Genomic DNA, 57,671 nt, shown 5'->3' with positions numbered 1-57,671 from the left:
GATGATGCGGTGAAAAAGAAAGGAGAATGCTACAAAGAAGCTCAGGATTACCCATTTCTGAGGGTGTAGTAAGTATCCTAAGCCAATGAAGTCAGCTAAGAAAAATACAATTATCAGTACGCCAGTCAATATTAATGTTTTTGCCATTTACTCTTATTTAAAATGCTGATATACGCATAGATAAGCCTCAAACTTACTGTTTAGGCAATTGCCTGATAACATTATAAAGAGATACACCTATGAAAGTCAAAGAACAGATGAGAGTCCAGACCGGAGTTTTATTAGCCATTTTTCCGTCGAGCCAATATCCAAACCATGTACCCAAGCCAATAGTCAGAATCATCTGAAGCCCAATCTGCGAATACTTGAGCCAGGCTTTGGTGTTTTTCATATCTGGGTTTTCATCCATAAGTATAATTTTTTGTACAAATTTACGATTTAATTCGGATATGTACGGCAGAGAAGATTTACTAAATAAAAAGTAGTATCACGCACACCTGCATAGGCATTATTTAAGGCTTCGGCTAAGGCTTGCGGATGATTCAGAATAGAAGCGGCATAAATAATTCCCATTTGTTGCATTTCCTGCGGCGATACACTTAATGTACCGCAAAGAGCCGCTACCGGAATATTCAATTTATTGGCTTCATCAGTAATACCATTAATCAGTTTGCCTTGAAGGGTTTGCTGGTCAATTTTCCCTTCGCCTGTAATAATCAAATCAACCCCTTTTAGTTTATCTTTAAAATGGCAAAAATCCATCAATAATTTTACACCTTCCTGTAATTGAGCATTCAGGAAAAATACACTACCAAAACCCAAACCTCCGGCTGCACCAAAACCAGCAGTCTGAAAATTACCTTCTGGTAAGCCAGTTATCTGGCTAAAATCTTTGAGACCTTTGTCGAGTTGTAAAACATCTCTTTCCGATGCTCCTTTTTGTGGTGCATAAATATACGCGGCCCCATTTTTTCCATATAACGGATTGGTTACATCGCACGCCACCTGAAAACGCGGAAGTTGAGATGCAAGGGGAGAAGGAATGATGTTTTTGATGAGCGATAAATTATCCCCTGTCGGAACTATTTCCTGCCCTCCAATATCCAGAAACTTCCATCCAAGTGCATAGGCCATGCCTGTGCCAGCATCGTTCGTAGCACTACCACCAATACCCATAATAATGTTTTCTACCCCTAAAGCCATCGCTGCTTTTATCAGTTGGCCTGTACCATAAGTATTAGTTAGAAGCGGATTCCGTTCTTCGGGTTTTAGTAAACTCAAACCTGACGCCGTAGCCATTTCAATGAAAGCAGTTTTATTGTCGGAAGACACCCCAAACTCTGCTTCAATAATACGCCCAAGTGGGTCATACACCTGTGTAGAAATTTTTCGTCCACCGGAGTACCACAAAAGCAAATCAAGGGTTCCTTCGCCTCCGTCAGCCATTGGTAAACTAATGGCTTCGATAGATTCTGACACCAACCTGATGCCCGCTGTCATGGCTTCACATACTTGTCGTGCATCAAGCGACCCTCTGAATTTATCAGGAGCAAGCAGTATTTTCATTCAAATATTTCTGAGATTCGATGGTTGTTTAAAAAATGCAGGTTCTCAGCGGGTTTATCTGGCATTTTTTGTGGGGACTCTTTTTCCGCAATAAACTTATTGACTCCAACCATAATTTTCCCGTGGTGTAATTGTTGTATTTTTTCCTGATAGGCCTTGTCGAGCATTTTTTTCACAAACCCCTCTTCAAAAGCCTGAATTATGCCACCTTTTTGTTCTGTTTCCAGAAACAAATCCCATACTTTGTGTGATAAGTCGGCCGTTAGATGCTCAATAAAATAAGACCCTGCCGATACATCCTGACTTTTGCCCAGATAACTTTCTTCTTTTAAAATCGTTGAGATGTTCCGCGCAATTCTTTCTCCCATTTCTGAATATTCATTTCCTGACACGGCATTATAGGCATGTGTCGTGAGCGAATCGCAGCCACCTATGATAGCTGCCATGGCTTCGGTAGTTGCCCGAAGCATATTGGTGTGTGGGTCAAGGGCTGAATCATAAAACCATGAGGTTTTGGCATTTATCTGGCAACTGATGCTTTCGGATTGATACGCCTCAAGTATTTTTTGCCATAAAAACCTTAAACTACGGAGTTTGGCTATTTCCATAAAATAATTGGTACCTATGGCTACCGAGAATTCTATTTTGGCAATTATTTGTTCAACAGGTAAACCTGAGGCCGTCAGTTTGTCCAGATAAGTAGTTGCAGAAGCCAGCGTAAAAGCTAGTTCCTGCACAGCAGTAGCACCAGCATTATGAAAAACTTCCGATGATATTTGTATTACATTAAACGATGGATAAGAAGCCGTTGCAAGGAATAGATTTTTTGTACTTTCCCAAGTTTGGGCTTCAATACTTGTTTCGCCTTTAAAGTAGTTTTCTAGTGGGTTATACATTAAACCTCCTTTCGGCTGATAATGAATGTGTTTTTGAAGCGCACCCAGTAGGGCAAGTTCATGCTTAGTCTGAAAAAATACGGGTGTATCAGCCAGTTTAATTTTATCAAGCAATCGGGCGAAATCAATCTGCGTCAGGTCTACGGTAGTAAAGTCGATAGTAATAGCATCGGCACCATTCTGCAAGGCATTGATAACTAAATTATTAGTAGTTTTTTCGTCAGTATACTCAATAGTAGGTCTGTTCTGCCAGAGAATATTTTTTTTATTGCGTTGAGCTTGCTGAATCTCAGTCAGGTTCAGGTCGGTCAGGTCTTCTGCTGCATAATAAGGTTGAACCCTGATACCTTCGGGTGTATTCCAGATGAGGGTTTCTTCAAAATTTTTGCCTTTTAAATCTTTTAATGCCTGCGCTTCCCAGCTTTTTTTTGAAGATTCCTGAAAATCATCAAAGAATTTTTCTTTCATAGACAAATTGTATTTTTCGATGGAAAAAAAGCAATTACCAAAGTAATTGTAAAGGTACATTTTGTATTTTTATAAGACAAATCAAATTTGGTAAAATAATGTTTGTAAATTACTTTGAAAATCCATGAAAAATCTCAAAATTCACTGATTGGTAGGTACGTGATTTTTATTATCTTTGCACCCCTTTAGAATCCCAAGTAGCCAAATGACTATTTTAGAAACGCCGAAAACTCAACAACGTGAAGTAGACATAGTGTGGCAGAATTGCCTGAAGATTATTCGTGATAGTATTTCGGAGCAAAGTTATAAAACTTGGTTCGAACCGATTGTACCCGGAAAATTAGAAGGTAAAAAGCTGACTATTCAAGTGCCAAGCCAATTTTTTTACGAGTGGTTAGAGGAAAACTATGTGCAATTATTAAGAAAAGCACTAGACTACGCAATCGGGCGGGAGGGGATGCTTGAGTATTCTATTATTATTGATAGCGGAAACCAGAAAAAAAATGAACCACCTATTGCCGTGAATATGCCACAGCATAGCTCGCCAGTAGCAAGGGTTGAAAATACAATAAATGATTCGGTAAGAAGCCCATTCGAGATGAAAGACCTCGATTCGCTAAATCTGGATTCTTACCTTAACCCGAATTATACTTTTGATAACTTCGTAGAAGGAGACTGTAACCGTCTGGCAAGGGCTGCCGGATTTGCCGTTGCTTCCAAACCGGGTGTAACATCGTTTAACCCGCTCATGATTTATGGTGGAGTAGGGTTAGGTAAAACGCATTTAGTGCAGGCCATTGGTAATTTTATGAAAAATAAGGCAGGAAATAAATTTGTGCTTTATGTTTCTTCTGAAAAATTCACCAGCCAGTTTATTAATGCTATCCGTAATAATAGCCTGCAAGATTTCATGAATTTTTATATGCAGGTAGATATTCTGATTATTGATGACGTACAGTTTTTATCAGGAAAAGAAAAAACACAGGAAACATTCTTTCATATTTTTAACCATTTGCACCAATCAGGAAAACAGATCGTAATGACCTCTGACCGCCCACCTCGTGAACTCGAAGGGGTAGAAGACCGCCTGCTTTCTCGTTTTAAATGGGGTCTGACAGCCGATTTACAAACGCCTGATTTTGAAACTCGTATTGCTATTATTCAGAAAAAAGCTCAGGCTGAAGGTATTTCTATTGCTTATGAAGTAATAGAGTATCTGGCACATAGCATTGACACAAACGTGCGCGAACTGGAAGGAGTAATGATTTCATTGCTAGCGCAGGCATCGCTTACACGCCGTGAAATTGATGTGGAACTAGCAAAAAATACCCTTCGCCATTTGGTGAAAGATTCTGAAAGAGAGGTAACTATTGATACCATTATTGAAGCCGTAACAGAGCATTATAAGGTGAGAATACCTGACCTGAAAGGGAAAAGCCGCCTCAGAGAGATTGTACTGCCTAGGCAAGTGGCTATGTATCTGGCAAAAGAACTAACAAACTTGTCGTTAAAATCGATTGGTTATCATTTTGGCGGACGTGACCACAGTACCGTAATTCATGCCATTCAGACCGTAAATGATTTAATGGATACCGATAAGGAAATAAGCGGAGCCGTAAGTAAACTGCTAAAAATGTTCAGGAAATAGCCTGCTTTAAAAATGTTTCATGAAGGGCTAGCACTTGCGGAATGAGCAAATGTTGTTCGTCGTTTATAATCTTGTAATTGGCTATTGCCAAAAATTCTTCTTCTGTTTTTTGCCTTGATATAATCGCCCTGATTTCTTCTTCATTACGTTGTGGGTCACGTTTTTTAATCCGGCTTATTCTTAAATCAATCGGAGCCGTTACCACAATCACAGTATCAAAATTATTGTTATTGCCGGCTGCATTCATTAAAGCTGCTTCACGTAATGTATAGGGCTTGTGCTGATTATCCTGAAACCATTTATCTGTATCGGCAAATACCCGTGGGTGAATGAGGCCATTCAGCATCTTCAATAAATCGGGGTTGTCAAAAACCTGAGCTGCTACCCACTTTCTGTTATATTCGCCTTGCTCATTGTAAGCCTGCCTGCCTAGAAGCTCCTTTATTTCTTTGCGAAGCTGTAAATCATGGTTTGTAAGCCATTTGGCTCTTTCATCGGCATAATATACGGGTACTCCCAAGATTTCGAATATCTTGCAAACAATGGTTTTTCCAGAACCTATTCCGCCGGTAATGCCTATTTTTAACAATGTATTTTTATGATTTATAAAGATTGGAAAACGCACAATCAGGACGATAGTTCTTTGAATGTTTTTTGTTTCCTGATAAAATATGCCGCTACAATACTTTTCTGATAAATATCGTTTAGCTGTTTGTTTTTTTGCCTTTGCAAGCGCGGAATCATGGCATAGAATGCAAAATGTGCTTTAAGAATAGCCCATATATCTTTCAGTGAACCTGCAAGCAGAAACTTTATGCTAGACACACCATCCAAGACTAATCTCATGAAAATAATACCAAATAATTTGTTAGCAGGCAGGTTTTTGTAAAGCATGGCAAGGCCGTTCCGGTAGTTAAGAAATGTTTTTTTAGGGTTTGATTTATGTAAGGTTCCGCCCCCCACATGATAAACCATCGAATCGGCACAGTAAAATACCTGATACCCTGCATTTTTCATGCGCCAACACAAATCTATTTCTTCCATGTGAGCAAAAAAACTGCCATCAAAACCACCAATTTTATGAAACACCTCGGCACGTACAAACATACAAGCTCCCGTAGCCCAGAATACTTCTTTCGTATCATCATACTGCCCTGTATCTTCTTCACAGGTATCAAATATCCTACCTCTACAAAAAGGATACCCCAGCCAGTCGATGTAGCCACCTGCGGCTCCTGCATACTCAAAGTGTGTTTTTTGGTAATAGTTGCGTATTTTGGGTTGGCAAGCCGCAATGGCAGGATTCGCCTCCATGAGCTGAATAACAGGCAAAACCCAGTCAGGTGTAACTTCTATGTCAGAGTTCAGCAGAACATAATATTCGGCTTTTATCTGTTTCAGGGCTTTATTATAGCCTTCAGCAAAACCACTGTTTTCTGTTAATTCAATTAGCCTTACCTTAGGGTAAGTCTCTTTTAAAAAACTAACCGAATTATCGGTCGAAGCGTTGTCGGCTACAATAATCTCATAGCTGTATGAATATTGAATTACAGTGGGCAGGAATTTCTCGAGGAATCCCTGCCCATTATAATTCAGAATAACTATGGCAACTTTGGGCATGCTTACCTGTTAAATATTTTATCTAGGTCCATTCCGGGAATATTCGGTAACATACCTTCTGTGCTTTTCTTTAATTCTTCTTTGGCTTTTTCTTCTACTTTTTCTAAAGCCTTATTAGTGGCAGCTACAATTAAATCCTGCAAAATGTCTTTGTCTTCTACCTTCAATAAATCATTATCTATTTCAATTTGTAGTAATTGTTTTTTGCCATTCACCGTAGCTTTTACCATACCTGCACCAGCTTCGCCTGTTTCTGTAATTTTTCCGAGGTTTTCCTGCGCTTCCTGCATACGGCTTTGCATCTCTTTCATTTTACCGGCCATGCCGAAAATATCTGCCATGTTCATAGTTTTATGAATTTATGTTCTATGTGTGAGAAATCATTTACTAACTACAAAACTACAAAAAAAGGCAGTCGGTTCAGACTGCCTTGCTGTATTTTATGAGTAATGTATCTTTAATTTTATTTAATCAGAATGACGGTACCAATTTTTTCGAATTTTTGGCCGGCGTTATCAATGCCATATATTTTATAACTATAATTTCCCGGAGGGGCCGGAGTACCGTTTTCGTTGCCATCCCAGCCAATTTCCTTATCTTTCGATTCAAAAATGGCTTGTCCCCAACGATTATAAATAACCATATTAAATTCAGAAACAAACTTTTCTTTAGCCAGAAAAACATCATTATTTGTATCACCATTAGGTGTAAAGGCCGATGGTACAAAAATTTGTGCAGGAGTTATAAAAGTATAAGTATTGGAATAACTAAAGAATGGGAAGTCTGTAATGCCAATCGGATAAATATCTACTTGGGTATCTTGCTGGGCCAGAATCCTGAAGGTTACTCTACCATTATGGTTAGGGTCATTCAGGGCTGCATCGAGAACGTTTTTCAGGTTCGATTCCAGATTTACAGTTTTATCAACAGGCATTATTATATTGCCTTTATCATCTAATAACTGTACAGTATATTGTGTAGGTTTTACATTTAGTAACAAATTAGCTGCATCACTCACCTTAAACTCTGTCCAGTTAAGTGTATTCGATGCTTTTGAAGTTAAAAATATAGAACAAAATGGTGGCGATTGTTCTGATACATTCCCGCACTCATCTTCATAGTCTACTTTATAGCAATATTGTTGTTTCTCCGGCTCTACATTGTAGTCATCCCACTTATTGGTGGTAACACTCTTGACCAATGTAAAATTGGTTGAGTTACCTTCGGCCCTATAAATATTATATTTAGGTGGCTGAGGGGTAGTACTCAGAGTCAGGCGAATAAAATTAACATCATTAGATATATAACTGATAGATGTCATGGGGAGTTTTCCTCCTGTTAAAGGGTCAACGAGAATATCAGGTGATTTAATAGTTACCCTGTTTGTGCCTGTACCTACATAGCCAATTACATTAAACTTATATTTGGCTTTACAATACATAAGGTTATAAGTATAGGTAGTAGCAGTAGAGGGGTTCGGATAACCTGTGTTTTTATTGGCACCTGTGGGCGTTTCTTCATAAGGTACCTCATAACGGGTTATCGGAGACTCGCTACTCCAGTTTATTTTTACAGTAGTAGGAGAAAGAATCTGAGAAGCTGGTTTAATGGTACATACTTCGTTTGAATAAATCGGCGTTGCACACAAGCCCGTTTGTTGTAGTCGGAAACAGTATTCGTTTGCTCCATTAAGACCAGTAATTGAGGTATTGGCTGTGGCACTAGTGGCTGTTCCTTTTATTGTTAAATTTGCTGGCCCCCAGCTACCACCTTTAGGTTTTATTTCGATGTTATAGTCTTGCCCAACGGTGCCGCCCGAAATTGTAATTTTATTTTCTGCACCACCATTTAATCCTGTAAGTTCGGTAATTTTAGGAACATTAGCACTACCGACGGGTATCGGATAAGGAGTGCCAGAACAAACTCGGCTATTGTTACGGATATGAATACCTTGAATAAGTGGCTGAATAACTGCTCCCTTGTAAGTATGCGTAGCTGTAATACCTGTGCTTGAAATACTAGCCATCGGAAACTCTTCCGTAGTACCATCGCCCCAGTTAATACTCATGATGGTATATAATTTATTATTGGCTGACGGTAGAATTTTCACAACTACGGTATTGGCACTACAAGCGTTGTAGTCAATTTCTGGTTGTGGTGTTGAAAAAACTTCAACTTTCTGGCATCTGATGTAGTCTTTACTGCCTACTTTCCCTTTCATCATTATCCAGTAGGTGCCTGCCTGCGTATAAGTTGTGTCAAAGCGTGGGGTATTAGGGAAAACCGGAACACCCTTACTGTCTTTATAGTTAAAAATAAAATAAACAGTACCTGGTGTAAACATACCGCCGCCCGGAGCTGAATAGCTACTAATAGTTACTTTACTTGATGTGCTACCATTATTGAGGCAAGCAAGTGTAGGATTAGGTACAAGGTTACCTCCTAAAGAAATGCCTCCTGATGGGTTAGCACATTCTTTGGGTTCGGTAATCTGTTCTTGTCCAAAGCTTGTAAAAGTAATGTAAAAGGCTATAAATCCAAGCAAATATGATTTAATGCGGGACATAAAAAAAATAGTTTCGTATGTATTCACTCTAAGGTATCATCTCAAAAATCATGCCCGAAGATAGGAGGGCTCAGCAAAATAACGTTTTAGAATGCAGTTTATTTGGCAAAATATGGCAATATTTTGTAAAAAAACAAATTTTATATCGAAAAACTTGCTTTTTACTTACCTGACAGTCAATCAGTTATTGTTCGCATTATATCGTTAAATTCCCTTTGGCTTGAAATTTGTTGTTGCTCTAAAAGGGTTTCGTAAAGTTTTCAAGCGGTAGCATTTGTCGTATTAAAAGGTGTTTTGCCTCTTAAAGTTCCTTGTGTTTTAATAGGTATCAGGCGAGCAAATAGCTCTTCTGAATACCAGTCTTCTTTCCGAGTTTTTTTGATTACTGCTTGGTGTGCATACTGCTTGTAAGCAAATTTTTTAACATCTTCAAGGCTTTCCCAGATAGAAAAAGTGGCTTGCCTTAATAGAGGCACTTCTCCAATGCCTACCGACGTAATAAATCCTTCGGCTTGGTTCAGGCTATCGGCTACGCGAGGAACATTCTGCCAGAAACTTTTTAGCTTTGAGAAACGAATACTTGCCCGTGTCAGAACTGCAATTTTCCCATCATGGTTTTTAATCGGCTGTTTTGAACCGAAAGGCTCCTGCCCGTCCCATTTTCCGTGCGATTCATACGGAATACAAAGCACATACCATTGCTCTTTAGTAAATAACCTCCACCATTGCTGTATAAATGAGTTTGACATAAATTGTTCAAAGTCTTCTGCTGTTTCCCAAGTTGCCAGTAAACCCCATTGCGACCAGTCGGGGTAAATATCGAAGGTGCCGTTTTTTCCACAGCCCAGCAATTTCCAGAAGCGCACGTGTTTGTTAAACATAAGTGGTATTCTGAAAACTGCCATAGAAAACAAAGCCATCGGGATAAAATAAAAGGGATAACGTACAATATTTAACGAAACAAACATGAAGTGTAACAGGGTTAATGGATAGTTGGTTTTTCTACAATAATGAGCCATCTGAAAGCCCATTTCCACCGGATTTTATAATTTTTTATTTGTGCTTGGTCTAATAGTATTTCCCAGTCTGTTTTTCGGAAACCTCTCAGAACAGACAAAGGTGCATCGTTCCTGACCAGATAAGATTTCGAAAAAAGACCTGTTAATATTTTAATTGAATAATAAGCCAGTGGATGCCTGTGTAAATCGGCAATGAAAAACCCCTTTTCTGAATGTTTATACATCCATTGCAGCATATTTATGAGGTCGGGTTCTTTGAAATGATGACAAAACAGAGAGTTAAAAATGTAGTCAGGTTTCTGAAGGGTTAAATCAGTTAACTGATAATCGCATACCTGATATTGAATAGGGATGTTTTGGTGTTGACGGGCAAACTGTACACAATCGTTTTTAAGGTCAACTCCTTGCAAGTGGTAAGGTATATTTTTTTTATGTAAAAAACGCCCGATTGCTCTCAGGTTATCTCCGCCGCCACTTCCTATTTCGAGGATACTCACGGGTTTTATAGCTCTGGATTTTTCAAGAAAATAATGTAAGCCCGCCAGTACTACCTGATGCCCCCCCAGCCATTGGTTAATGAAGTCTAACTCCCGCAGATTCTGATAGAGGTCTTTCTGAGGGATAACGTCGTTATCAAGTAATTCTAAGGTATACGAGCGATTTTTGAAATTCATAGGCTAAGCATAGCTGTTTCGATGGTGATACCCGGCCCAAAAGCCACTGTAAAAATGTTACCTCTTGTATGGGGCTTTTGCATGATTTTCTCAAGTACAAAAAGTATTGTTGCTGACGACATATTCCCATAGTCACGCAGGATATCGTAAGAAACTGCTAAGTCGTTATGGTTCAGGGCTAAAGCGTTTTCAACGGCTTCCAGTATGTTTTTCCCGCCCGGATGAATAGCCCAATGGCTGATGTCTTTTCTGGATAGATTTAGCTGATTTAAACAACTATGTAATAACGAGCCGATTTCTTCTTTAATTAACTTAGGTACATGGTTTTTCAGGGTCATCAGAAAGCCATTGCCTGACAACTGCCATGCCATATCGGGCTGCCCTGCCAGTGCAATTTTTGAAAAAAACTGTTTGATGGCCAAACCACTGTCTTTTGAGTTGCCTGATACCAAGCAAGCAGCAGAACCATCTGCAAATAAAGTAGACGAAAGTACGTCGTCGATATGATTCGATTTCTGGAAATGTAAAGTACATATTTCGGTACATACAATGAGTACTTTTGAAGAGGCATCGGCACGGCAAAAAGCATCTGCAATTTTAAGTGCATGCAGAGCCGCATAACAGCCCATAAAGTTTACAGAGGTACGAATAATATTAGCCGGTAGTCTGAGTTTTTCTGTAAGAAGTATATCAAGGCCGGGTGCTGAAAGCCCCGTGCAGGTTACAGTTATTAGATGGGTTATTTCTTCAACACGGGTATCTTTCAGGCATTTTTTAATAGCTGTTTCTGATAAGTTTACTACTTCTTCATTGAATAATTTCATGCGCTGCTCAAGAGTGGGCGACACGCAATTATTGCCGAAAAAATGCCAGTTTCCACGGCTGAGCGAGAAGTCGGGAAAAACCGAGTATCGGGTGTTTATTCCACTTCTTTTGTATAAAAGTGGTAAAAGTTTTCTGCTCTTTTCATCGGGGTTGGTGGCATCGAGCATAAATTGCAAGATGTCATCCTGCCGATGACAGTAACGTGGGTTTGCAGTTCCGATAGAAACGATTTTTGACATGTAGTTTCGGGTGTTAAGTAAATCGTTGTGTTGGAATAATAATAGCCTGAGCTGTTACTCAAACTACTATACATACGTTTGCTGGGTTTTAACAGTTGCTTGGCTACTCCGAAAACTGCAACAAAATAATGTTTTACAGACTAACCTCACACGCACTCTATAAAAACTCTATAAACATAGTTTTTGTTTTTTTGCAGGTCTTCATAATTGACCACAAACTCCTCTGAGCTTACCTGAAATTGTGTAATACTGATGGTACGAAGCTCATTATTTCTATTCATTTTTATGTCATTTCTTTCGTCTCCCATACCACCTGTATGATGAAAATGTAAAATGTCATCAGCAGTATAGGCCGGATATTGCTGTAAAAAATCTTGAAACCATTGTTCTCTTTGCTCAATAACCTTAGAAGAATAAAGCGTAACTGACGACCATATTCGTGGTTTATTACGAGCGTGCTGCGTGTGAATCACCTGCTTGCCTGTCCACCTGATTTCACTGTATGTGTCTGTTACATGCTTGTTAATAATCACAAGTGTAAAGGGTTCAATACCCTCAAATGAATAATTGTTAACAAACGCTTCAATATTTGCGTAGGTGTAAAAATCCAGAATTACTTTCCCGCGGCTTTGGCGGTAAGGCGGAGCCGAAACATGGGGTGATATACCTCCGTTAAGCAAGCAAAGGGTAAAGGTATCACATCCGCCAATCCAAGTACCATCCCCCTGCGGGTCTTTCGGGTAAAAAACGTAATATCCACCTATTTCATATTTTCTAGGTGGAATGGCAGCGGCACGACTGGTTTTTTCATCACGGTTTGATGTAAAAATAAAACCATTATTAGTAGTTGGCAAATAAGTTAACACACACATAACAAAATCATAGTTTTAATCAGATGTTGGTAAAATACTAGCTGCAACAAAGCAAACATTTATTAATTGTATTGCTCTTGCCTGTGTTGAATAGTTGAATAAGCTACCCCGAAATTTTCGGGTATTTCAACTTCTTTAAAATTTTCTTGTAAACCAATCCTGATTAAGGCAAAGTGGTGGATAGAATGCTCAATAAGATAGGCCATTTCACGGATAAAACTGGTTGGAATATGTACTCTCCGGTCAGGATTATAATTAACTGCCAGCAGTAGTGGCATTGAAACATCAGCAATATCCTCAATTGTCTGGCTGATGTTTTTTAACATATCAAGTGCAAAATATACATCATTTTCTGTTAAAAAATTACGTTGACGGGCATCATAATCAATAATACCTGATTGATAACCTTTAAGCAAGCACTCATAAAATTCTATGATATGCCGGCAATGCTGCCCTATACTACTGCCATTTAAAATAGAAAGAGCTTTAGCATAACTTTGTGGAGGTAGCTGTTCTAACAAATCAGTTAATTGCTTAATAACTTCGGTATGTATTGTTTTCATAACTGTTAGTGTTATACAATCATTTATGTTTTTGGTTAAAAATTATTCTTTTATAACCATCTTTATTGTCTGATATAAACTAATATAGCATTTAATAGTGTTTTGTCTGACTATGCAAGACAAGTAATGAATTTGTTGAGACAAAACTAATAATGTAAAGCCATACGGGATGTCGGCAGGCTGACCATTTCAGCAAGATATTTTGGCTGATTATGAAAGATATTCTTTAGTGTTCTTGAAATACGCAATTGTAAGAAACAGAGGGATTCTCAATTTAATGCAGCAAGATTCTTAATGATGATTTCTGTTCGGGAATAGTCAAGAATATTTTTTTCCTTTAACTCGTTAAATAACTGAGTAACGGTTTGGCGGGTGCTACAAATTAAACTGGCTATATCCTGATGGGTAAGGTAGTTCTTCAAAATAATTTCATGTGCATGATTTGTGCCTTCTTTGCTGGCCCAATCTGCCAGAAAACCATTTAACCGTGCGCGTACATCTTTAAAAACAAGATTAGCATAGCGGTTTTCCATGCGTTTTAGTCTAAAACCAATCCATTTGGTATATTGGAGAGCTAAAGCCGGATTCCGCTCAATAACTCTTTCAAAATCGTCCAACTTGAAACTACAGCAGGTAACATAATCCGATACCGCAACGGCATATTCATCAAGTGCTTGGTTTGTTAAAGTAAACTGACCGAACAGGTCACCTGTTTGCAGAATATCCTTAACCACTTCGTTGCCTTTCTCATCAATCTCTACAATTTTTATGGTTCCTCTTTTCAGGGTATAAACCCTGTTCGATTCATCGTGAGAGAAATAAATAATTTCTCCTTTTTTGGCAGTTTTAAAATTCGTAATCAGGCATATTTCTTTCAACTCAGCCGAGTTAAGTACATTAAATAATTTATGATTATGCAAATGCCAGTATTTGGTTTCAAGATTCATAAGAATGAAAATAGTAGCCGAATATATCAATAATTGCCCTGAAAATGAAATATCAGCCAAAATGCTTTCGTATTACCTGCAACAATTCTTTTATTGGTACAGGTGTTACTCCACGTTTCTGGTTTTCGATACTTATTTCTGCCACCCTTTTCCAATGCCAGCTTAGGTCCTTATATGCTTGCCAGAGGTAGTAAGTTGGGTCATAAATATGCCCCGGATCAGAGCTAACGCCGTTTAATTCCATAATTCTGATGTTCCGGCCCGCATATAAGTCTTCAATACTAGCTACTTTCATATCAAACCGGCCATAGTAAAAGCCTTCAAAACCTTCGGCTATTTGGCTAAAGACCTCATGAAGCCGTGTATTAATCAAGTGGTTCGCATTCACGAATTTAGTGCCGCGGCAATGGTTACCTATGGGTTCTAATAGCCTTTTTTCGTTGGCAGGAAGCACTTCTTTAATGCTTTTGCCCATGCGTTTTTGTAAAGTATTCAACTGAAATCTGGCTCTGGTATTGTTCTGTATCAGTTCTTCAATGCTCAACTGCCCATCGCCTGTTACTGTCAGAAATTCCTTAATTGTAACCGATGAAACCCTTCCTTTTTTTTCACTTGGTAAACGGCTGAACAACACACCCAATTCAATAGGATAGTCGATAAACTCCTGAATCAGGTAATCGGCTTTCATATCTTCATGGTATTCTTTCAACGCTGTTTCAGACATGATTTTGACTACTGAAGTACCTCTTTCGCCTACATTAGGCTTGGCAATTACCGGAAACTTCAGGTTTTTATCAGTTAGCTGGCTTAGAACTTTTTCGAATGATACATTCTCAGGCACAAACAAGGTTACAGGCAGGTACTCGGGTGCTATGTTTTTCAGAATTTCGCTTTTATGCTCACCATAAAAACCACCTCCTTCAATACCCGGGTTAACGGCTGTAAAATAAGTTAGCGACTTAGCACGTATGGTTTGTAGAAGCCAGTAAGGAACCATAGGTAAATAAAATACCCACCAAGACCAGTATTCATAGTTAAAAATTTTAATCAAAAAGAGTGGGAGTCTCATATTTTAGGTGGTGAATCGTTTAATTAAACGTGAAATCGTCGTTTTTTCATGATATATTACAAATAAACAACAAATTGCTGTAACAACTGCCATAAAAAACAGTTGGCCACCATCGTGCATTACTTCAATGCCCAGTAAAAAAATATGTGTTAACATGGCTCCGCCCATAATACCAAGCCCTAAAACTGCCCCTAACCATGATGTTCGTGGATATAATAATAAAAACGAAGCAATCAGTTCGGCTATTCCGGTCATTATTCGTCCCCATGGTTCTATGCCCACTGTCGAAAAAATATAGACACTTTCTGGTTGCGCTGTAAATTTAAAATAAAGCGTTTGTAACATAACAAGAGCGGCTACTAGCCGTGCCACCCAGACAAATATATTTTGCATTGCTATAATGATTTTGTAATTATTGATAAATTTTAATCCAGTTAGCATCGGCTTGTTTTTTCAATTTTGCTTCATCTTCATTCCATGTATTAAGCGTATTATTGAAAAAACTTTTATAGAATAAATACACTTTCCCATTAAGTATTTTGTAATTTTCGGGGTCAACTTCCACTTTTTCTCCTTTGGCTCCCATAGCATAGGCACACCAGCCGCCATAGGCAGGTTCATACTTTGCCGGAGATTTCATAAAAGCTGAAAGGTTTGTTTCATTGGCAAACTTGTAAATGATTCCATTGTAAGTATAGCTTATTTTTCCTTTCTGAGGCTTATTGCTGAAATAACTCACAGGGTCATAGCCTGAAATAGCCACGCCTTTTTCGAGTAGGAAATGTTTTTGTCTGATAGCCGTTTCTTGGCCTATACCTTGTAGTGATACAAAGAGTAAGAGAATGAATAACTTGTTCATTAGATTATTATAAATTTAATAAAACAAAGTTAGGCAGTAGCTGACGAACGAAATGTCGGGTACATGACAGATTTACCAATAAATCTTGAAAACCTGTAAAACAGCCAGAAATATAAAAAAACATCCAATAAGCCTGTTAATTGAATAGCCCTCAAATAATTGCTGAACTTGTTGTTGTTTGCGGTTTACCAAAATAGCAAATAAATAAAGAATACCAAATGCTCCGGTCATGGCTCCTAAAGCAAAAGCCGACTTCGCAGCAAAATGATTCAATGCGAAGTACTTGTTTACATAAAGTGAACTAAAAAACCAGAAAGGTAGAAGCTGAGGGTTTATTATTCCTAAAGACAAGCCTTTCAGAAAGCTGGCTTTTAACGTATTTCTGCCTAGTTTTTTTTGAACTATGCCTGTTTTTTTCTGATAAAAATAGCTAATGCCGATGCCTATGAAAACAGGTACTACCAGTATATCAATGATACGAAAAAATACTTCATTATTTTGAACAAACAATAAACCTTCAAGGGCTAATGTTGCATAAACAATTTCGGGAAGACACCCCCCAACAGCCACCAGAAGCCCTGCAGGAAGGTTTCGGTATAGCGTAGTTTGTATAACTGCTAAATTGACGGCTCCGGGCTGTATTGAACCAAAAAAACTTATGAGGGCTGTCAGAAAGAAAATCAGTAATTCCATGTAGGATATATGTTAGTTGTGTAAAGTAGAGGTATTTATTTGAAAAAAAATGTCGCCAGCCTGACATCACTCGTGGATTCTTTACAAAAGTAAGGCAATACTACCCATAGTTTACCAATGTTTCCATTCATATCCCTTAAATACATGAAAAGCCTATCTATATTTTTTATTTATAACTTTAAAGATAAAAATGCACCCAATGGCGAGCGGGATATTTTCTTTGGTGTATAATAATGTTAAAATTGGCAGTGGTGGACTTAATAGATGGTGCAGAGCTGGCCTTACTGGCTATGTAACGCTTCTATTCTGCCATCATCCATTCATGTTCAAAGGTGGTTATGAGGGAAAGGCAGATGCTTTATTGTTTAAATTATTGTAAAAAACTATCTAAATAACCGAGAATCGTTTTTGTCTGCGTCATCAGACCAACATGGCTTTGATTGGGAATAATGGCCAGTTGTGATTTTGGCATGGGTTGTAATCCGGCAGACACACCTCCACCCAATAGCTTATATGTTTTTGCTAATTCGATTTTATCCATTCCATCATTGTCGCCTGAGATGATTAATACAGGTGCAGTGATTTGTGCTATATTGTCGTCACCCAAATTAAATGGCTCGCCAGCCGATGCAATCATTTGTTCCACAAACTTTGTCCATTTGGTTTTGTCTGGTGCTACGGCATCATAGGCGGCTTGTAAAGGCGAATTAGCAAAAAACTCAGGCTTCATTATTTTAAAAATATCGGTTACTTCGCTTACCCAACCCTCACTTTTATAAACTGAAGAAATAATTACTAGTTTTTGTAATCGCTCAGGACTTTGTATTGCAAATTGGTAGGCTACCTGACCACCAAAACTATATCCGGCTATATCAGCACTATCAATTTTCAGGTAATCCATTACTTTCTCTACATCACTGGCTAAAGTAGCTCGTGATAATTTTCTATCCGAAAAGGGCGTATGTCCATGTCCTTGTAACTCTAAAGCAATAACTTTTCTTGTTTTTGCTAATTCAGGAATTAAATTTCCCCAATTCATTTCAATGGTATAGTAAGCACCATGTAGTAAAACGATAGGCTTGCCTTCGCCGTAAATTTCGTAATAAACTTCAATACCATTAGCCGGTGCATAGCCGCTGCTGGTAGGGCTTACTTGTTGTGCATTTAATGAAGAACCTGTTTGCATAATGAGTGCAATTAAGAGTTATTTAATAAGATTACTGTCATTGAATAAATTTTCATAAACTTACCCAAGTTGGCTTGATTGATAATTGTATTACAAAGTTGGGAAATATTTTAAGATTCGACCTATATAAAAACGTCAACATTAGGGGTGAATTACGACAAAACATTACAGTTTGGGCAGTTTTCTTGTTTTTTGCCCTGACTTAAAATAAACTTCTATTATTGTACATTGAGTATTTAAAGAACGGATAAGTACTCTCGAGTCCTGTTTTTCTGACCTAAGTAGATGAATAACAATATGTTATTTATGATAAGGACTATTTGGTATGCTGTGATACTAGCTTCTCATGGGTTAATTTAACAAATCTATAACCTTTGGCTTTTAGCTCAGGAATAGCCATTTTCAAGGCTTCCAGCTCGAACCATTGTGGATGATTAAAATGCATAATTACAATAGCCCCTGGCTTTGCATTATTGACAATATTATCTTTAATAACTTCTGGGGGTGTAAATGGAATTGCATCTCCGCTAAGAATATCAAAATTGATAACTTTCATTCCTAACTGATTGGCAATTTTTGCGCAAGTTTCATCTGTATATGCTGTTGCAGAGCGAAAAAACTGTGGTCTTTTGCCTGTTAATGCGGCAATTTTCCGAGCGTTTAATTCCATCTCGTCAATCACCTCAGATATGTTTTGTGTAGCAGCAACCCCATACTTGGTTTCACCGTCAATTGAACAAAGCCGATGCAATAAACCATGGTTCCCGATTTCAAATAGGGTATCCTGAGATAATTTCCTGAAAACTTCCATATTATCATCTATCCATAAGCCACTTACAAATAAGGTTGCTGGTATGCGTTGTTGTATCAGAAAATTAATCAAAGGAGCGTTGTAATCATTTTTCTTGCCAATACAAGCATCAAATGTGAAGGCAATAACCTTGTTATTATCTGCAACATCCTCAAAAACATCATTAATAATTACACCAAATCTTCCGGGTTTAGCATTTGGGAATTCATTTATTATTTTATTTCGAAAATTAAGGTACTCGGGTGTATAATAGGTTTGAACTTTATTGACAAAAGCCTTATGTGCATCGGTTTTATTTTGTGCCACTACCAATAAGGGCGTTATGATTGATAATAAAACAAATAGAATTTTCATGATAGTACTATTTAAAATATCTGGTTAAGCCTGAAATATAAGTTTGAGTGAAAATTTTGAAAGATTAACAGACAATAGCGAGAGTTTTAGCAAAATATCATTCATAAGATTATTCATAAATAAATTAAAAGCTTAATTCAAACAGTTTCTAAATATCGATTGAATTTTTCGGCATTTTCTTCTATATCAACAATCTCTAAAGATATATCAACTTCCACATTATAGCCAAATGGATGTGGCGTATTTTCATTAAATGGTGCTATTAATTCATTATGTTGTTCCTAATGGAGGCTTAATAATTAATCTTATCAATTCAATTAAGCCTTCTTTTTTCATTTCTCTAGCCTTTAGAAATGAAACTGTTGTTTTTCTAATTTTTTGCCATTTTACAGTATTCCCACTACATTTTACATCTGATAGGCTTATCGCCAAAGCTGTAACACGAATGCCCTAATAGGGTCATAATAATCTGTATTTATCGGTGAATGTATGATTTTATTCTTTAATCATTGACATTATTGTCTTGAAATACTTCGTTTTATTGCTTCGTTTTCTCTTAAATTTTGGAACATTGTCCTTTTAATGAAGGTGTTTCGGTTGTAAATTGCCAAAAAATTAGATTTATGAGGAAATTACAAATGGAAGAACTGAATCGGCTCTCGGTAGAGGAGTTTCAGGAAACACAAAAGATGAATTTTTGCCTAATCCTTGACGACATCAGAAGTATGAATAATGTTGGGTCTGCTTTTCGTACGGCAGATGCTTTTCTGGTTGAAAAAATATATCTGTGTGGTATTACAGGCACACCGCCGCACCGTGAAATAGAAAAAACGGCACTTGGCTCAACGGAGTCTGTTGCATGGGAACATCGGCCTGATATTACTGAACTCATTCAGGAATTAAAACAGAATAATTATATAGTACTGGCTGTTGAGCAAGTTGAAAACAGTTTAAAACTGACCGATTTCCAGCCTGAACCTTCGCAAAAATATGCCTTTATTTTTGGGAACGAAGTTTTTGGTGTAAATGATACGGCTATTCAACTGGCTGATAATTGTCTGGAGATTCCACAGTTCGGAACCAAGCATTCGTTAAATATTGCTGTTACTGTCGGCATTGTATGTTGGGACTACGTTTCAAAGATAATGGCACAATAATTCATTTTTGATGCAATTTTTCTTTGCTATTTTCCGTCTCTACTTGCAGAGATGTTAAACTATTAAATATGCGCCTGTTCGGAAAAATCTTTGTTTTATTGTTTAGTTATCAGTTAGTTATGGCGCAGGAGTCTATGCCGGCTGAACCTGTTATCTGCCATTATACCGAACAGGATAGTTTTACTGAGATTCTACCCGACAAAGCGTTGCTCTCAAATAACCGACTGAGTAACGGGGCCGCTATTGAAGTTACTTACATCGATTTCCCCGAAGGAGCAAAAGCTGCTTACCAGCAAGCTATTACAATCTGGCAAAAATACTTGTTTTCTACACAAACTATTCGCATTAAGGCTACGTGGGTTTCGTTGTCGGCAGGGGTGTTATCGGTTACGGGTGCTACGCGTATTTATAAAAACTTCAGTAATGCCCCTTATTCGGATCTATGGTACCCGGTAGCGTTGGCAGAAGCCATTGCCGCTAAAGACCTCAATAATGGCGATTATGAAATAGAAATGAAAGTAAACAATAATATGAACTGGTATCTGGGTACTGACGGTCGGGCGCAGTCAGGCAAATATGACCTCACAACCGTAATATTGCATGAAGTAGCACATGGGCTTGGCTTTTCGTCATCAATGAAATTAGTTAATAATAATACACAAGGCCAATACGGGCAGTCGGGTAATGCTTACATTTATGATACTTTTTTGCAGAATTCGAGCAAAATTAAATTGACCGATGCTACCATTTTTGGTAATCCTTCTACCAGTTTGAAGGATATTTTAACAGGCAATGCCCTGTTTTTTGGTTTAAAAGACCCAAAATTTGCTTCTACATTGCCTAAATTATATGCGCCAACAACTTATAGTGAAGGCTCAAGTATTTCGCATTTCGACGAGTCGACTTATCCACAAGGCAACCCTAACTCGTTAATGTCGCCTAATGTAAGGTCGGCGGAGGTCAATCAGAATCCGGGTGAATTGCTGCTAAATTGTCTGAAAGATTTAGGTTGGCAAATAATTGGCATGGAAGGAGCCATTACAGGCACAGAAAACGTGCAAGAGCAAGCACTTGATGTACTGGTATTTCCAAATCCGGTTGTTGACATCGTAAATGTGGCATTTCCGCTTACCAATCAACCCCGAAATATAAGTATAGAGCTTATTAATACAACAGGCAAACGCCTGCAAATTATTGAAAAACAAGCAGTTATCGTTGAAACAATTCCGTTAGACCTCCAGTACCTGAACGAAGGTGTGTATCTATTAAAAATTAAAGATGGTAATAAAATAATTACTAAAAAATTGGTCAAATAAACTCTAATACCCGAATTTATCCTTCCATTTATTAATCGGCTTTTCTATCAGATACCACGAAACAGTAGCTACCAACACCGTAAGCATATACAGAAATAACATTTTTAATGGCAAATGCTGGGCAATAAAAGGAAGTTTGTTTAATAATTTTACTGTTGGGTGCGAAGGTGATGAATGGTAAAAATTATAAACAAAATTATGATAAATGTATAGTCCATAGCTTATTCGTCCAAGATATACGCTTATGGGGTTTTCGAGTAATTTCTGCATAAAACCACTAAAGCTGTATGCTGCATTCCCTACCAGAAATACTGAAAGTACAGATTCAAAAAAGCGTAGAAATACAATCGTTATTATGTTTTGCCCTGTTGAAATCTGTTTGCTGATAATAACAACAGCAATGTATATCAATAGGCTTACCAGTAGCCACACTTTGTTGGTTATAAACGCTTTTACTTTATTGTTTTTATGATAAAAGAAATACGCCAGTAGTCCTCCCATACCAAAGGCATCCAGACAGGTAGGCATCAATACATAGGAGGCCATCCAGTCTACGCCTTTCAGGTATAAAACCAGCCTTATTAATACAGATAAGCCAATAAAACCGAAAAGAATCTTGGTAAGGTATCTGGCAGGGATAAAGAAAACTACAAACGGAAAAAACAAATAAAACTGTTCTTCTACCGCCAGCGACCATAAGTGGTCAATTACGCCCAGCCATGACTCATGAATAGCAATATAAATATTGGTAGAGTAGGTGAGGCACCATATAATTTTATCTCGAACGGGTGGTACATTCAGTACATACAGCACGAATATCGATAAATAATAGATAGGGAAAATACGAATGGTACGCCGGATATAGAATTGTTTCAGCGAAAAACCATGCGAACGCTCAAGCAAATCATCTTTTTGTTTGGCATTCATCAGGATACGCGTAATCAGAAAGCCACTAAGTACGAAAAACAAACAGACACCTAAAAAACCTAAGGGTAGTTTGATGGTTTCTTCTGACCAGTGGTCAATCAATACCAATGATACAGCTATAAACCGGATTCCGTCTAATTGTTTTAAGTATGAAGTATCTTGTTCTGACATTAGTGATAATTAAATAATATGAAAAGCTCGAAAACTACCAGTTTTGTTTGGGTTTTTCTTTCTGAACTGTCTTAATATCAATACTTTGGTTTGTCCATGTTACATGGCTTTGGTTGTTTTCCTGTCTGATAAACCCTAGTTGATACCGACCCGAACGTACATAAAACTTGGTAAATTCGCTCACAAAGCTATTGACCTTGAGTTGATTTTTAACTAAAAAGCCAAAATTTAAATAATCTTTTATACGTAACGCATTGGGCGTAACAATTCTATCAGGAAACATATAAATGTTTTCAGAAGAACGAAGCAAGGTATATTGGCCTGCATCGGCTGAGCTTATATCAAGGCTTGAATTATTATTGGCATAGCTTATGATAAAACCAGTTTCGTTCTCCTGAATATTAACAGGGGCTTTAACTGAATCTTGTTTGCCCAATAAAACTGGCATAAGAGCATCATAAAAAGTTTGCTCCGGCCTTTGTAATTTTGCATATATGCCCTGTGTAGGCATTTCTTTGTCACTGTGCTGAATTTTGAATTGGTCGGTAATACGCTCGTGCCTGAGATACCTGACCGACGGGAGGTCTGCCAGATAAGTAAAACCATTAAAGAGTATACTTAATATAATGGCAAAAGTTATCATATTCTTCTGCCTCCATTCAGGAACTGACCTTAACAGAATGATATAACAGATGACCAGAATTAAAACAGAGTTGATTTTGTATTTACTAGTTAACAAAACCTCAATACCGTATGCAATCCGGCCCACTACAATACCTACACAGGTAATTACCAGAAAAGCCAGACAAGCCAAAAGGAATAAATCGTTATTGCGTTGGCTGAGGTCATATCTCTTAAATAATACCTGATAGGCAAACATTGCTGCCAGAATAGTAATAATTACACCTGTGGCCATCGAAATATCAAGGTGCCTGCTTGGGGCTATGAACGATACATCAACGGCATTGCCTAAAACGGCAAATAAACCTTTTACTAAAAGACTTTTGTCTGAAAAATCAGCTTTAAGGTTGGTATCTGGTACTTTATGATAATCGAAAAAGTACAAAAATAGAAAGGAAGCTACGGCTACACTCCAGACGATTAACTCACGGTTACGTCTTTGAAAAGCTAGAATTCCTATTCCGATGAGCGGTATAAGAATACCATTGCTGCTGGTGAAAGTTCCTGTAAAGCTAAGTAGCAATGCCAGATAAAAAAATACATTATTTGGTTTGCCGAACGAATGAACAAGCAGATAAAAGCAGGCAGAAGCCAGCAAAATTACCCAGAAGTTTTGTACTGAGGCCATTCCCCAGAATACATTTTCATAAAGGCCAATATTAAAAATAAGGAAGGCAACCGGCACTAATGCTAGGGGTCCGGTATAGCTTCGTTGCAGATTTTTATAGAAAATAAATAAAAGCCCTACGAGACTAAGATTCCCGAATATCATTAAAGTTTTTAAGTCGAGAAATCCTTGCGTGGCATAAATAAGCAGGGCAAAAATGCGGGTAAGAACAATGCGGTGCTCGTTATGCTGAGAAAACAGAATCCTGATTTTTTCAATAAACGAATCTGTTTTCAGATAATCAGCAATAGTATTTCTTACAGCTAAATCATCCCAGTGTGGAATATTGATAGCATATTTTTGAAAGAGGTATCCAAAAAACAGAATCGGAGTAAAAATCAGGCAAATAGCCAGTACTTTTCTAAAAGACATTATTATAATTTCAAAATCGAAAACTCTACCCTACGGTTTTTCTTTCTGGTTTCTTCAGTGGCATTACTGGCAATAGGTCTTGAAGGGCCCCAGCCTTTGGTTTTTATATGACTGGCATCAATTCCACCTTTTTCTACCAGATACTTTTTAACTTCATTGGCTCTGTCTTGTGACAACCTTACGTTCAGCATTAAATCATCATCACTTCCGTCGGTATGCCCGTCAATCATTACTTCCATAGTAGGATACTCTTTCATCAAATCGATGATACGGTTCAACTCAGGAAAAGAGGCCGGCAGAATATCATACTTACTCTGGTTGAAAAACAGGTTAGTCAGAATAATGGTTTGCCCTTCTTTAATAGGAATAAGCGTAATATTTCGTTTAATTTCTCTGAATCTGGTATCTTTCGATAAATCTATATTGTCACTTACGGCCAGAAAACCTTTTTTTGAAGCACTCAGGCTATAATTTTTCTTCAAAGGTACAACAAATTTATATTCTCCGGTTTCGGGGTCAAACTCTGACTCAATCTTTTCGTGCGAAAGGCTATCGTTTAGTACCTCAAGCGTTACATCGGCTGCAATAGGTTTTTTATCCAGCGAATTAATTACTGTGCCTGAAATAATTGCTACGGGTTCGGGCTTGATAGAAGGGAATAGCTTTATACGGAAAATATCTTCCCCACCGATGGCTCGTTCTTCTGAACTCAAATAAGCATACTCCCCCGAAGCAGAGATAGTAAAATATCCATCCCATTTATTGGTATTAATTAAAGGGCCCAGATTTTCAGGCTCGCTCCATTTGGTCCAGCTACTGTCTAGCCTGCGGCTCATAAAAATATCGTTATCGCCATATCCGGCAAACCCTGGCGTAGAAAAATAAATAGTTTTTGAGTCGGCAGCAATAAAAGGAGCACTTTCGTTTTCAACAGTATTGATGTTGCCCATATTAACGGGTTTTGACCACATTCCTGTTTCTGTCAGAAACGATACATATAAATCTTTGCCTCCGCGCGTATCTTTTCTTTTACAGGCCATTACTAGCACCTTGTTGTTAGGGGCTAACGAAAACTCGGCATAACCAGCGTTATTGTAATAGTCGTTGATTCTTACTTCTTTCGGAAATTCCCAGCCTGTTCGGGTTTTTTTTGACCTCGACAGCCCTTGTCTGTAAGTGCCGTCAGGCAGATAAATATTAACCAGAAACACCGTTTTCCCATCTGCCGAAATGGTAGTTACGGCATTATGTTCGGCGGTATTAATAGGCTCCTTGATGTTTTCTGCTTCGGACCACGTACCGTCAGATTGCAGTTTTGAAATCCAGACATCCTGATTTTTTTCTTTGCCTATGTTCTGGTCATGTAGTTGGCGTGTAAAAAAAAGTGTTTTGCCATCAGGTGTAATAATCGGTGCTACCTCACGGTATCTTGAGTTTACTCCCTTACCCAGATTCTCCTTAATTATTTCTTTCGGCATATTTCTGGCCAGATTAATTTTGGCTTCATAGGGTATTTTGCTTTCCGAAATCCCGATGGCATCTATCTGGTTATAACCAGCCACTTTTGCCGGAGCCATCACTATTTTTATGGCATATACGCTGTAAGTTGTTTTCGGAATAATAATATTCCACATACGGCCGGGCGTTTTCGGAGCTTCTTCCTGATTCTCTTTAATCAGATGCTCAGTGTCGGTCGAATCATACGCAAAAACTTTTGTAATAGCCCCGGGATTGTTGTTTTCTGCAATACATACCTGCTGAATTTTCATGGGGGTATCAAATCCTACCTTTATCCATTCATCGGCGTGTGTATCGGCCCCCGAAGGTGACCATGCCCCTTTGCAGTCGCCGGTCTGAGGCAGTTTATTAGGAATACCTAAAATCTGTATAGCTCTGTATTCTGGCCCCTGATTGGTAGGGTCGGTACGTTCAGACGAAAAACCAATTACTTTACTTGCCCATTGTACTGGTTGGGCGTTGGTACTGGAAAATATAAACAAGATATATAGAAACGCACCTAATGAAAAAGTACTTCCGGGTAAAGTATATAGTTTTATTCCTCTTATTCGGGCAAGTAACATATTCATACAATCATCTACTTTTGAATAACACTTTGGGTCTTCTATAAGAAAACGAAAGTAAGGTAAATTTGGCAAACTTTCAAGAAAACCTGCATAGCTAACATGGTACTAAACGCATTCTGCCAACAATCAAGTATGTTTAACTTTTCATTAACAAAATATTATATTAAAAATTCAACAAATTCTTTCATCCTAACGTTTTGTTTACGTATTTAGCGCAAGAATTGCTCTTCGACTTAAGTATTATTTTTTTAAATTGATAAGTAACAAATGAAAAAAACATTCCTGACCGTTGCAGTTGTACTTGGTATAGCTTCAGTATCAAAAGCACAAACCAAGATTCCTCCAGATATTGAAAAATTATTGCAGAAAAATACTTGTTTGGCGTGCCATAAAGTAGATACCCGCTTGGTTGGGCCTGCTTATAAGGACGTAATGAAAAAGAAAAAATACAAACCAGAGCAAATAGTTGAGCTTATTTACAAGCCAAATCCAGCTAACTGGGAAGGCTACCCTCCGATGGCTCCAATGACTAACGTGCCTAAGGATGAAGCCTTGAAAATTGCTAAATGGATTTCTACATTGAAGTAAAAATTTATAAGGGTTTTGCCCGTAAAAAAACTCTGTTAGCAATTGCTGACAGAGTTTTTTTATGCCCTTTGGTAACATACCTGATTAGTTCAAGACACGTACTTTCAGAAAACTAGCGTTTTTCTTTTCGTGGTAGATAGTTTGTGTTGCTGTCTGGAAATCTGAGTAATCGGCATAATTGATATTTGGAACAAATTTTTGCGGATTACGGTCGATAATAGGGAAGAACGTGCTTTGAATCTGAACCATAATTCTATGTCCTTTCTGGAATGTATGCAGTACATCTTGTAATTCAAACGAAACATCTTCTACTTTGTTGGGTTTGAACGGTACAGGAGTTTCAACACTCTTACGGAATTTCCCACGCATGGCTTCACTCCTTACCATTTGTTGATACCCCGCCATTTTCATGTTTTTGGCTGTATTAGGGTTATCTTTAGCGTCGTCAGGGTAAACGTCTATTACTTTTACAATAAAGTCGGCATCTGTACCTGTGGTAGATACTTTCAGATTAGCCCATATATTACCCGCAAGTGTAACGTCATCATTCAGGATGTCTGTCTGAAAAGTAAGTACATCGGGGCGGCGGCTGGCATGGCGTTGGTCGTCGACCATGTATTCACGAGGCATACCCGAAGTAATGTAGTCAGATGAAGGCACAGGTTTTGAAGGGTCTGATATATAAGAACTGCTACTTTTCTTTTCTTGTGGTTCTTCAAAAGAAAGTTTATAGTTGGCATTCAGATACAGGTTTTTTTCTTTGGCAGCTTTAGGGGGCCATTCTGTAAAATTGCGCCATTTGTTAGTGCCAGTTTCGTACATAAGGGCCTCTGCAAAAACATTGTCGCCTTGTCCTTTCAGATAATAATTAAAGAATTTCTTTTCAATGCTTTCTCTGTAATAACTACTGGTTTTTTGCCCGAAATTCACATTCCCCAGTATGTCGCCATCACCTCTGGACCAACCTCCATGAACCCACGGCCCTACAACAAAAATATTATTGATGCCAGGGTTTTTCTGCTCTATGGATTGGTATGTCTTAAAAGTTCCATATAAATCTTCGGCATCGTACCAGCCACCAACTACCATTACCGCGTGTTTTATACCATTATGATGGTTCAGGATATTACGGGCTTTCCAGAAATCGTCATAGTTGGGGTGGTCAAGATTGGCTTTCCAGTAAGGGTCTTTGCCCAGACTTTCGGTATAGTTCAATGAATTCTTCAATGGCCCCAGATTCAGGTAAAATTTGTATCCATCAGGCGTACCGAAATTAAAAGGCTTGTTATAAGCCTGTGTAGGTTTGTTGTCGGTGCGGTTGGTAAAGAAAGGATAAAACCCCAGATTATGAGGTAGCATAAATGCTCCATTATGGTAGCTGTCGTCGCGCCATAAGTCAGCCATTGGTGCTTGCGGTGACGATGCCACCAAAGCCGGATGATTAGCCATTAAACCCGCCGATGCGTAAAAACCCGGGTAACTGATACCCCACATACCTACTTTGCCCGTATTGTATGAAAGATTCTTAACCAGCCACTCAATGGTATCATACGTATCGGTTGATTCATCAATACTTCCTGCGGTTTTGTTATCAATATGCGGGCGCATTTCAACAAAGTCTCCCTCCGACATCCAGCGGCCTCTCACGTCCTGATAAACCACAATGTAGCCATCACGCATAAGCTCGGCACTTGGGCCTATCAGTGCTTTCATTTTCTCGGCACCATAAGGAGCCACCGAGTAGGGGGTACGCTGTAACAGAATCGGATACTTTCGGGTGGAGTCTTTAGGTAAGTAAATAGAAGTAAACAGGCGCACACCGTCACGCATGGTTATGTATACTTCGCGTTTCTTGTAATTTTCACGGGCATAATCGGCATCATTGGTTTGAGCAAACCCCATACCATAGCCAAGAAATAAAAAAAATAGAAGAAGGCTTCGCATAGCTTGTTGATTTTTTTGAATTAGGATAAATTGACAGAAACAAAAATAGGAGAAATCTTTTAAATGCAAACGAGCAAAATTATATTTCATAGCTTGTGTTTTATGTATGGCCAGATTTTGAACTTTTTTAATATTTTTTTACTTTTGTATTAGAAAAATCTTCCGAATGGTTGGTATATGGAAAATCTAATAGAAAGAGTTGAAGCAGCCTTAAATTCAGTAAGGCCTTATTTGCAAACAGATGGTGGTAATGTGAAAGTGATTGAAATTACTGACGACTACACCGTGAAACTTGAATTACTGGGTGCGTGTGGTTCTTGCCCCATGTCTTCAATGACATTCAAGGCCGGTCTGGAAGAAGCAATTCTAAAAGCTGTACCTGAAATACGTAAAGTAGAAGCCCTGAATCTGACACCTGTATTTTGATAGAATCATATAGTGGTCAGGCTTTTATAAGCCCACCGAAACATACTTATCGCTAAAAATCTTAAGCCACTTGTGTTTACAAGTGGCTTTTTTATTATCTTGCAGACACTTTCAGTTCGGGGCTGTTTTTACAATAGTCGTAGAATCCAATTATCAGCTTTAGGTCAAATAATGGTAAATAAAATTAGAGTCGGGATTTTCTTTGGCGGGCAAGCTCGAGAAAGAGAAATATCATACTTAGGAGGCAAAACAGCCTTTGAACATATCGATAAGGCACTTTTTGAGCCAATTCCAATATTTGTAGATAGCTTAGGACATTTCATCCAGATAAATCCTGAATTACTCTACGAAGAATCTATTCGTGATTTTTTTCCATCAAAAAACCTCAATCGTGGGTTTAGGGTTTATATCGAATCTCTAGGAGAACTGAACGAAACCCAGCTCTACAAGCTCATTTACAAAGTAGGTAAACAAATACAACCTACTGATTTCCCCCAAATCATGGATTTTGCTTTTACCATTATGCACGGCCCACAAGCCGAAGATGGTAGCTTGCAGGGCTTGCTGGAGTGGTACGGCATTCCGTACATGGGGCCGGGTTTAATTGGCTCAGCTGTGGGTATCAACAAACCTATGCAAAACAAGCTGATTTCATTAGTAAACGGCCAGAAAAAGAAATCGGTTACTTTCACGCGTGAAGAATGGGCTGTGGCCGACCGCTCAAAATTGTTTACTGACTTAATTAATAATATAGGTTTCCCGTTTGTAGTAAAAGCACCACACCAGGGGTCATCTATCGGGGTGGCTATTGTTCGTAAAAGAAGCCTTGATGAGTTCACGAAAGCTGTTAATCAATGCTTTTTTGAAACTACTTTCTATAAGAAAGAATGGGAAAAAATGACCGAACGCCAGAAACGTCATCTGATGGAGAAAACATCTAATCTGGATGAAGGTATAGGTTTTCCGGTTATGATTAACGGGAAAATACTTTACCATCCGGCCGACTTGATGGAAGAACTGGATGCACAATTGTTTACCCTTGATGCAGTTAATGTGGTGTCGGTTCATGCCGAAGATTATGTGATGATTGAGGAATTTGTAGTAGGGCAGGAGTTTTCGTGTGGTGTTATTCAGCATGACGACGGTAAGGCTGTTGCATTGCCGCCAACCGAAATTTATGGAGAAATACAAACATTCGATTTTAAATCCAAATATAAATCGAACGTAACCAAGAAGCGGATTCCGGTAGATACCACCATGGAAAATCTGCATAAAATACATGAAAGCCTCTTGAAAACATTCAATACACTTGGCTTTTGTGTGGTAACACGTATTGATGGTTTTCTTACACCTGACAGCAGAGTACTATTGCACGACCCCAATACCATACCGGGAATGTCGCCATCGTCATTGATTTTTAAACAAATGGCTGAAATAGGCTTAACTGTAACCCAGTCAATCACATACTTTGTTCGTCAGTCGATTAGGGAACGTATCAGAAGCGGGAAAAATACGGTTTATTTTCGCCAGTTGCTAGAGCGTCTCGACGATATGATTAGCGAGCGGGTTAAAACACCACGTAAAAAAGTCGCTATTATCTTCGGAGAGTCAGACGAAGAATACAAAATGGCCCAGAAAAAACTCGGCGAATATTCTTCCTCGCCTGTTTATGAGCCTTTACTTATTTGTGCTGCTAAAAACGGACAAATGTACCGGATACCTGTTAACCTTATGTTCAAAGTAGATATTCAGGATTTTGGGCAGTCGATAGGTAAGGCCAAGCATCCGTTTATTATTGAAGTAATGGAGAAAACCAAAAGCATTACTCAGAAATATGCAGGAGGTTTTGAATGGCAGGTGAAGAAAATATCAGAAACCGAATTGGCCGAAACAGCACAGTTTATTTTTAAATGTGATACTGAACAATTATTGGAATTATAAGCGAGGAATAGTTTATTGTTGTTGCAAAATAGATACAAAACAAAAGAGCGAGGCTGTCCATAACCTCGCTCTTTTGTTTTGTATCCTCAGAAACAATTAATTACAATACTCGCGAATAACGTTATAAGCAGCCGAATAGCCTAATTCACCTGCACGGCTTAGGTCATAACAACCACCGTTTTCGTCGCCTAGTGCGTGTTTAATAATACCCCTTACATAAAATGCTTCGGCGTATTTATGATTTAGCTTTATGGCATTTGAGCAATCTTGTAATGCTTCTTTTTGCGCACCCGTAGCCGAACGAACAAAGCCGCGATAAAAATAAGCTTCTGCATACGTTGGGTTTAGCTCAATAGACTTATTTAAATCTATAATGGCCCCTTTGGCATCGCCGTTTTTAAATTTAGCTACACTACGGCTGTAATAAGCCTCAGATCGGTCGTCAGAAAATTCGTTGATTTTCCCTTTTTCCTGCACAACATTTCTAAGTTCGTCCAGAATTGATTTATTAATCCGCCCTGTATATACTACCTTTGAATCAATATTTATGTTGTTAATCTCAATGGCTTTGGTAAGGTCACTGATAGCGTCTTTCTGGTTATTAAGTTTGCTACTGCAAAATCCACGGCCATAATAAGCTCTTACATTCTGAGGGTCTAGCGAAATAGCCTTGTCATAATCATTCATGGCACCTCTGTAGTCTTCGATTTTGGTTTTGCTGAATCCTCGGTTATAAAACGATTCACTGTCTTCAGGGTTCAGTTTAATGGCTTCATCAAAATCTTTAATGGCCCCTACATAATCATTGATTTTCAAGCGACTAAAACCACGGCTGGCAAATGTCTGCGAGCGTTTAGGGTTCATATCAATGGCTTTGGTAAAATCGGCAATACTTCCCTGATAATCTTCTAAGCGTGATTTACACGCCCCGCGTGAAAAATAAGCCTGAAACTTGTTGATGTCTTCGGTGTTAAGTTCAATAACCTTGCTGAAATCCTGTATAGCCCGACGATAATCTAATAACTTAGCTCTTGTTGTACCTCTGTACAAATAGGCTAAAGCATCTTCGGGGCTTAATTCAATGGTACGATTATAATCCTGTAAAGCAGCTTTGTGGTCGTCCTGTTCGCTTTTGCTTTTCCCACGGAATAAGTAGGCTAAAGCATTTTTAGGGTCAAGGTCGATGGTTTTGTCAAAGTCCAGAATAGCACCACGGTGGTCTTTCAGTTGTTGTTTGGCCAACCCGCGATTAAAATAACTTGTGGGGTTGTCTGGGTTCATGGCAATAGCTGTGCTATATGCCTGCGAGGCTCCTACAAAGTCTCCTGCTTTGCTTTTATTTACACCAATATCAAAATAATCAGAAGCAGTTTGTTGCGCATAAATATGAGCAGAACATGACGTTATAAGAAGAAAGCAAATGTAAAATAAACGATTTCTCATAGAGTGTTTAAGTGTTTTGGAGGAGGTAAATAAGGATAAGTAAGGACAAAAATACTTTAGCAAAGATAAATTTTATGGCTGTTTACTCAATGAATTTTCTGAAAAGATTTTATTAAATAATCGTGCTTCATGCCCTAATAATAAAATTAAGCCTAAAAATTTGCTATTTTAAAAGGTTTTTTAGCAACTTTACTAAATATTTGATTGAGCATTATGCCAAATCAGGATACTTACGTTGCTAAAAAAATCCTAAATTCATGAAACTACTTCGTCTGTTTGCAGGCTTGGCTATCAGTATAGCTTTGTTTGCTTCTTGTAATTCAACAAAAAAAACACCAAAAGATAACACTTCTTCGCACAAAAAAGACCCCGTAGCAGCAGATGCAGCCGCTAAAATAGGGATTATGCTCGATAAACTTTCTACTGATTTGATTAGTGCTACTACCGGAAAAGCCGAGATCGTCAGAACCGGAGAGGGTATTAACATTACTTTTCAGCCGGATTTTTATTTTGAATCAAGCTCCGAAAAGCTAACAGCCGATGCCAAAAGCCTGTTAAATGAAATTTCGGGTACCTTGAGCAGATACCCATACACAGAAGTGTTTATTGAAGGACACGCCGATAGCAGCGGGAATCAATGGACTAACAAGAAATTGTCAGAAAACAGAGCAAAGGCAGTAGCTTTATACCTGAAAGGGCAGGGGATAGTAGCCGAGAGGCTTGCCATTGCAGGTTATGGTGCTACACGCCCGATTGAAAGTAATGCTACGCCGGAAGGTCGTCGTCGGAATCGTAGGGTGGTCGTAAAAATCAGGGCCAATGAAAAGAAATTTCTGTCAGCTCAGGTTGAAATGGCCGATAAAAAATAAAGCAAAAGGGGGTGATAAAATACTTATCGCCCCCTTTTGCTTATAGCCAGATTTGCCCGATACCAAATAATATTACAAAGGCTAATGTAGAAAGAGCCATTTGTTTAAGCATAGGGTCAGGATTTGGCAAACGTGATACTTTGATACCATTCAGGAAAAATAATGGAAAGCATAACACGTAAAGAATGCCGTAATCTTGTTTCAGATAGCTGAATAATAAAATACTTGCCATACCTGCAATCAGCAGAAACCAATGATATTTAATGGCGGTGTCTCTTCCCAAACGTGCCGGAATGGTTTTCTTACCCGCTTTGGTATCTGACTCAATATCGCGTATGTTATTAATATTTAGCACACCCGTAGCAAAAAAACCACAGCTTAGTGCAGGTAGCATATTTACCCAGTCGAATGCTTTTGTAAACAGGTAGTTACTGCCTAATACACCAACCAAACCAAAAAAAATCAAGACCGACACATCGCCCAGCCCTGCGTATCCGTAAGGTTTTTTTCCGGCTGTATAGGTATATGCTGCCACAATACATAATAAGCCTAGAGCCAGAAAACCCCAGAATTGGTTCGTGGTGGCATCTTTAAAAGAAAAATAAAGTAAAGAAATGCCAAATACCAGACAAAGTATGGCAAACCATACGATGGCTCTGAGCATTTGCTGAGGGGTAATAGCCCCTGACTGAACGGCTCGCTGAGGGCCAACCCTGCCAGCTAAATCGGCACCATTCTGGGTGTCGCCGTAGTCATTGGCAAAATTTGAAAGTATCTGTAAAGAAATAGTTGTAAGGCAACAAAGCGCAAAAATAAGCCAGTCGAATTGTCCGACGGAGGCAGCCAGAAAGCTACCCATTAAAATGCTTGCCAATGCCAAAGGCAAGGTTCGTGGGCGAGCAGCAGAAAGCCAGTTTTTCATAATGCAGATATTATAAAAATAACAAGAGAGTGAAAACCTTTCACTCTCTTGCAAAATTACATAAATGCGCTTGAATATTATTACAGTCCTACGGCTTTCTTAAATTCTTCGTTGTCAGGTGTTACTTTTGAAGCAAAGAAATTGGTTAATTCTCCTTTTTCATTGATTACATACTTGCAGAAATTCCAGCTAGGTGCGTTATCGTTCCAACCGTTCAGGTCTTTTTTGCTTAACCATTGGTACAACGGGTGTTGGTCTTCACCCACTACACTGATTTTCTCAAGCATCTGGAACGTTACCCCATAATTTTTTTCGCAGAAAGTAGCAATTTCTTCATTGCTGCCAGGCTCTTGCGCTCTGAAATTATTAGCAGGAATACCTATTACCACAATTTTATCGCCATATTTTTTATGGAAGGCTTGCCAGTCGGCATATTGTGGAGTATAGCCACATTTAGAAGCTGTATTAAGTACTACTACTTTCTTGCCTTTATAACGGCTGAAATTGATAGTTTCCTTGCCATCAAGCGACTTTAAAGAATAATCATAAAATGAACCTTTAGCCGTAACCGACGAAGGTTTGTTTGCACTCAGTTCTTTATCCGAGAACAGATATTTAAGTGTACGAAAGCTCATAACGCCGAAAATGGTTAGAATGGCTAGTGATGCTAAAATGATGGTCTTTTTCATTGAATTAACAATTGAGATGTTAGAAATTTTGTAGGTTAATTACATTCTGTTGGGTACTTCTATTCCTAATAACGCAGTTGCCTTCTTAATTGTTTCTGCAACTAGTTTTATTAATGCCAGACGGAACAATTGTTTCTCGGTATCTGGCTCGTTCATGATAGAAACCTCCGCATAAAACTGGTTAAATGTTTTAGCCAGTTCATAAGTATAATTGGCAATTACCGACGGCGCATACTCATCACCAGCCTTTCTGATAGCACTAGGGTACTCGCCCAGAATAAAAATTAACTGTGCTTCAATTTTTGCTAGTTCAACGTTTTTTACCTGTTCGCCTACGGTTATACCTTGTGCAATGGCTTTACGTAAAATAGAGCAGATACGCGCATGAGTGTATTGAATAAACGGCCCTGTGTTGCCTTGAAAATCAATTGAGTCGGCAGGGTTAAAGAGCATACGTTTTTTAGGTTCAACCTTCAACAAGAAGTACTTTAATGCCCCCAATGCCAGCATCTGAAAAAGTTTTTCGGCTTCGTCTGTACTAAAATCATCTATTTTGCCACGTTCGCGTGTGGTAGTTTCGGCTGTTTCTACCATTTCGGCTACTAGTTCGTCTGCATCAACCACAGTACCTTCCCGTGATTTCATTTTTCCCGATGGCAAATCAACCATCCCATAGCTTAAATGATAACAACCTTCGGCATAGCTTCGGCCAAGTTTTTTTAGTATGGCAAACAACACCTGAAAATGATAATCCTGTTCGTTCCCAACGACCCATATCGACTTATTGTTATTAAAGTCATGGAACTTCATATCAGTAGTACCTAAGTCTTGAGTAATATAAACCGAGGTGCCATCGGCGCGTAATACTAATTTTTCATCCAGCCCTTCTTCTTTTAAATCAACCCAAACACTACCATTTTCTTTTTTAAAGAAAACCCCTTTGGCTAATCCTTCTTCAACCACATCTTTCCCCAGCAGATAAGTGTTTGATTCATAATAGGTTTTATCGAACGACACACCAATTTTTTTGTAGGTTTCATCGAATCCCGCAAAAACCCAGTTATTCATTTTTTTCCATAAAGCTACGGTTTGTTCGTCGCCTTGTTCCCATTTTACCAACATTTCCTGCACTGCTTTCATAGCAGGGGCATTCTTTTTGGCTTCCTCTTCGGGCATACCCTCTTTTACCAGTGCATCAATCTCACTTTTGTAATGTTTATCAAAAATTACATAGTATTTTCCGGCTAGGTGGTCTCCTTTCAAACCTGACGATTCAGGTGTTTCGCCGTTTCCGAACTGCTGATACGCCCACATCGATTTACATATATGCACGCCACGGTCGTTTACAAGGCAAGTTTTAACCACATTGTAACCACCTGCTTCAAGAATCTGAGATACAGAAAAACCCAGAAAATTATTTCTTAAATGGCCCAAGTGTAAAGGCTTATTGGTATTGGGCGAAGAGTACTCTACCATTACCGACTGGCTATTTTTGGGTAAAAAACCGAAGTTTTTATCAGCCAAAATAGTATTAAGGGTATCAAACCAAACGCTGTCGTTCAGAACAAGATTCAAAAAGCCCTGAACCACATTGTAATTACTGATATAAGGCGTATTACTTTTGAGGTATTCGCCAATAGCATTGGCAATATCAGCCGGACTTTTACGAAGTTGTTTCACTAACGGAAAAACCACATAAGTGTAATGTCCTTCAAAATCACTTTTGGTGGGTTGTAAAATAACGGTTTCTTCAATGTTGAAGAGTGCCGTTAAGGCTTGCTGGATAGCTGATTTTAATGATGATTCGATATTCATAGATTGATAAAAAGCGTTCTTAAATATAATTTAAGGCGAATTTCTTCTTATGATAATTGTGTTTTATGAGATAAGTCTGCCTGATTTTTAATAAATAAACAGGCGTGAAAATCTGTATTTTTCTGCCATTATTTCATATTGTTAGCACAGAAAATACTCTTTTACTTCTGCAAAAGTAAAGGTTTTTTGTAAGAAAAGTTTGGTTTATTTCAACACTTATTGAGGTATTCAGAAAGCCAATGTATTGTGTTAATGAGTTACACACCGCCAACAAGGGTATGGTTGCAATAGTAACTAGTTCATAAACAATGTTTTATAAAATTAAAATGTGGAAATAATTGCTCGGTTTTTCTTGATATTCGGGAAATAAATGCTATTTTTATATCCTGTGAGCTATGGTATAACTTTTTCGTATTTTGTTGCTCAATCATTCCTCTTAACCCTATATCTGAAAGTGCTATACCATACTTCTACCACCAACTGCACCTTTATAATTCAGAATCTTTCTGATTTTAAATAATTATATAGCCATAACTAAATACTATATCAGATGTATGTATCACTTAATGTTGTTTTAGCAGAAGACGACGCAGAATATCAGCAAATATTTCAGGATGCACTCGATGAAGTGAATATTCCGACGTCGCTTACTATCGTCAGTGACGGGCAAGAACTGATGGATAAGCTAAAGGCCGAGAATTCGCCTAAATATAATATTGTTGTACTTGATATGAATATGCCTAAAAAAGATGGTATTGAGTGCTTGCAGGAAATAAGGCAGGATGAAAAACTGAATAGTAGTTACTCGGTAGTTTTAACAGGCTATCATAACAAAACATTAGTAGAAAAAGCCTATAAGGCAGGGGCAAATTTATTTTTGACCAAGCCCGATAGCTATCATGAATATATTGAAATCGTACGCAAGATTCTTACGTCGGAGTGGCAACTGAGTTTGCCAATCTTTTTTTAAGAATTGCCAACAGGTGGCTTAATCAAAAACAACAATATGAATAATTTGCATATCGGGGAAGAAATTGGAAGTACTCCTTAGGTTTTTTTCGGCAAGTAAAGCCGTAAACTGATGAATTTTACTGTAAGAAATACCGGAGTCTATTACTACTATCAGATGTGTTACCTCTTTATTATCGATGATTTCCTGACAATTGATGCCACTTTCTCGTAACGCTTCTTCAACTTTGCGTTTTAAAACATTGTCTTCAATAGTTATATTCATTATACCGAACAGTAAATAATAGCTTAGTCAGACAAATATAAATATTTTTTGATTATTACAATGGTTATATACGTATAAAAAGTTAAGAGTTAGTACAAATAATTATGCTTGCCCGATAAGGATACTCAAGGCATTAATGAAAATTATACCGCTAAAGGGGCCATTATTTACCTTATTATTGATTTCCTATAACTTTTATATTATATATTTGTGTATTGATGAATAAATAAGATTCCCTAGTGACTAGCCATTACACGTTCATGAATTTTAATTAGCACACTTATACTATGAGCATACAATCATCACTAGTAATACCTGATGATTCAGACCCATCTTTTAAATTTGATTTTCAACAGGCAATTTATAACTTTTTTATGCAGGCTTCTGGTATCTTTTGTATGCTAAGAGGCCCTTCTTACATCTACGAATTGGCTAATCCTGCCTTCCTGCATCTGATAGGAAAGCGAAAAGTAATAGGAAAAACCATTGAAGAAGTATTGCCCGAATTAAAAGAACAGGGTTTTTTAACTACACTAAATAAAGTTTATACTACCAGAACTCCTCATACTGATAACGAAATAAAGCTGGTACTGAATCAGGAAGAGGGGCATACGAAAGAAGTTTTCGCGAACTTTACTTATCAGCCTGTTCTGAATAACAAAAATGAGGTAATCGGTATTATTATTTCAGGCTATGAAATAACCGAACAGGTAGAGGCCCGTAAAAAATTAGCAGAGCTTGAAGAACGTGTTCGCCTAGCTGTAAATGCCAGTGAGATAGGTATTTATGATTTTAATATCCAGACCCAAAAAATAATTGCTTCTGAAACAATGAACCAGATATTTGGTTCTGAAAACTCGTTGACTTTAGAGCAATATTATACCATGATGATTTTTGATGATGCTCAAGAAAGGAAGAACATCTATCTGGATTCATTAAAGTCAGGTCATTTGAGCTACCAGTTTCGGATACGTTTGCCCAACGGAGAAGTCAGATGGGTAGATACAAACGCAAAAGTATATTATGACGAAGCCGGAGAGCCGCTCAGGCTTTTAGGTACAGTAAAAAACATAACCTATCAGAAATTGGTAGAAGAAAAAATGGCAATGCTTGCCTCTATCGTAGAATCGTCAGACGATGTAATCATTAGCAAGCGCCTTGATGGTATTATTACTAGCTGGAACGATGCCGGAGAAAGAATTCTGGGCTATAAGGCAGAAGAGATGATTGGGCAGTCGGTTCTGAAACTAATACCCGACGACCGTACGCAGGAAGAGGATGACATTATTGCACGCCTGAAAAGGGGAGAGAGAATTGAACACTTTGAAACACAGCGAATCAGAAAAGACAGAAAGATACTTGATGTTTCGCTGACAATATCACCTATTAAAAACAAACAGGGAGAAATCATAGGGGCTTCTAAAATAGGCAGAGATATTACAAAGCAGAAAAAATATGAACGCCTGATTGTAGAAAAAGAAGAGCGTTTGCAAATGCTGATTGATGCCAGTGACCTCGGTACGTGGGAACTAGACTTGCAAACCAGAGAGGTAAATTATTCGGCGAAGTATCTGGAAGTGTTTGGTTATGAAGGACATCAGCAATTAACTCATGATGAACTCATCGCGCACCTGCACCCCGATGACAGATACTTAAGAGATAAGGCTTTCAGAGAGGCTTACAGAACAGGAACACTGCACTATATTTCGAGATTAATATGGAAGGATAAAAGTGTGCACTGGATGGAGGGTAAAGGGAAGGTATTATATGACCAAAACAAACAACCATATAAAATGGTTGGCACCATTCGGGATGTTACTAATGAAATGACCTACCAGAAAGAGCTTGAAACTCGTGAACAGAAATTCAGGCTTCTGGCAGACTCTTTGCCACAACACATCTGGACAAGTGATGCCGAAGGTAATATGAATTATTTCAATCAGTCTATCTGTGATTACGCAGGGCTTACACCAGAACAACTTGATAAAGAAGGATGGTTGCTTTTGTTGCACCCCGACGAAAAAGAAATAAACCAGAAAATCTGGCTGGATGCTGTGAAAGAAGGGCATTTGTTCAAGGCTGAACATCAGTTCAAGCGCGCCGACGGGCTGTTTCGCTGGCAATTAAGTAGGGCAGTACCTCAGAAAGATGAAGACGGTAACATTATTATGTGGGTAGGTACAAGCACCGACGTGCATGACTGGAAGCTCTTTACTAATGAACTGGAAGAAAAAGTCCAGCAAAGAACCCGACAACTCGAGGAGTCGAACGATGAATTGAGTAAACTTAACAATGAACTCGCCCAGTTTGCGTATGTTGCAAGCCATGATTTGCAGGAGCCTCTGCGTAAAATCCAGACTTTTTCGACCCGCATCATGGAAATTGAAAAAAATAATCTTTCTGAGAAAGGAAAAGATTATTTTATCAGGATGCAGAACGCTTCCAGACGAATGCAACAACTTATTCTGGATTTATTATCGTATTCGCGCGCTAATACTGCTGAAAAACACTTTGAAGTAGTTGATTTAAACCAATTACTTACAAACGTAGAAGAACAGTTAAAGGAAATGATTCAGCAGAAAAATGCAACTATCCGCTCGGAATCTCTGCCTATTATATCGTTGGTTAAATATCAGTTTGAGCAACTATTTACTAATTTATTAAGTAATGCGCTTAAATTCTCAAAAGTTGATGTACCTCCGGTTATAACTATCAATTGTACGATGGTATCGGGTAATCAGATTAAAGAATTCGGAATTAATGAGCAAAGCCATTATTATCATATAAGCATACAGGATAACGGTATTGGATTTGAGCCAGAGTATAACGACCAGATATTTCAGGTATTTAAACGCCTACATGGTAAAGACGAGTATCCGGGTACGGGTATAGGGCTGGCAATTGTGAAGAAAATCGTAGAAAACCACACCGGAGTTATTACGGCTTCCGGCGAGTTAGGCCACGGAGCTACATTCAATATTTATATTCCGAAAGAATAAAATAAATGATACAGTTAAGCCCTATATCAAAACCTTATTACTCAGGTCTGATACAGGGCTTATATTTTGCAATTTTAGTTCTGATAGGTTATTTCGGTTAAAATTACATTTTTGGTAAGTAAACCAAAAAGCAGAAATGTAACAATAAATACACCGATACTGATAAAAATTGATACAATAAAGTACCGTAATGAAAATGATTTGAAATGTTTATGAAAAAGATGATTATAAACATTGTATGATTCAACCACCAGCAAAGCAATAAAAAACAAAGCCACCAGCACAATAGTAATCTCTGTTGCTGCCAGAACCGAAGCCTTTGAGACGACTCCGAAAATCATTATCCAGACAGGGATAGCATAAAACGCCAGCCAGACAATAATGGCAAATGCTACCCAACTAGTTACTTTTCCTAATTGGCTGTAAGACGAATATCTGGGCTGAATCTGTAAAAAAAGATAATGTACACCACAAATGTGAGCCAGAATAACATGAGGAATTACTAGAAAGAATTCCGTAGGGAATAAACTTGCTTGTAAGAAAATCATATCAAAATAAGAAGGAAGGTGTTATGAACGAATGGTGAGTATTTATTTAAGAGAGGTAAAACTGAAAACGGAATTGCTAAACTCGTAAGATAATAGCAGGCGTAAGTGTTTTCGGGGTTGAACCAAATTAAGTATTGGTGTTAAACTTTCATAAGAAAGTTTTTTTGTTTGGATAATGTCTGATAGTGTTTTCATTATAAAAGAGCAAATTGGCAAAAGTTGTTACAAACATAGTAAAAACGCCATGACAAGTTAGTAAAAAAACTTAAATAAAAGCCAGTAAACCAAACTATTTTTTAAGTGCTGTTTAATTGTATAATTTGCCTCTGAGCAATAGCTGATACGTATAATTAGTATAGAATAGGATAATTTCTGGCCTTACAAAACGAAACCTCAGTTACAGTAATAGTTTAGACGTAAATCAACTTTGCCAGAAAAACTACTAAATGGGCTAGAGGAATTAAAAGTAAAAAACTTAATCCTGTGCCGATTATTCGGGCAATGACTACAAAAATGAGGTATCTTCTGAAATAAATTTTAGAATGCAGGCCATTAATAACTTTGTCGGCGGTAATACCTAAATGAGGCTCTACAACAATCATGAATAATATAGTAGAAAAGCCCACAATAAAGCCATTCAATGATAGGGAGGTTGTACGTAAGTCTGGGTTAAGATAGCCCGCATAAAGGCAAGAAAGAACACTAATGGTGGTTAGCGAAGCAATGATGATATTCATCAGAATAATACTCTTTGGCATATCATGTAGGCGGTTTAGCCTACTTATATTTGAAATACTAGGTAGTGAGAACGCTTTGAAGAACTGTTTCAAAGCATTAGGTCTTATTGATTGAAAAAGGACTTTCACCAGCGAATTATGCTCATATACTTTTTCTACGGTATTATACATAACCCTTTGAAGGGTCGGTATGAATAGCCCTCCTGTGATACTTCCAAGCAGTGATACCAGACATAGTTTAAAAAACAACCAGTTGTCGGGTCCTTGACCATTCAGAATCGATTTTTCGATTGTTTTTACTAAAAGTGGGGCCTGAAAGGTTGTCAGAAACCGTACAGTTAAGAAAATTACATTATAGACTGCATAAGAGGCGGCCATTTTTGAGGTACGAATCCCAACGAGCCTTACAGACAATACGGCCGTACTGAAAAAATGAATAAAAAACGTAAGAAGCAGAACAAAATGAATAATCATCAATTATGAAATAATGCTTTTAATTTTTGTAAAGTGCCATGTAAAAATAAATCGTGTCAACGAAATACCAGTGTCTTTCATAAATAGCTTATGGTAAAAAATGTTTCGGTTGGTTATAAACCATAATGCGCCAGCGAACCCATATTTTCTGCTATTAACCGATATTGCGTGGTAATATTTTTCTTCCAGTTCGTTGGTTTCCAAGTATTTCAACTCTTTCTGAAATGTAAGCGGAATATCAAACTGGTGTTGTTCGGCCAAGTAGGTAAATGCTTTCTTCAGAAAGGGTCTGAACGGGAACGTCTTGCATAGCTCGAGTAACTCAGACCAGTCAATGGTAGATTTATCCATAATTTTTTTAGCATCGGCAACCCACCTGAATGGCGGTACACTATCAAAACTCCGGCCACTGGCTATATTTAGAAAAAGTGCGTGTGTAGCCGTCATCTGATAATTAGTTACGCCGGCTATTATTGTTTTTGTAGCTTTTTGCCAGATAAAATCACTTGCATGAGCTTGAAAAGCATATTCACGGAAAATACTCCAATGTAAATCGATGTTAAGTTTACCTTCAAAATCAAGCCTGAGAGCAGTATTTAAGTTATTAGGTTTTGAATCAAAAGCTCTGGTCTTATTGCCAAATACTCCGGTTTTTGTTAATTCAATTACTTTTTCTCTGTATTGGTAAGGTATTAGCAAATCGCCATCATTCATGGGGCGGTGAGCAATGTTTTCATAAAACCGATTCGCTAAATCCAGCCCCTTCATTGGCATTGCAGGTATGCCATGCTGTTCTAATGTTTTTATTATGCCAAATGCTTTATGAGTAATTTGCTTATTTTTTACCCAATAGTTTTTTCTTGTTCCTAGCAAAAAAACAAAATAGGGGTGTGTATTTTCTCCTAAATTATGAATAACTAGTGGTAATAATCTTTGGCTACCCGAATCGATGCTGTCCATGAAATCAGATAAAAAACCAGATGAAGAAGGGTCAAGTTTATCTAATTGATTAATTTCCAACCATTCAACAAAATACCGTATTGCTTTGAGGCGTTCGCTCAATGCCGCCTTTAACAGTAGCGTTTGTTTTTCATCAGGAAAATGTCCGCCCGTATGGCTCATGAGTTTATAACTCTTTTGTGGTTAATTCTGTCTTTTAAAAACCTTAATAAGTGGGGGTAATACGTTGGGTCTTGCGAATTGGAATTTTCCCTTATTCGTCGGTAAGTCACTAAATCGTCGGTTTGGTTATAGGTAATTCCCTGAGACTTTGCCGAATCGAACCAGATAACAAAATCAAGGGTTTGTACTTCTGGGAAATAACCATATTTTTTAAAAACATCACTTTTAAATAGTGCTGTGGTTTTAGTTTGACCAGCAATTTGTCCTTTTTGAAACTGGAATCTTTGTGGAAAAAGCATTAATTCAGGACTTAAAAATTGCTCCATTTGTCCAAATGTAGCTTCAAGGGTGGGGTCTGTCTCAAACTCTTTTAGCTGCTTTTCTAGCTTGTTGGCTACGAATATATCATCTCCATCTAAAAAAGTAATAAAATCGCCGGTTACTAGTTCCAGGCTTTTATTGATGGTTCTGGCAAGGCCGATGTTTTCATGGCTTACCAGTTTAATATCATTGTTAAACGATTGCAGAACCTGCAAGGTGTTGTCGGTCGAGCCATCGTTTAATACAATAATTTCAGTATTTTTATAGGTTTGATTCAACGCAGACTCCACAGCCTCTTTAATGTATTTTTCTACGTTATAAGCGGTAATAATTATGCTAATTTTCATTAATAAACGCTGTTAGTATAGGGGCAATTTGGTTTAGATTTACACCTGCCATGAGTCGGAAGGTGGGAGTTTTTGAAATAAATAGCTTCATTTTCTCAACAGCTTTCGTATTTGACCTTAGAATCCAGACCGACGACGGAACCAATGCTTTAATGGCATCGAGCTTTGAGCATTCCTGAATAAAGGTATCTTCCAGACCTGTTATAGTTGGTAAAAGAATAGCCTTAATACTGAACTGGGTTATCATAGAGTCGGTAAAAGACTCGTTGATATATACATGCCCTTTTTCTCTCGGAATCTGTTCAATGTTGCTTATCAGTGGTTTCAGATGGGTAAAATTATCAAACTGTTCAATGTTGAGTTTTGCTACACTATAAAGGCTATATACAAGATTTTGTTCAGGGTCAACCAGAATAAAATCATCTCCGGCATATTTGAGTTTTGTGTTCAGGCATGACAAAGTGCTTGTTGATTTCCCTGAGCCACTTTTCCCAGTTAATAAAACGCCTTCTTCTGAGATTCCTAAGCCAGCAGCATGGCATAAGAATGAAGCAGTAGGCTCAAACCACAAATGGAAAACCATTCTTAACGGGGCTGCGGTTTCATTAGGAGGTAACCGGCAAAAATCGTCTACCCAGTAGTATATATTTTTAGAAGAATAGTCAACAAAAATAAACGAAGGTTCTGTTGAATTAAATACAGCACGATTGTTACCAAAGTTGAGTAAATCGCCGCTATAAGAGTCAATATCAGGCCAGTTTAACCATTCCTCTGGAGGGATAATACCTGTACTTTTAGATTCAATAAGGTGAATTTTTACACTTTCCTGACTTACGCTCTTGCATGATAAGTGCGCCAAAGCTCTCAGGTATTTTTCTGAGCTAAATTCACCATAAGATAACACCTCGAAAAACTGTCCACCAATGCTATACAAGTTTACCGAACTCAAAAAATGCTGTTTCTCAAAATCAAACATACTGCTTTAGTCCTTTTTTTGTGGCCATCCTTTAAAAGACTCTACATCATGTATGGGGTCTAGCATAATGAGTTCCTGCATATCGTCGAAAATCTCCAGTTCAACTTTTTCGTAAGGTAGTTTTATTGATGCTTCTTCACTTATAGCAAAAGTCGTATATGGCTCCTCAGTAATTATTTGTTCCTCAGCTAGTTGATTAACAAACGCTTCTATTTCTGCCTTTGCATTTGGTTCGTCAGTTTGGAATTCGTTTTGAATACCAGTCCAGATGTTTTCCAAATTGGTAGGTTCTTGTAGCAATTCCAGCACTCTGATACCTGTTGTTCCTCTGACACTATAATATTTTCCTAAAGGGATATTAATTAATACGGCTTCATTGCCGAAAACTTCCTGTGCAATATTGGTTTTATCTAATTGGTAGGCTTTCATTCAGGTTTATTAATTTATAAATTTTACTTTTTACTAAGTCGGTCCAGATTATATCACCATTTTTTGTTTCATAAAACGAAGTAACACCACAAGCATTTGTAAGTAATAGGCTAGGTTTTGGTTTTTTTTCTGCAAGGTTTAATGCCCATATATTGCCCAGAATATAATCACCAAAAATGTACTTGTTTTTTAACTCAGGGAATTTATCTCCCTTGTATACAATTCCTCCTGTTACAGAGAAGCCGTCAGTTCCATGTTTATACTCATAAACAGCGTTAATAAATTTTTTGTTTATGGACAATTCTTTAAAAAAACTTGTTCCTTCCTTAATACTCCAACCATAGTTCTTTCCTGCCTCTACTATATTTATCTCTTCAATCTTGTTATGGCCTACATCGCCAAGTATAATTCTTTGACTGTTTTCAGTAAATGTCATTCTGAAAGGGTTCCTAAAACCGTATGCCCAGATTTCCCTGCAAGCATTTTTAAGGTTATAAAACGGATTGTCTTCTGGAATAGTCACCGTTAAAGCATCAATTTTTATTCTTAATACTTTTCCGTATAGGTTTTCAAGGCTTTGGCAATAATTTTCACCATCGCCATAAGTATAGTCAGCAGTAGAAATGAAAAGATGCCCTAGGGAATCAAATAAAAGTGCACCGCCAAAATGTGCGTTTGAATAAGGAATCTGATAAACTTTTTTTCTAAAAGTATACTTGAGTTTTTTGCCGTTAAAAGGAATTAACTCAATGTTTTGTGTCTGTTTTTTTCTTTTATTAAACGAAGTATATGCTATAGCCAGAACAGAGTCTTTCGGATGAAACTCAAACCCATAAAATTCAATCAATTGTTCTTCGGAGTTTTTCCTTGAAATGTCTAAAACAATCTCGTGGGTATGATGTACAGGGTCTATTTTTTTTATTATTCCGTTTTTTTCAGCTACCAGTAGTTGGTCAGGAAAATACACACTTTCTTTGGCCATTACAGGCTTGGAAATACTTGAATCCTGAACAAACTCAGTTGCCGAATATTTAAACTCATTGCTGCTTTCTAATTTATTTAAAACTTTATAGAATTTATATATAATTTTGAGCCTATATGCTGCCAGAATTTCATTTCCGTTTATGTGAAAAATAAAAATCAGCAGAAAAAAACAGGCACTTGCTATAATAAAATACTTCTTTTGGTCAAACAACCGTTGCATTTCACAAATATAAGGCAACAATTTAAACAATAGATAATAAAATTAAAGAATGAATGCAGTTCAAAGTTTTTGGATTAGTAAAAAATCAATCAATGCAGGTGGCTGGATAAACAAGCGTTTTGAATACATAAGCTGGTCGTTAAGTTATTGTTTATTAAGAAAAAACTTTGATGAGCTACATCTTTACTGTAATTCGGCAGGTGCAAAAATGCTTGTAGAAGATTTGGGCTTAGCCTATGATAAGGTTTCTAGAGAATTAGATAATCAGGAAGATTTAATGAAGCAGTCGTGGGCATTAACGAAGATTTTCACTTATGCCACGCAGCAAGAACCCTACGCCCATGTGGACGGCGATGTTTTCTGGTTTGAAAAACCCTCAGATGATTTCCTGAAAGCAGAGGCTTTTGCGCAATGTATAGAAGTCGATGAGCCTATGTATAAAACCATCTTACTCAGCCTTGAAAAAGATGGGGCTTATATTCCTGAATTTTTAAAACAGACTAACGCAAAAGCCGGAATGGCTGCTAATGTGGGTATTGTTGGCGGAAACCACTTGAGTATTTTCAGGGAGTTTTATGAAGAGGTTATTGTCTTTCTTGATAAAAATAAGGATATTCTGGCTAAAAATCCTGAAATATATAGTTTTGTTCCTTATTTTATCGAACAGCTTATTTTCTTGTATCTGGTAAATTATCGTCAGGTTAAAATTAAGTTTCTAAGGAAACCAGTATTCAGAAGCAACTTTATTGATGTAATTGATTTTAACAAGATTTCGGCTGTTTCCCAAACGCCTGGTTTTATTCATTTATTAGGTTCAAGCAAGTATAAACTTCACTTATGTAATATGATGGAGTACTGGCTGCATCGTTTTTGGCCTGAACAACTAGAAAAAATAAATAAACTATACCAGCAACATAAGCATACACAGCAAGAACTCCGAAATATGCTTAATCCGGAAAATGAAAAGAGGCTTCCACACATAAAATGGATTTTTGATAAACCTGAAGATGTTTTGGCGTATCCGTTTATCCGAACACAAACTATTTTTGGAGTTAATATAGAAAACAATACCCTCAGAAATTTTGAAAACCATACTGAAACAGAAAAACTGACAGATTGCGTAGGCTTTGAAAAACAAAGGCTTGAAATAGTAAAAAACCTATTGCAAAAAACTGATTCAAATGCCATATTTTTACGCATGGACTCTCACTTGGATTTCTGTTTAAAAAGTTATGAGCAATTAAGCCAACTTACGTTTAGTTTCAATAAAGCACTAGTATTAAAGAGTAAATTCAACTGGTTTAACGATTTAGTATATGCCTCCGAATATTACTGGTATACTCTGATTATAGATTCACAGAAAGAGTGTTTTCAGGAATTTTTGTTATCAGAAGCTGAATGTGAAATGTTGGAGATGTTTCAGGGTGAGACCAGTTTTCAAGAATTGGTTACTGCATGGAATCTGAAATATCCTGCTCAGAATCCACAAAAAAATGGGGCGAAAATTTACGAAATGCTAAAAGAACTAATCGGCCTTGATTTAATTAAATATAATAGCCTTTAAGCCGAATTATAAAGTTTTCAGGACGAGTACCTTTTAATAAATTTTTTTGAAATAAATTGTTCTTGGTAATTGGAGAAAGAACAAAAAAATGATACTCATTCACTATACCTCGACTTGATTCTTCCGTAAATCTTTTTTATTTTTGGATGTTCGGTAGTTAATCATTAAATGCAGGGAAACGAAAAAAATATATTTGCAAAGCTCAATCTTCTGATAGAGCAGAATATAGATAAATCAGGATATACGATTGAAGATATCTGCCTTGAATTAGGAATAAGCCGCTCGCAACTGTTTCGGCTTATTAAAGAGCAAACCAATTTGTCCCCCTCTCGTTTTATCAGGCTTAAAAGGCTTTCCAAAGGTAAACAATTGCTCGAAGACACTAGCCTCCGAATTGTAGAAATTACTTCGTTGACAGGGTTTGATAGCCAGCAGACTTTTAGTAAATACTTTACTGAAGAATTTGGTGTTTCTCCAAGCGACTACCGGAAGAACAGAGAAACCATTACAGAAGATACCCTTCCGGCTCTTATTGAGCCAATTGAATTACCTGAAAATCCAGCACCAAATATGCCGAAAGCCATACCGGTGCTATCTGGAAGAAAATATATGTATGGAGCAATAGGGATTGGGCTCGGTGTGCTTGTTATAGGGCTTTTATTGAGTATAAAAAGTATGCCTTTTACTAATATCGGGCAAATGAATGCTAAATCGATAGCTATTTTGCCGATTGCAAGTGAAGATAGTACTGAAACCTTGACGATGGCCGATGGGCTTACAGAACAAGTTCGACTAGCTCTGACATCCTACGAAAGCCTAAAAGTTATTTCAAAAAACTCATCAGAATTATTTAAAAATACTACCAAGTCAACGTCTCAAATTGCAGATGAACTGCATGTTGAGTATATACTTGATGGTACTGTAAAAAAAATAGAAAATGGGGTCAGGATAAGCCTTGAATTAGTAAAAGCATCTGAAGACCAAACCATTTGGGCTAAGCAATATGAAGGTAAAACAGATAATACCATTGATTTTATTAATAAAATAACCAACGAGGTAAGAGAAGAAGTACATAAGAGGTTAAGAGGAACTAGTGCCACAGGAACTAACGTAATGCCTACAAAGAATCTTGAGGCTTATCAGGAATACCTGAAAGGGAAGCAATTAATGCTACTGCGCACCAAAGATAAACTGGAGGCCGCCATTGAACGATTTGACCGTGCCATAGCTTTAGACCCAAATTTTGCCGATGCCTTTGCTTATAAAGCCTCGGCGTATCACATACTTGGCAATTCTTCTTTTATTAATATGGAGCAAAGTATTCGGTTATCAGAGCAGAATGCGCTTGCAGCCTTACAGTTAGATGCCGAAAACGGGTTAGCCTATGCCGCACTTGCCAATGGGTATCGCCAGCAAAGCAAGTGGGAGCAAGCCATAACTACCTATCAGATTGCCCTTAAATATAGCCCCAACGATGCCCAGATTATTTATTGGTATAGCATTAGTTTGCGTTCGATAGGAGAATTGGACAAAGCCATTGAATATAGTACAAAAGCACTAAGTCTAGACCCCTTGTACCCGACAATTCTGTTCGGCCACATTGGTAATTGTTCTTATGCCGGCAAATTTAAAGAAGCCGAAGAAAGTATTAAGGAAGGGCAGGCTTTGTTTAGTAACTACTATATGTATTACTATGTAAGAGCCTTTTACCAACTTAACCTTAATAACTACGAGGAAGCCCTCAAAGATTTTCAGAGGGCCAGTGAGTTAAGCCCCCATACGCGCTTAGTAGAAACCTACATCGCCTTTTGTCAGGGACGCCTTGGGCAGACGGCAAAAGTAAAAGCTTATCTGGCATCGCTGCCACCAACCCTAGAAAACTATAATCTTTTAGCTGTTGTATATGCTGGGCTTAAAGATAAAGAACAATGCTTCCGGTATTTGCAACTAGCGGCGGCTCAGGGAAGGCTCCCCGAATATTTCAAGGTTTCGCCTCTTTTTAAAATTCTACACGGAGATAAACGTTTCGACCAGCTACTCGAAAAATTCGGTCTTTTAGATTTCAAAATTCCTGTCTGACTGATTTTCTGAGCATAGACTCATATAACCAAGTTTTCATGATAAAATCATCCTGTTTTGGGTTATTTCTGAAACTTTGGTCTTATTGTCTAAATCTTTGGTCATATTGTCTAAACTTTTGGTCATATCATCAAAGGCTTTTAGCCTACTCTCTACATAATTTTGAAGCATCATTTTTCAAGAAATATACGATGAAAAATATGCTTTTGAAATCCCTGACCCTAACAATCTGCTACTTACTTATTACTTGCTCTAACAAAGAGCAACCCCCTGCTTTAACACCAGATGCATACACTATTGCTACGCCTAACTATGCGGTTCTGGCCGAGAAAGCTTTCAGTTATCAGGCAGATTTTAACTGGGATGCTTGGACCGAACTGCTAGCCGACGACATACAGTATTATCTGCCCGATAGCACGCGTCCACTGGTAGGTAAACAAGCAGTATTGGCATATTGGAAAACATACCCCCAACGCATGAAACTTAATTCGTGGCAACTAAGCCGCTTCAATCATATACCTATTCTTAGCAATCATCCATTACAATTATCAGGGCTTCAAGGAGTGCATGTTTTTTCTATGTTCAGGTCTGAATTTAGTTTTCTTGATGGCAACAGTAGTACCATGACACTCAACTACTGTTCACATTTTAACAAAAAAAATCTTATTGACCGATGTTACAGTTTCCATCAGCCACTGCTTATAAGCCCGTCAGTCACAAGCTATTGACCAAACATTAATCAAGAATCTTATATATTATAATTTACCTTATACATGCCTACTAAAATAAAAACTATTGAGAAAAAAACACGGATTTCGCTAGGCATTCCGAAAAACGTCTGTCCCGAAACAATTCTAATGCTAAAGGCAGAGGTTAACTATACGCATGTGTTTCTGTATGATGGTAGCTATTTTTTGAGTTCAATTACGCTGGGTGTACTCGAAAAACGCCTGAATGGGTTCAATTTTTTCAGACTCAATCGGTCGGTGCTAATTAACCTGAGTTATCTTGACAACTTCAGCATTAGTGCCAAGAAAATCGGATTAGTGAGGCTCAAACAAAATAATCAGGAGTTTCAGGTATCCAGACGCAGAAAACCTTTGCTTATAAAAGCCTTAATCGCAGATAATAAATAACCCAAAAAGTATTAATACCCAAAAATTAACTTCAATGAAAAAAACAAGTACTTTATTTGTCTTTGTACTTTTCTCTTTTTTAGCTTTTTGTACACCAGCCAAACCAACTAAAAACCACAAGTATAAATCAGGCAATAGCACTATTGCTGGTGTTATCTATGTAAATAAGGCCAATACAAGTGGCACATATAACGGCCTCAGTTGGTCAACAGCCTACAATGACTTGCAAACGGCTATTACGGCTGCTACTGCCGGCAATACTATCTGGGTAGCTAAAGGTACCTATTACCCCACTACCAGCACAACCGATAGGGGAGCCTCATTTACGATGAAGAATGACGTAGCCATTTATGGCGGTTTTTCTGGTAATGAAAGTAGCTTATCAGACCGTAATGTTACTACAAACGCTACTATTCTGAGTGGCGATATTGACCAGAATGATGCACAGAATAATATTACAGGTAATAGTTATAATGTTATCAGAAACGGTAATACAACTACTAACACCGCAGTGCTCGATGGGTTTATTATAGCAGGGGGCTATGCAAATGGAGGAGGAATAACATTATCAAATGGTGGTGCTGTTAATAATGACGGTAGAGGGGGGGCCTGTAATCCAGTTTTCCGGAATTGTATATTCCGATATAATATAGCACAATGTGGTGGTGCGGTTGCAATTTTTGGTGATAACAGTAATACCTGTACTCCTACTTTTACTAATTGTGTTTTTAATGATAATAAGGCAATTCTTAACAGTACTTCATCAGACGCAGGAGCATTGTATTGTGTAGGAAACATTACGGTTACGCTAACCAATTGTACATTCAGTAAAAATTATGCACTCGGCTCCGGTGGGGCTATTAATATTTCCGCCAACTTCGGAAGCGTTAACGCAATCTTAAGCAACTGCATTATCTGGGGAAATTCAGCAGATCGTCTCGGGAGCCAGCTTTATAGCTTTATCTCGACTTATAATCTTTCTAACACTATACTGGAGGGAGGAATCAGCAGTATTGGCAAATATGGTAATGCAGTAGTTGCTAATGATAATGGAGGCAATATTTATACTGACCCGCTCTTTACCGATGCGGCTAACGGAGATTTTACCCTGAAACCATGTTCGCCTGGCATAGATGTGGGTGCAAGTGGCGGTAACACGCCAAGTACAGATATACGAGGAAATGCACGTGTTGATGTAACAGGTGTAGGCACTACTACCATCGATTTAGGAGCCTACGAAACACAGAGCCAGCTACCTGCAGCCCCCACAGTAAATGCCCCAGCCACAAAAAAAGTAATAACACCGGCTACACTTACCTTAACTGCCAGCAGTTGCAGCGGAACCGTAAACTGGTCGAACGGCGGTTCAGGTACCAGTATCACACTGTCGGCAACAGGTGCCTATACTATTTCTGCTACCTGTACAGTGGATGGTTGCACAAGTGCAGCAAGTACAAGTGTGACAGGTCTGGAAATACAAAGGTCCCACCGCATTTATGTCAACAAAAGTAATAGTAGCAGTGGTGATGGCCTTAGCTGGGCAACAGCCTATAACGATTTGCAAACAGCTCTTATCGCAGCTAGAACCAACGATACCCTCTGGGTAGCTAAAGGTACCTATTACCCTACTACTAATGCAACTGACAGGGGAGCTTCATTTACCATGAAGAATGACGTAGCCATTTATGGCGGTTTTTCTGGTAATGAAAGTCGTTTATCAGACCGTAGTATTGCTACAAATGCTACTATACTGAGTGGCGATATTGATCAGAATGATGGTGAGAATAATTTTACAGGCAATAGTTATAATGTTATCAGAAATGGTAACACAACTACTAACACCGCAGTGCTTGATGGGTTTATCATATCAGGGGGCTATTCAAATGGAGGAGGAATTGTATTATCAAATGGTGGTGCTGTTAATAATGACGGTAGAGGGGGGACCTGTAATCCGGTTTTCCGGAATTGTATATTCCGGTATAATATAGCACAATGTGGTGGTGCGGTTGCAATTTTTGGTGATAACACTAATACCTGTACTCCTACTTTTACTAACTGTGTTTTTAATGAGAATAAGTCAATACTTAATAGTACTTTATCAGACGGTGGAGCATTGTATTGTGTAGGAAACATGACGGTTACGCTAAGCAATTGTACATTCAGTAAAAATTATGCACTTGGCAGTGGCGGAGCTATTTTTATTACCTCCAACTCCGGAAGAGTTAACGCAATCTTAAGCAACTGTATTATCTGGGGAAATTCAGCCAGCAGTGGCAATCAGCTTTACAATGCTGCCTCAATTTATAATCTTTCTAGCACTATACTGGAAGGAGGAATCAGCGGTATTTCGATTTATGGTAATAATGTGGAAAATAATGACAATGGAGGCAATATTTATACTGACCCATTCTTTACAGATGCGGCAAACGGAGATTTTACACTGAAACCATGTTCGCCTGGCATTGATGTGGGTGCAAGCGGCGGTAACACGCCAAGTACAGATATACGAGGAAATGCACGTGTTGATGTAACAGGTGTAGGCACTACTACCATCGATTTAGGAGCCTACGAAACACAGAGCCAGCTACCTGCAGCCCCCACAGTAAATGCCCCAGCCACAAAAAAAGTAATAACACCGGCTACACTTACCTTAACTGCCAGCAGTTGCAGCGGAACCGTAAACTGGTCGAACGGCGGTTCAGGTACCAGTATCACACTGTCGGCAACAGGTACCTATACTATTTCTGCTACCTGTACAGTAGATGGCTGTGCGAGTTTGGCCAGTACAAGCATTACAGGTCTGGAAATACAAAGACCCCACCGCATTTATGTAAACAAAAGTAATAGTAGCAGTGGTGATGGTCTTAGCTGGGCAACAGCCTACAATGACTTGCAAACAGCTCTTATCGCAGCTACAACCAACGATACCCTCTGGGTAGCTAAAGGTACCTATTACCCTACTACTAATGCAACTGACAGGGGAGCTTCATTTACCATGAAGAATGACGTAGCCATTTATGGCGGTTTTTCTGGTAATGAAAGTCGTTTATCAGACCGTAGTATTGCTACAAATGCTACTATACTGAGTGGCGATATTGATCAGAATGATGGTGAGAATAATTTTACAGGCAATAGTTATAATGTTATCATAAACGGAAACACAACTACTAACACCGCAGTGCTTGATGGGTTTATCATATCAGGGGGCTATGGGTCTACACATGGCGGTGCTGTTTATAATGACGGTAATGACGGTATCTGTAATCCGGTTTTCCGGAATTGTATATTCCGGTATAATGCAGCCAGTCGTGGAGGTGCTGTTGGAAATTACGCTAACAATGGTAGTGCTAGTCCAACTTTTACTAATTGCGTTTTTTATGAAAACAAAGCAATGTTTAATGGAGCTCTTTCAAACGGGGGAGCAATGTTTTGTCAGGATGGCGCCACGGCTACGCTAACTAATTGTACTTTTAGTAAAAATAATGCACTTGGGAAGGGAGGGGCCATAGCTTCAGGTACTAATTCTGGTTCACCTAAAATAACTCTTGTTAACTGTATTATCTGGGGTAATTCAGCCAGCCTTAGCGGAAATCAGATTTACAATTATGCCTCAATTTATAATCTTTCTAACACTATACTGGAAGGAGGAATCAGCGGTATTTCGTTTTTGGGTAATAATATGGAAAATAATGACAATGGAGGCAATATTTATACTGACCCGCTCTTTACAGATGCGGCTAACGGAGATTTTACCCTGAAACCATGTTCGCCCGGCATAGATGTGGGTGTAAGTGGCGGTAATACGCCTGATACAGATATTCTGGGTAATCCACGTTTTGATGTAACAGGTGTAGGCACTACTACCATCGATTTAGGCGCCTACGAAACGCAGAACCAGCTGCCAGCAGCCCCCACAGTAAATGCCCCAGCCACAAAAAAAGTAATAACACCGGCTACACTTACCTTAACTGCCAGCAGTTGCAGCGGAACCGTAAACTGGTCGAACGGCGGTTCAGGTACCAGTATCACACTGTCGGCAACAGGTACCTATACTATTTCTGCTACCTGTACAGTAGATGGCTGTGCGAGTTTGGCCAGTACAAGCATTACAGGTCTGGAAATACAAAGACCCCACCGCATTTATGTAAACAAAAGTAATAGTAGCAGTGGTGATGGTCTTAGCTGGGCAACAGCCTACAATGACTTGCAAACAGCTATTGCCGCAGCTACAACCAACGATACCCTCTGGGTAGCTAAAGGCACCTATTACCCTACAACCAGCACAACTGATAGAGATGCTACATTTACCATGAAAAATGATGTCGCTATTTATGGCGGTTTTTCTGGTAATGAAAGTCGTTTATCAGACCGTAATGTTGCTACAAATGCTACTATTCTGAGTGGCGATATTGACCAGAATGATGCACAGAATAATATTGCAGGTAATAGTTATAATGTTATCAGAAACGGTAATACAATTATAAATACGGCAATTCTTGATGGGTTTATTATATCAGGTGGTTATGCTGATGGAGGTACAATTATTACCTCAAATGGTGGTGCTGTTAACAATGACGGTAGAAATGGTGTCTGTAATCCGGTTTTCCGGAATTGTATATTCCGGTATAATATAGCACGATCTGGTGGTGCGGTTGCAAATTTTTGTAATAACAATGGTACCAGTACTCCTACTTTTACTAATTGTGTTTTTAATGATAATAAGTCAATACTTAATAATGATTTTTCAGATGGAGGAGCAATGTATTGTGCAGGAAACATGACGGTTACGCTAACCAATTGTACATTCAGTAAAAATTATGCACTTGGCTCCGGTGGAGCTATTAATATTGCCACCAACTTCGGAAACGTTAACGCAATCTTAAGCAACTGCATTATCTGGGGAAATTCAGCCAACCGTAGCGGAAATCAGCTTTATAATTTTACCTCGATTTATAATCTTTCTAACACTATACTGGAGGGAGGAATCAGCGGTATTGGGAGAGATAATGATGCAATGGTTGCTAACGATAATGGAGGCAATATTTACACTGACCCGCTCTTTACAGATGCGGCTAACGGAGATTTTACCCTGAAACCATGTTCGCCTGGTATAGATGTGGGTGCAAGCGGCGGTAACACACCTGATACAGATATACGAGGAAATGCACGTTTTGATGTGACTGGTGTAGGAACTTCTACCATCGACTTAGGAGCCTACGAAACACAGAGCCAGCTGCCTGCTGCACCAACTGTAACAGCACCAACAACCTTAGTAGTATGTTCGCCTAGTACCTTAACCTTGACGGCCAGTTGTGCCACGGGTACAGTCTTGTGGTCGAACAGTTCTACTGGAACAAGCCTGACGCTTTCAAGTGTGGGAACTTATGCGATATCTGCCAAATGTGTGTCAAATGGATGTGAATCCGATGCGAGTTCGACGAGTAATTTAGAAATCAAGGCCAAACCAACGGCACCGACAGTTACCCCACCTGCAAATCTGGTGGTATGTTCGCCTAGTACCTTAACCTTGACTGCTAGTTGTGCGACAGGCACAGTCTTGTGGTCGAACAGTTCTACTGGAACAAGCCTGACGCTTTCGAGTGTGGGGACGTAT

Annotated in this window: 50 protein-coding genes (1 of these 50 running past the window's edge); 14 read left to right on the top strand and 36 right to left on the bottom strand. The window is 38.3% G+C overall.

All coding sequences use genetic code 11. The annotated features are described in order from the left end of the window. The 4 genes in view from WAA15_RS08100 to WAA15_RS08085 are tightly spaced (at most 46 nt apart) and all read right to left on the bottom strand, a layout consistent with a single transcriptional unit that may run on beyond the window. A protein-coding gene (locus WAA15_RS08100) for a hypothetical protein (RefSeq protein WP_337042221.1) crosses the window boundary here: on the bottom strand, positions 1–147 show its 5' portion. It extends 222 nt beyond the left edge of the window; 147 of the gene's 369 nt are visible here — the first part of the coding sequence; its start codon is at positions 145–147; its stop codon lies off the left edge, out of view. Positions 148–193: 46 nt separating this feature from the next. Further along, a complete protein-coding gene (locus tag WAA15_RS08095; protein ID WP_337042220.1) occupies positions 194–409 on the bottom strand; it encodes an AtpZ/AtpI family protein in 216 nt (71 codons plus the stop codon). 29 nt (positions 410–438) lie between these two features. Next, on the bottom strand, positions 439–1,566 hold the full coding sequence (locus WAA15_RS08090) for a glycerate kinase (RefSeq protein ID WP_337042219.1): 1,128 nt from the start codon (positions 1,564–1,566) through the stop codon (positions 439–441). Continuing rightward, positions 1,563–2,930 (bottom strand): methylmalonyl-CoA mutase family protein, encoded by a 1,368-nt coding sequence (locus tag WAA15_RS08085; protein WP_337042218.1) that lies wholly within the window; start codon positions 2,928–2,930, stop codon positions 1,563–1,565. Before WAA15_RS08085 ends, WAA15_RS08090 begins: the two co-directional genes overlap by 4 nt. 205 nt (positions 2,931–3,135) lie before the next feature. Here WAA15_RS08085 and dnaA point away from each other — a divergent pair, with 205 nt between their 5' ends. Beyond that, the gene (gene dnaA / locus WAA15_RS08080) at positions 3,136–4,578 is read left to right on the top strand and encodes a chromosomal replication initiator protein DnaA (protein WP_337042217.1); all 1,443 of its coding nucleotides are present in this window, start codon (positions 3,136–3,138) and stop codon (positions 4,576–4,578) included. Here the strand turns inward: dnaA and coaE are convergent. The 16 genes from coaE to WAA15_RS08000 all read right to left on the bottom strand — a co-directional run bounded on the left by coaE (position 4,568) and on the right by WAA15_RS08000 (position 18,875). Further along, on the bottom strand, positions 4,568–5,203 hold the full coding sequence (gene coaE / locus WAA15_RS08075; RefSeq protein WP_337042216.1) for a dephospho-CoA kinase: 636 nt from the start codon (positions 5,201–5,203) through the stop codon (positions 4,568–4,570). The genes dnaA and coaE overlap by 11 nt on opposite strands. 2 nt (positions 5,204–5,205) lie before the next feature. Then, positions 5,206–6,198, bottom strand: coding sequence for a glycosyltransferase family 2 protein (locus WAA15_RS08070; protein WP_337042215.1), 993 nt, complete (start codon positions 6,196–6,198; stop codon positions 5,206–5,208). Between the two features lie 2 nt (positions 6,199–6,200). Further along, on the bottom strand, positions 6,201–6,545 hold the full coding sequence (locus tag WAA15_RS08065) for a YbaB/EbfC family nucleoid-associated protein (protein WP_337042214.1): 345 nt from the start codon (positions 6,543–6,545) through the stop codon (positions 6,201–6,203). 116 nt (positions 6,546–6,661) lie between these two features. After that, on the bottom strand, positions 6,662–8,764 hold the full coding sequence (locus WAA15_RS08060; RefSeq protein WP_337042213.1) for a T9SS type B sorting domain-containing protein: 2,103 nt from the start codon (positions 8,762–8,764) through the stop codon (positions 6,662–6,664). A 260-nt stretch (positions 8,765–9,024) separates the two neighbouring features. After that, positions 9,025–9,732 carry a DUF3291 domain-containing protein gene (locus WAA15_RS08055; RefSeq protein ID WP_337042212.1) on the bottom strand — a complete coding sequence of 236 codons (708 nt, stop codon included), beginning with the start codon at positions 9,730–9,732 and terminating at the stop codon, positions 9,025–9,027. A gap of 14 nt (positions 9,733–9,746) precedes the next feature. Further along, the gene (locus WAA15_RS08050; RefSeq protein WP_337042211.1) at positions 9,747–10,457 is read right to left on the bottom strand and encodes a methyltransferase domain-containing protein; all 711 of its coding nucleotides are present in this window, start codon (positions 10,455–10,457) and stop codon (positions 9,747–9,749) included. After that, positions 10,454–11,521, bottom strand: a complete 1,068-nt coding sequence (locus WAA15_RS08045; protein ID WP_337042210.1) for a type III polyketide synthase — start codon at positions 11,519–11,521, stop codon at positions 10,454–10,456. Before WAA15_RS08045 ends, WAA15_RS08050 begins: the two co-directional genes overlap by 4 nt. 146 nt (positions 11,522–11,667) lie before the next feature. After that, positions 11,668–12,393, bottom strand: coding sequence for an NRDE family protein (locus WAA15_RS08040; protein WP_337042209.1), 726 nt, complete (start codon positions 12,391–12,393; stop codon positions 11,668–11,670). A 62-nt stretch (positions 12,394–12,455) separates the two neighbouring features. After that, positions 12,456–12,956: a DinB family protein gene (locus WAA15_RS08035; RefSeq protein ID WP_337042208.1), complete on the bottom strand. Its 501-nt coding sequence runs from the start codon at positions 12,954–12,956 to the stop codon at positions 12,456–12,458. A gap of 269 nt (positions 12,957–13,225) precedes the next feature. Then, the gene (locus tag WAA15_RS08030; protein ID WP_337042207.1) at positions 13,226–13,903 is read right to left on the bottom strand and encodes a Crp/Fnr family transcriptional regulator; all 678 of its coding nucleotides are present in this window, start codon (positions 13,901–13,903) and stop codon (positions 13,226–13,228) included. Between the two features lie 52 nt (positions 13,904–13,955). Next, positions 13,956–14,972 carry a hypothetical protein gene (locus tag WAA15_RS08025; RefSeq protein ID WP_337042206.1) on the bottom strand — a complete coding sequence of 339 codons (1,017 nt, stop codon included), beginning with the start codon at positions 14,970–14,972 and terminating at the stop codon, positions 13,956–13,958. A gap of 3 nt (positions 14,973–14,975) precedes the next feature. Further along, positions 14,976–15,365 (bottom strand): DoxX family protein, encoded by a 390-nt coding sequence (locus WAA15_RS08020; RefSeq protein WP_337042205.1) that lies wholly within the window; start codon positions 15,363–15,365, stop codon positions 14,976–14,978. A 19-nt stretch (positions 15,366–15,384) separates the two neighbouring features. Beyond that, positions 15,385–15,831: a YHS domain-containing (seleno)protein gene (locus tag WAA15_RS08015; protein WP_337042204.1), complete on the bottom strand. Its 447-nt coding sequence runs from the start codon at positions 15,829–15,831 to the stop codon at positions 15,385–15,387. Positions 15,832–15,903: 72 nt separating this feature from the next. Beyond that, a complete protein-coding gene (locus tag WAA15_RS08010) occupies positions 15,904–16,524 on the bottom strand; it encodes a LysE family translocator (protein ID WP_337042203.1) in 621 nt (206 codons plus the stop codon). A gap of 370 nt (positions 16,525–16,894) precedes the next feature. Beyond that, positions 16,895–17,710 carry an alpha/beta fold hydrolase gene (locus WAA15_RS08005; protein ID WP_337042202.1) on the bottom strand — a complete coding sequence of 272 codons (816 nt, stop codon included), beginning with the start codon at positions 17,708–17,710 and terminating at the stop codon, positions 16,895–16,897. 316 nt (positions 17,711–18,026) lie between these two features. After that, positions 18,027–18,875, bottom strand: coding sequence for a polysaccharide deacetylase family protein (locus WAA15_RS08000; protein WP_337042201.1), 849 nt, complete (start codon positions 18,873–18,875; stop codon positions 18,027–18,029). A gap of 623 nt (positions 18,876–19,498) precedes the next feature. On the opposite strand from WAA15_RS08000, the gene WAA15_RS07995 reads away from it, so the two are divergent. Continuing rightward, the gene (locus WAA15_RS07995; RefSeq protein WP_337042200.1) at positions 19,499–20,032 is read left to right on the top strand and encodes an RNA methyltransferase; all 534 of its coding nucleotides are present in this window, start codon (positions 19,499–19,501) and stop codon (positions 20,030–20,032) included. Between the two features lie 68 nt (positions 20,033–20,100). Beyond that, entirely contained in the window at positions 20,101–21,348 is a 1,248-nt protein-coding gene (locus WAA15_RS07990; protein WP_337042199.1) for a T9SS type A sorting domain-containing protein, read from the top strand. Positions 21,349–21,351: 3 nt separating this feature from the next. Here the strand turns inward: WAA15_RS07990 and WAA15_RS07985 are convergent, their stop codons facing one another. Genes WAA15_RS07985 through WAA15_RS07975 form a run of 3 tightly spaced genes read right to left on the bottom strand, consistent with a single transcriptional unit; the run spans position 21,352 to position 26,253 of the window. Continuing rightward, the gene (locus WAA15_RS07985; RefSeq protein ID WP_337042198.1) at positions 21,352–22,446 is read right to left on the bottom strand and encodes an acyltransferase family protein; all 1,095 of its coding nucleotides are present in this window, start codon (positions 22,444–22,446) and stop codon (positions 21,352–21,354) included. 34 nt (positions 22,447–22,480) lie between these two features. Then, positions 22,481–24,166: a hypothetical protein gene (locus tag WAA15_RS07980; protein ID WP_337042197.1), complete on the bottom strand. Its 1,686-nt coding sequence runs from the start codon at positions 24,164–24,166 to the stop codon at positions 22,481–22,483. Between the two features lie 2 nt (positions 24,167–24,168). After that, entirely contained in the window at positions 24,169–26,253 is a 2,085-nt protein-coding gene (locus WAA15_RS07975; protein WP_337042196.1) for an OmpA family protein, read from the bottom strand. Positions 26,254–26,517: 264 nt separating this feature from the next. Between WAA15_RS07975 and WAA15_RS07970 the strand changes: the two genes are divergently transcribed. Further along, positions 26,518–26,838 (top strand): c-type cytochrome, encoded by a 321-nt coding sequence (locus WAA15_RS07970; protein ID WP_337042195.1) that lies wholly within the window; start codon positions 26,518–26,520, stop codon positions 26,836–26,838. A gap of 84 nt (positions 26,839–26,922) precedes the next feature. On the opposite strand, the gene WAA15_RS07965 is transcribed toward WAA15_RS07970, so the two are convergent. Then, positions 26,923–28,782: a CocE/NonD family hydrolase gene (locus tag WAA15_RS07965; protein WP_337042194.1), complete on the bottom strand. Its 1,860-nt coding sequence runs from the start codon at positions 28,780–28,782 to the stop codon at positions 26,923–26,925. A 177-nt stretch (positions 28,783–28,959) separates the two neighbouring features. Here WAA15_RS07965 and WAA15_RS07960 point away from each other — a divergent pair, with 177 nt between their 5' ends. Next, positions 28,960–29,208 (top strand): NifU family protein, encoded by a 249-nt coding sequence (locus WAA15_RS07960; protein WP_337042193.1) that lies wholly within the window; start codon positions 28,960–28,962, stop codon positions 29,206–29,208. Positions 29,209–29,379: 171 nt separating this feature from the next. Continuing rightward, positions 29,380–31,149, top strand: coding sequence for a D-alanine--D-alanine ligase family protein (locus WAA15_RS07955; RefSeq protein WP_337042192.1), 1,770 nt, complete (start codon positions 29,380–29,382; stop codon positions 31,147–31,149). Between the two features lie 96 nt (positions 31,150–31,245). Here the strand turns inward: WAA15_RS07955 and WAA15_RS07950 are convergent, their stop codons facing one another. After that, on the bottom strand, positions 31,246–32,592 hold the full coding sequence (locus WAA15_RS07950) for a tetratricopeptide repeat protein (RefSeq protein WP_337042191.1): 1,347 nt from the start codon (positions 32,590–32,592) through the stop codon (positions 31,246–31,248). A 257-nt stretch (positions 32,593–32,849) separates the two neighbouring features. On the opposite strand from WAA15_RS07950, the gene WAA15_RS07945 reads away from it, so the two are divergent. Next, positions 32,850–33,461, top strand: coding sequence for an OmpA family protein (locus WAA15_RS07945; RefSeq protein WP_337042190.1), 612 nt, complete (start codon positions 32,850–32,852; stop codon positions 33,459–33,461). Positions 33,462–33,501: 40 nt separating this feature from the next. Here the strand turns inward: WAA15_RS07945 and WAA15_RS07940 are convergent, their stop codons facing one another. From WAA15_RS07940 to argS, 3 genes are all read right to left on the bottom strand, one after another. Continuing rightward, positions 33,502–34,383: a 1,4-dihydroxy-2-naphthoate polyprenyltransferase gene (locus WAA15_RS07940; protein WP_337042189.1), complete on the bottom strand. Its 882-nt coding sequence runs from the start codon at positions 34,381–34,383 to the stop codon at positions 33,502–33,504. 80 nt (positions 34,384–34,463) lie between these two features. Next, a complete protein-coding gene (locus WAA15_RS07935) occupies positions 34,464–35,072 on the bottom strand; it encodes a glutathione peroxidase (protein ID WP_337042188.1) in 609 nt (202 codons plus the stop codon). A 39-nt stretch (positions 35,073–35,111) separates the two neighbouring features. Next, positions 35,112–36,887, bottom strand: a complete 1,776-nt coding sequence (gene argS / locus WAA15_RS07930) for an arginine--tRNA ligase (protein ID WP_337042187.1) — start codon at positions 36,885–36,887, stop codon at positions 35,112–35,114. Positions 36,888–37,437: 550 nt separating this feature from the next. Between argS and WAA15_RS07925 the strand changes: the two genes are divergently transcribed. Next, positions 37,438–37,857 carry a response regulator gene (locus tag WAA15_RS07925; protein ID WP_337042186.1) on the top strand — a complete coding sequence of 140 codons (420 nt, stop codon included), beginning with the start codon at positions 37,438–37,440 and terminating at the stop codon, positions 37,855–37,857. A gap of 18 nt (positions 37,858–37,875) precedes the next feature. On the opposite strand, the gene WAA15_RS07920 is transcribed toward WAA15_RS07925, so the two are convergent. Beyond that, on the bottom strand, positions 37,876–38,121 hold the full coding sequence (locus tag WAA15_RS07920) for a hypothetical protein (RefSeq protein WP_337042185.1): 246 nt from the start codon (positions 38,119–38,121) through the stop codon (positions 37,876–37,878). Positions 38,122–38,408: 287 nt separating this feature from the next. Between WAA15_RS07920 and WAA15_RS07915 the strand changes: the two genes are divergently transcribed. Next, positions 38,409–41,120, top strand: coding sequence for a PAS domain S-box protein (locus WAA15_RS07915; RefSeq protein ID WP_337042184.1), 2,712 nt, complete (start codon positions 38,409–38,411; stop codon positions 41,118–41,120). Between the two features lie 74 nt (positions 41,121–41,194). On the opposite strand, the gene WAA15_RS07910 is transcribed toward WAA15_RS07915, so the two are convergent. The 7 genes from WAA15_RS07910 to WAA15_RS07880 all read right to left on the bottom strand — a co-directional run bounded on the left by WAA15_RS07910 (position 41,195) and on the right by WAA15_RS07880 (position 47,278). Further along, positions 41,195–41,668: a hypothetical protein gene (locus WAA15_RS07910; RefSeq protein WP_337042183.1), complete on the bottom strand. Its 474-nt coding sequence runs from the start codon at positions 41,666–41,668 to the stop codon at positions 41,195–41,197. A gap of 410 nt (positions 41,669–42,078) precedes the next feature. Next, entirely contained in the window at positions 42,079–42,879 is an 801-nt protein-coding gene (locus tag WAA15_RS07905; RefSeq protein WP_337042182.1) for a lipid II flippase family protein, read from the bottom strand. A gap of 3 nt (positions 42,880–42,882) precedes the next feature. Continuing rightward, entirely contained in the window at positions 42,883–44,001 is a 1,119-nt protein-coding gene (locus tag WAA15_RS07900; RefSeq protein ID WP_337042181.1) for a nucleotidyltransferase family protein, read from the bottom strand. Further along, the gene (locus WAA15_RS07895) at positions 43,998–44,669 is read right to left on the bottom strand and encodes a glycosyltransferase family 2 protein (RefSeq protein WP_337042180.1); all 672 of its coding nucleotides are present in this window, start codon (positions 44,667–44,669) and stop codon (positions 43,998–44,000) included. The genes WAA15_RS07900 and WAA15_RS07895 overlap by 4 nt, the downstream gene beginning before the upstream one ends. After that, on the bottom strand, positions 44,659–45,645 hold the full coding sequence (locus tag WAA15_RS07890) for a hypothetical protein (protein WP_337042179.1): 987 nt from the start codon (positions 45,643–45,645) through the stop codon (positions 44,659–44,661). Before WAA15_RS07890 ends, WAA15_RS07895 begins: the two co-directional genes overlap by 11 nt. A 6-nt stretch (positions 45,646–45,651) precedes the next feature. Then, positions 45,652–46,074, bottom strand: a complete 423-nt coding sequence (locus tag WAA15_RS07885; RefSeq protein ID WP_337042178.1) for a PqqD family protein — start codon at positions 46,072–46,074, stop codon at positions 45,652–45,654. Further along, positions 46,052–47,278, bottom strand: a complete 1,227-nt coding sequence (locus WAA15_RS07880; RefSeq protein ID WP_337042177.1) for a PQQ-dependent sugar dehydrogenase — start codon at positions 47,276–47,278, stop codon at positions 46,052–46,054. Before WAA15_RS07880 ends, WAA15_RS07885 begins: the two co-directional genes overlap by 23 nt. A 49-nt stretch (positions 47,279–47,327) precedes the next feature. Between WAA15_RS07880 and WAA15_RS07875 the strand changes: the two genes are divergently transcribed. The 5 genes from WAA15_RS07875 to WAA15_RS07855 form a co-directional block, all read left to right on the top strand. After that, entirely contained in the window at positions 47,328–48,842 is a 1,515-nt protein-coding gene (locus WAA15_RS07875) for a DUF6734 family protein (protein ID WP_337042176.1), read from the top strand. Between the two features lie 168 nt (positions 48,843–49,010). Beyond that, entirely contained in the window at positions 49,011–50,921 is a 1,911-nt protein-coding gene (locus WAA15_RS07870) for a helix-turn-helix domain-containing protein (RefSeq protein WP_337042175.1), read from the top strand. Between the two features lie 200 nt (positions 50,922–51,121). Continuing rightward, entirely contained in the window at positions 51,122–51,649 is a 528-nt protein-coding gene (locus WAA15_RS07865) for a nuclear transport factor 2 family protein (protein WP_337042174.1), read from the top strand. A gap of 45 nt (positions 51,650–51,694) precedes the next feature. After that, entirely contained in the window at positions 51,695–52,057 is a 363-nt protein-coding gene (locus tag WAA15_RS07860; RefSeq protein ID WP_337042173.1) for a LytR/AlgR family response regulator transcription factor, read from the top strand. Positions 52,058–52,091: 34 nt separating this feature from the next. Then, on the top strand, positions 52,092–57,671 hold a 5,580-nt coding region (locus tag WAA15_RS07855; RefSeq protein WP_337042172.1), incomplete at its 3' end, for a beta strand repeat-containing protein.

This window comes from Emticicia sp. 17c (assembly GCF_037153985.1).
GTDB lineage: Bacteria > Bacteroidota > Bacteroidia > Cytophagales > Spirosomataceae > Emticicia.
Note: the sequence above shows the minus strand (reverse complement) of the source record. Positions and strands in the feature narration are given on the sequence as shown.

Bases quoted from the DNA above. Each gene is read 5' to 3' on its own strand.
- WAA15_RS08095 (WP_337042220.1), bottom strand. From the start codon at position 409: ATGGATGAAAACCCAGATATGAAAAACACCAAAGCCTGGCTCAAGTAT.
- WAA15_RS08090 (WP_337042219.1), bottom strand. From the start codon at position 1,566: ATGAAAATACTGCTTGCTCCTGATAAATTCAGAGGGTCGCTTGATGCA.
- WAA15_RS08085 (WP_337042218.1), bottom strand. From the start codon at position 2,930: ATGAAAGAAAAATTCTTTGATGATTTTCAGGAATCTTCAAAAAAAAGC.
- dnaA (WP_337042217.1), top strand. From the start codon at position 3,136: ATGACTATTTTAGAAACGCCGAAAACTCAACAACGTGAAGTAGACATA.
- WAA15_RS08070 (WP_337042215.1), bottom strand. From the start codon at position 6,198: ATGCCCAAAGTTGCCATAGTTATTCTGAATTATAATGGGCAGGGATTC.
- WAA15_RS08065 (WP_337042214.1), bottom strand. From the start codon at position 6,545: ATGAACATGGCAGATATTTTCGGCATGGCCGGTAAAATGAAAGAGATG.
- WAA15_RS08060 (WP_337042213.1), bottom strand. From the start codon at position 8,764: ATGTCCCGCATTAAATCATATTTGCTTGGATTTATAGCCTTTTACATT.
- WAA15_RS08055 (WP_337042212.1), bottom strand. From the start codon at position 9,732: ATGTTTGTTTCGTTAAATATTGTACGTTATCCCTTTTATTTTATCCCG.
- WAA15_RS08050 (WP_337042211.1), bottom strand. From the start codon at position 10,457: ATGAATTTCAAAAATCGCTCGTATACCTTAGAATTACTTGATAACGAC.
- WAA15_RS08045 (WP_337042210.1), bottom strand. From the start codon at position 11,521: ATGTCAAAAATCGTTTCTATCGGAACTGCAAACCCACGTTACTGTCAT.
- WAA15_RS08040 (WP_337042209.1), bottom strand. From the start codon at position 12,393: ATGTGTGTGTTAACTTATTTGCCAACTACTAATAATGGTTTTATTTTT.
- WAA15_RS08035 (WP_337042208.1), bottom strand. From the start codon at position 12,956: ATGAAAACAATACATACCGAAGTTATTAAGCAATTAACTGATTTGTTA.
- WAA15_RS08030 (WP_337042207.1), bottom strand. From the start codon at position 13,903: ATGAATCTTGAAACCAAATACTGGCATTTGCATAATCATAAATTATTT.
- WAA15_RS08025 (WP_337042206.1), bottom strand. From the start codon at position 14,972: ATGAGACTCCCACTCTTTTTGATTAAAATTTTTAACTATGAATACTGG.
- WAA15_RS08020 (WP_337042205.1), bottom strand. From the start codon at position 15,365: ATGCAAAATATATTTGTCTGGGTGGCACGGCTAGTAGCCGCTCTTGTT.
- WAA15_RS08015 (WP_337042204.1), bottom strand. From the start codon at position 15,831: ATGAACAAGTTATTCATTCTCTTACTCTTTGTATCACTACAAGGTATA.
- WAA15_RS08010 (WP_337042203.1), bottom strand. From the start codon at position 16,524: ATGGAATTACTGATTTTCTTTCTGACAGCCCTCATAAGTTTTTTTGGT.
- WAA15_RS08005 (WP_337042202.1), bottom strand. From the start codon at position 17,710: ATGCAAACAGGTTCTTCATTAAATGCACAACAAGTAAGCCCTACCAGC.
- WAA15_RS08000 (WP_337042201.1), bottom strand. From the start codon at position 18,875: ATGAAAATTCTATTTGTTTTATTATCAATCATAACGCCCTTATTGGTA.
- WAA15_RS07995 (WP_337042200.1), top strand. From the start codon at position 19,499: ATGAGGAAATTACAAATGGAAGAACTGAATCGGCTCTCGGTAGAGGAG.
- WAA15_RS07990 (WP_337042199.1), top strand. From the start codon at position 20,101: ATGCGCCTGTTCGGAAAAATCTTTGTTTTATTGTTTAGTTATCAGTTA.
- WAA15_RS07985 (WP_337042198.1), bottom strand. From the start codon at position 22,446: ATGTCAGAACAAGATACTTCATACTTAAAACAATTAGACGGAATCCGG.
- WAA15_RS07980 (WP_337042197.1), bottom strand. From the start codon at position 24,166: ATGTCTTTTAGAAAAGTACTGGCTATTTGCCTGATTTTTACTCCGATT.
- WAA15_RS07975 (WP_337042196.1), bottom strand. From the start codon at position 26,253: ATGAATATGTTACTTGCCCGAATAAGAGGAATAAAACTATATACTTTA.
- WAA15_RS07970 (WP_337042195.1), top strand. From the start codon at position 26,518: ATGAAAAAAACATTCCTGACCGTTGCAGTTGTACTTGGTATAGCTTCA.
- WAA15_RS07965 (WP_337042194.1), bottom strand. From the start codon at position 28,782: ATGCGAAGCCTTCTTCTATTTTTTTTATTTCTTGGCTATGGTATGGGG.
- WAA15_RS07960 (WP_337042193.1), top strand. From the start codon at position 28,960: ATGGAAAATCTAATAGAAAGAGTTGAAGCAGCCTTAAATTCAGTAAGG.
- WAA15_RS07955 (WP_337042192.1), top strand. From the start codon at position 29,380: ATGGTAAATAAAATTAGAGTCGGGATTTTCTTTGGCGGGCAAGCTCGA.
- WAA15_RS07950 (WP_337042191.1), bottom strand. From the start codon at position 32,592: ATGAGAAATCGTTTATTTTACATTTGCTTTCTTCTTATAACGTCATGT.
- WAA15_RS07945 (WP_337042190.1), top strand. From the start codon at position 32,850: ATGAAACTACTTCGTCTGTTTGCAGGCTTGGCTATCAGTATAGCTTTG.
- WAA15_RS07940 (WP_337042189.1), bottom strand. From the start codon at position 34,383: ATGAAAAACTGGCTTTCTGCTGCTCGCCCACGAACCTTGCCTTTGGCA.
- WAA15_RS07935 (WP_337042188.1), bottom strand. From the start codon at position 35,072: ATGAAAAAGACCATCATTTTAGCATCACTAGCCATTCTAACCATTTTC.
- argS (WP_337042187.1), bottom strand. From the start codon at position 36,887: ATGAATATCGAATCATCATTAAAATCAGCTATCCAGCAAGCCTTAACG.
- WAA15_RS07925 (WP_337042186.1), top strand. From the start codon at position 37,438: ATGTATGTATCACTTAATGTTGTTTTAGCAGAAGACGACGCAGAATAT.
- WAA15_RS07920 (WP_337042185.1), bottom strand. From the start codon at position 38,121: ATGAATATAACTATTGAAGACAATGTTTTAAAACGCAAAGTTGAAGAA.
- WAA15_RS07915 (WP_337042184.1), top strand. From the start codon at position 38,409: ATGAGCATACAATCATCACTAGTAATACCTGATGATTCAGACCCATCT.
- WAA15_RS07910 (WP_337042183.1), bottom strand. From the start codon at position 41,668: ATGATTTTCTTACAAGCAAGTTTATTCCCTACGGAATTCTTTCTAGTA.
- WAA15_RS07905 (WP_337042182.1), bottom strand. From the start codon at position 42,879: ATGATTATTCATTTTGTTCTGCTTCTTACGTTTTTTATTCATTTTTTC.
- WAA15_RS07900 (WP_337042181.1), bottom strand. From the start codon at position 44,001: ATGAGCCATACGGGCGGACATTTTCCTGATGAAAAACAAACGCTACTG.
- WAA15_RS07895 (WP_337042180.1), bottom strand. From the start codon at position 44,669: ATGAAAATTAGCATAATTATTACCGCTTATAACGTAGAAAAATACATT.
- WAA15_RS07890 (WP_337042179.1), bottom strand. From the start codon at position 45,645: ATGTTTGATTTTGAGAAACAGCATTTTTTGAGTTCGGTAAACTTGTAT.
- WAA15_RS07885 (WP_337042178.1), bottom strand. From the start codon at position 46,074: ATGAAAGCCTACCAATTAGATAAAACCAATATTGCACAGGAAGTTTTC.
- WAA15_RS07880 (WP_337042177.1), bottom strand. From the start codon at position 47,278: ATGCAACGGTTGTTTGACCAAAAGAAGTATTTTATTATAGCAAGTGCC.
- WAA15_RS07875 (WP_337042176.1), top strand. From the start codon at position 47,328: ATGAATGCAGTTCAAAGTTTTTGGATTAGTAAAAAATCAATCAATGCA.
- WAA15_RS07870 (WP_337042175.1), top strand. From the start codon at position 49,011: ATGCAGGGAAACGAAAAAAATATATTTGCAAAGCTCAATCTTCTGATA.
- WAA15_RS07865 (WP_337042174.1), top strand. From the start codon at position 51,122: ATGCTTTTGAAATCCCTGACCCTAACAATCTGCTACTTACTTATTACT.
- WAA15_RS07860 (WP_337042173.1), top strand. From the start codon at position 51,695: ATGCCTACTAAAATAAAAACTATTGAGAAAAAAACACGGATTTCGCTA.